Raw genomic sequence first — 57,671 nt, 5'->3', positions numbered from 1 at the left:
CAGGTAATCGATCTCGGCCTCGTCGGCGGAGACATCTTCTGCGCGGCCCTCATAGGCGATATCGGTCGTGCCGATCAGCGCCTTGTCGCCCTCGTAGGGGTTGATGAAAATGACGCGCTTGTCGTGGTTCTGGACGAGATAGGCATTGGAGCCCGCCCAGAATCTCGGAACGATGATGTGGCTGCCCTTGACGAGGCGGACGTTGCGCGAGGAGTTGGAGCCGGCAACGCGGTTGATGATGTCGCTAACCCAAGGGCCGGCGCAATTGACGAGACATTTGGCGCGGAAGGTGCGCGTCTCGCCACTGGTGCTGTTCTTCGTGGTGATGGTCCAGGCGCCGTTTTCGCGCCGGGCCGAGACGGCGGGTGAGCGGGTCAGCACGAGCGCGCCCTTTTCGGCGGCGCTGACGGCGTTGAGCACGACGAGGCGGGCGTCATCGACCCAGCAATCGGAATATTCGAAGCCGCGGGTATATTGGTCGAGGATCGGCGTACCCTCGGGGTCGCGCAGCAGATTGAGGGTGCGCGTGCCCGGCAGTTTCTTGCGGCCGCCGAGGTGGTCGTAGAGGAAGAGGCCGAGCCGGACGAGCCAGGCCGGACGGTCCTGCGGGCTGTGTGGCAGGACGAAGCGCATCGGCCAGATGATATGCGGAGCGGCATTCAGCAGCACCTCGCGCTCGATCAGCGCTTCGCGCACCAGACGGAATTCGTAATATTCGAGATAGCGAAGGCCGCCATGCACGAGCTTGCCGGAGCGCGACGACGTGCCCTGCGCCAGGTCGTCCTTTTCGCAGAGCGCCACCTTCAGCCCGCGGCCGGCCGCATCGCGGGCGATGCCCGCGCCATTGATGCCGCCGCCGATGACGAAGAGGTCGAGGGTTTCCGGTTCGGTCATGTCATGCTCCTTCGATGCTTCTGCATCAGAACTTGAGTTACGCGCCTGGCGTCGCAGCAGTGGCGAGCTTGTCCCAGGCGGGCGCCATGGCCTGGCGCACGTCCGTGTAGGCGGAGAAAAGGCGATCGAAGCGCGCGGCTTCGGCGGCATCCGGGATTTCGGGCTCGCCGAGCAGCGGCGTCACCCAGTCGGCAATGCAATCGTCCATCGTGGCGTAGACGCCGACCGCGACCGCAGCCATCATCGCCACGCCGGCTGCACCGGTCTCTTCGCGCCGGGACTGGCGGATTGGCGCGTTCACGGCTGATGACAGCGAGCGGCGCAAGCCGAGCGAGCGGGTCGCCCCGCCGGTGATGCGCAGCTCTTCAGGCATCGCCCCCATCGCCGCGTAGCAATCGCGGGTCGCAAGGCCGAGACCCTCAACGACCGAACGGACGAGATCCGGAAAGCCGTGGCGGGTTGAGAGGCCAGTGAAGCCTGCCCGGGCATTGGCGTTGACGAAAGGTCCACGCTCGCCAGCCTCGGAGATATAGGGGTGATAGAGCACCGATCCCGGCTTGCTTTCGGCGAACCAGCCGTCGATCCGGGCGATCAGATCGGCGTGCGAGACGGTTTTCCCAGCGTCAGCCATCAGGTAAGCGGCAATCTCCAGGATCCAGTCGATATTGATCGTCGATCCCATGTTGGTCTGGACCTGCGTGACGATGCCCGGGATCGGCAGTGCGATAACATAGCCCGTGCCTTCGCTGTTGAGATGAACGTCGGCGACCGCCTTGGCGCGCATGTGGACGCCGGTGGAGCCGATCGTCGAGCAGGCGGCATTGCGGCCGCTGCTGCGTACACCGGCGCCGAGTGCCGTCATCACCATATCGACATAGCCGAGACAGACGGGCGTTCCTGCAAGCAGTCCGCAGGCCTTGGCGGCCTCCGCCGTCAGGGGATGGCTCACTTCGGTACCGTCGATGATCTCGGGCAGAAGATTGCGGCGCCGCTCAAGGCCGAGCGCGTCGATGACGACGCTGTCGTATTGGCGCGTGCGGAAATTGCCGAAGGTGAAGCTTGCCTCGGAGGGATCGGTGGCGCGGATGCCGGTGAGATTGAGATAGAGCCAGTCCTTGCAATGCAGGGCGGCCTCGGCCCGGTCGAGCAAGTCAGGCGCGACCTTGTCCATATGGGCGAGCTGCGCGCCCTGCTGGCAGGTATTGAGACCGGTGCCGGTCGCCTCGAAGCGGGCGCGGTTGCTTGTCCCTCCCGCCAGTCTGGTGACCGTCGAGGCGGCACGGGCATCGAGCCACAGCCACGCGTCTGTGACGGGCGCATTGCCGCGGCCGACGAGCCAGGTGCCGTCGCCCTGTCCGGTTACTGCGATCGCGGCAGTGCGCGCGGCCAGATCGGCGACCTTTTCACCGAGGCCGCGCAATGCGCTGGCGCAGTCCGTCCAGGTCTGGGCGAGGGACTGGGTCGCCGAACCATCCTCGCCGGTCGCGTATTTGTTGCGCACGGAAGCGGTTGCGATCTGCTGGCCTGCGAGATCGAACGCCACCGCCTTGATCACGGATGTTCCGGCGTCGATCCCGATGATGATGTTCTGGGTCGATGTCATTGCAGACTATCTCGCCAATGCTGCGAACGCCGCGACGGGCAATACGCGCGTCCAATTCATCTCAAGTCCTCCCGATCGGCCTTTCACAAGGGAACAATCCCCCAGCCGCATCATTTGATCCGCATGCCGCCAGCGGCAAGCCGCGGCCTCTGCAAATGCCGGATCGAATATCTGCCGAAACCTCCCATAGGCCTCATCGCAAAACATAACATAAAGATATCACATTGCCAGCAAGATTTTTCTGGTCATGAAAAATTTTTCAGATAAAATGGATGACATAGGAATTTAGAGCGTCGGCTCCGGCCAAGCCTCGACGAGCGCACGATCAGCCAGTATACAGCTGATGGAAATTCTTATTTTTCATTTATATCCAGATACTTACTGAACGTCACGACTTTGGGCTTTTTGTGCGCCTGCCACATCAGTTTGCTGCGATGCAGCGCGATAAAAACCATGTGAGAGTCTGAGTAGGCAAGCATGTACTGATAAAAGGGCCGTTGACATCTGTTAAAATTCATAACATTGTTTCCGGCATAAATAACACAGTTCTATCACGGAAGCTCACTTCCGGATGGAGATTGCAGGGTCCGGCGGTTGGAGGAGACAAGCGTCGGCTCTCTGTTGAGGAGGCTTCCAATGCTGATTTTCATCGCGCCCTGCGTCGTCGCGGACTGCCCGCCGGTTCTCCAGCCGGCCAGCCGTCCTGCCGCGGCACGGCTCCGATCTTAATCGCACCCAGCCCCTCCGCTTCACCATCTCCTGGACAAAGGCCGTCACGACATGGGTACACAGCCCGATTATGCAGCCCCCAAGCCCGGCAGCGGCAATCTGAAGCTCATCGTCAGCGCCGCCTTCGCGGTCCTCGTCATCGGCGCCATGGCGCTCGACACCACGGTCGTGAAGATCGGGTCGGCAAACGATGTCCGGCAGCAGGCCTTTTCGCCTGAGACTTTCGGCACCGAGCAGTTCCCGAAGATTCAGGCCAATGTCGAGCAGCGCGCCGTCGCAGCCGCCGAGCTGGCAACCGCGATCGCCGCCGACAAGAAGGCCGCGAGCGAGAAATACGGCACGGCGACGAGCACCGGTCCGGTCATTCCGGTGACGCTGACCGGCACCTTCGGCGCCCGCAAGTCGAACACCAATGAAATGAAGATCGACGGATTGCCTCCCGAGACGGTGGTCCGTGTCCAGACCGGTCCTGCGGTCAACGGCACGGACCTCCGCGATGCCACCGGCGAGATCGAATTCGGCCAGTTCACCAACCAGATCCAGTACCAGGATGCCGGATCGGCCATCAACAACGAGATGAAGAAGACCGTGCTTTCCGGTCTCGATCCGGATCAGCTGGACGGTAAAACCGCGACCGTCGTCGGCGTCTTCAAGCTCATCAACCCGAAGAACTGGCTGATCACGCCGGTGAAGGTCGAGGTCAAATGAGCCAGCCGCTACGCAATCCCGGAACCCAGGGCGAGGTCGTGCTCGCCGCCCGAAACATCGCCAAGTCCTATGGCAATGTTCACGCGCTCAAGGGCGTGAACTTCGACATCCATCGCGGCCAGGTGACGACGCTGTTCGGTGAGAACGGTGCCGGCAAGTCGACGCTGATGAAGATTCTCTCGGGCGTGGTGCAGCCGACCTCCGGCGAGATCGTTCTCGACGGTTCGCCGATCAGCTTCGCATCCTCGACCCATGCCCGCGAATGCGGCATTTCGATCATCCACCAGGAACTGAGTCTCGCCCCCAATCTCAGCGTCCGCGACAACATCTTCATGGGCCGCGAGATCATCAAGGGCGGTGTCGTCGATTTCGCCGAGGAAGAGCGCCAGACCCGGGCGCTGATGGAAGAGCTCGAAGAGGACATCGATCCGCTGACGCGTGTCGAGGACCTTCGCCTCGGCCAGCAGCAGATCGTCGAGATTGCCCGCGCGCTCTCGGTCAATTCCCGCATCCTGATCATGGACGAGCCGACCTCGGCGCTGAGCGCCACCGAAGTCGAAGTTCTCTTCAAGGTCATCCACGACCTGACGGGACGTGGTGTCTCGATCGTCTATATCTCGCACCACCTCGAAGAGGCGCTGCAGATCACCAATCACGCCGTCGTCCTGCGCGATGGCACGATGACTGCCTATGCCGAGCGCAAGGACATTGATCTCGAATGGATCGTCCGCAACATGGTGGGCGATAACTTCGATCTCGGCAGCCCGCCCGAAGGACACCAGTTCGGCGAAGTGGCGCTGTCGATCGAAGGCCTGACCGTTCCCGGTCCATCGGGTGCCGCCTATAACGCCGTCGACCGCATGTCGCTGAAGGTGCGGGCTGGCGAAGTCGTCTGCATCTACGGACTGATGGGGGCAGGGCGCACCGAGCTTCTGGAATGCGTCGCCGGACGCCTGCGCTCCAGCGGCGGACGGGTTCTGCTCGAAGGACAGGATGTCGGTGCTCTCAGCATCGCCGGGCGCATCGAAAGCGGCCTCGTCCTCGTCCCCGAAGACCGACAGCGTGACGGCCTAGTGCAGACCATGACCGTCGGCTCCAATCTGTCGCTTGCGAGCATCGGCGCCTTCACCAAGGGCCTCTTCACATCCGGCCGCCGCGAACGCGATCTCGTCACCGAGTCGATCCGCCGCGTCCACGTCAAGACCGACGGCGGCGAGGCGGCGATCGGCTCGCTCTCAGGCGGCAACCAGCAGAAGGTTGTCATTGGCAAGATGCTGGCGACGGAACCCAAGGTCATCCTGCTCGACGAACCGAGCCGCGGCATCGATATCGGCGCCAAGGCCGAGGTCTTCAAGCTGCTCGCCGAACGCGCCAAGCAGGGCCTCGCCGTCATCTACTCGACGTCGGAAGTCAACGAATGCCTGAGCATCGCGCATCGCATCATCGTCATGCACCGAGGCCGCATTTCGGCAGAGTTCAGCTCTGACGTCACCAAGGAAAAGATCATGGCCGCCTCCGGCGAGTCGATGGTCGCGCACTAGCCCGGAATTATGGAGCACTGATTATGTCAGTCACAAACGTCACCGAGAAGAAGTCAGTTTCGAACGGGCAGAAGCGGAACACCAATATCGTGCGCCTGATCCTGGAAGGACGCGCGTTCTTCGCGCTGATCGTCATCATCGCGGTCTTCTCCTTCCTGTCTCCCTATTACTTCAGCCTCAACAACTTCCTGATCATGGCCTCGCATGTGGCGATCTTCGGGATCCTGGCGATCGGCATGCTGCTGGTCATCCTGAACGGCGGCATCGACCTTTCGGTCGGCTCAACGCTGGGGCTTGCAGGCTGCATCGCCGGCTTCCTGATGCAGGGCGTCACACTCAGCTATTTCGGCGTCATCCTCTATCCGCCGGTCTGGGCCGTCGTGGTGCTGACCTGCGCGCTCGGCGCCGTGGTCGGCGCGGTCAACGGCGTGCTTGTCGCCTATCTCAAGGTGCCCGCCTTCGTCGCCTCGCTCGGCGTCCTCTACGTCGCTCGCGGCATCGCCCTCCTGATGACCAACGGCCTGACCTACAACAATCTCGGCGGCCGTCCGGAACTCGGCAATACCGGCTTCGACTGGCTCGGCTTCAACCGTCTCGGCGGCGTACCGATCGGCGTCATCGTTCTCGCGGTCCTCGCCATCGTCTGCGGTATCGTGCTCAGCCGTACTGCCTTCGGCCGCTGGCTCTATGCATCGGGTGGCAATGAGCGCGCTGCCGACCTCTCGGGCGTTCCGGTCAAGCGCGTCAAGATCATCGTCTATGTGCTCTCCGGCGTCTGCGCCGCGATCGCCGGCCTGGTGCTGTCCTCGCAGTTGACCTCCGCCGGTCCGACGGCGGGCACCACCTACGAACTGACGGCGATCGCAGCCGTCGTCATCGGCGGCGCGGCGCTGACGGGCGGCCGTGGCACGGTGCGCGGCACCATGCTCGGCGCCTTCGTCATCGGCTTCCTGTCTGACGGTCTCGTGATCATCGGCGTCTCCGCCTACTGGCAGACGGTCTTTACCGGTGCGGTGATCGTTCTCGCCGTCCTGATGAACAGCATCCAATACGGCCGCCGGGTCAAATCGTCCTGACGGCTGAAACCGAACTTATCCACGACGGCAGGCCTCTGGCGCAAAGGCCGATTGGGGAAAGCACCGCCGGATCATCGGCACCAACTGAGCTCACTAATGGGAGAGAGACTATGTTTAAGAAAGGCATGCGCATTCTTCTGGCCGCCGCGGCTGTCGCACCGATCCTCGTCAGCAGCGCCTGGGCAGCAGGCCAGATGACGATCATCGTCAACGACCCGTCCAACCCCTACTGGCTGACGGAAGGCAACGTTGCCAAGGCAACCGCTGAAAAGCTCGGCTACACGGCTTCGGTCAGCGCCCACAAGGGTGACACCAACACCGAGAGCAACCTGATCGATACGGCAATCACCAACAAGTCGGTCGCGATCATTCTCGACCCGGCAAACGCTGACGGCTCCGTTGGCGCGGTGAAGAAGGCCGTTGCCGCCGGTATCCCGGTCATCCTCGTCAACGCCGAGATCAACCAGGAAGGCCTGGCGAAGGCGCAGCTCGTTTCCAACAACGCCCAGGGCGCCGCCCTCGGTGCGCAGCAGTGGGTCGAAGCTGTCGGCGACAAGGGCAACTATGCCGAACTCTTCGGCGCTCCCTCCGACAACAACGCCGCAACGCGCTCCAACGGTTACGAAACCGTGCTGTCGCAGTACCCGGACCTGAAGAAGGTTGCCAAGGAAGTTGCCGATTGGGACCGCACCAAGGGTCACAACAAGATGCAGTCCATGCTGCAGGCAAATCCTGACATCGTCGGCGTCATCTCCGGCAACGACGAAATGGCTCTCGGCGCCATCGCAGCGCTGAAGGAAGCCGGCAAGCTCGCCAATATCAAGGTCGGCGGCTTCGACGGTTCGCCGGATGCTGTTGCGGCGATCAAGGCAGGCGAACTGCAGTACACCGTCCTCCAGCCGGTGGCGATCTTCTCTGAGGAAGCCGTCAAGCAGGCCGACAACGTCATCAAGAACGGCAGCACCGGCGCCAAGAGCGAAAAGCAGCTCTTCGATTGCCTGCTGATCACCAAGGACAATGTCGACAAATACACCGGTCCGTTCGTTCTCGAGCAGTAATCGGTCGGGGCGCCCGCAAGGGCGCTCTCCAGGCCGGGCGGCATCCACCCGCCCGGCTCCCCGCATGCCTGAAACGGTTACCCGCGGTATAGGCCGCCCGTTCCGTTTCACCATTTTGCCTTGGCACGGCAATCACTGTACGAAGCTGGTATCCAGAATTCAGCGACAGGGGTGACCCGTGACACAGAAGACTAGCCAGGGCGAAGATCTGTTGGAGCAGCTTACGAGCGACAGCCGGCAGACGCGCCAGATCGCGCGCCGCCGCATGATCGCAGAGGCCGTGATGAGTGAAGGCTCGATGCGGATTGAAGACCTGACCGACCGTTTCGGCATCAGCCTGATGACGGCGCATCGCGATGTCGATGAGCTGGTGAGCCGCGGGCTGTTCCGCAAAACGCGCGGCATCGTGACGGCCGCCGCCACCAATCTCATCGAATCCAGCGACGTCTACCGCTCCAACCGCCAGGCAACCGAGAAGAAGCTGATCGCCGAAGCGGCGATGCAGTTCGTCGAGCCCGGCCAGGCGATCTTCTTCGACGATTCGACCACCGTTCTGCAGATGGCAACGCATCTGCCGTCCAGGGTTCCCGTCACCGCAATCACCAATTCGCTGACGTTGATGAATGCGCTGACCGGCATGCACGACGTGACGCTGCTGGCGCTGGGCGGGCAATATTACAACTGGTGCAACGCCTTCATGGGTCGCATGACAATCAGCGAAATCAAAGGCTTGCGTGCCGATGTTGCTTTCATTTCGATGTCGGCGATCAGTGACGGCACAGTGCTCCACCAGTCGCCGGAGACCGTCGATACCAAGCGCGCCATGTTCGACTGTTCCGTCAAACGCATCCTGCTTGCCGATCACACCAAGTTCGAACGGCGGGCACTTCACAGTTTCGCAGCACTGGACGAGTTCGATGTCGTCATCGTCGACGACAAGACCAACCCGGTGCATATCGACCGCATGCGGTCCAAGGATATCAACGTGGTGGTTGCCCGGGGTGCCCAGGGGCGCTCGTAAGGCGGCTTGCCCGTTGCACAAACGAGGTAAGGGCGAATGCCGAGTCTGCTCGGGATCGATAGTGGCCTGACGGTCACCAAGGCCGTCATTTTCGATATCGACGGCACGCCGCTCGCAGTCAGCAGGCGCCGTGTCACGCAGTTCATGCCGAAGCCGCGCCATATCGAGCGCGATATGGACGAGCTCTGGACAGCGACCGCCGATGCCATCCGCGAGGCTATCGCGCTGAGCGGCCGGCCGGCGAACGACATCCAGGCGATTTCCGCCACGGCGCATGGCGATGGCATCTATCTCCTCGATCACGACCAGAAGCCGCTCGGCCGCGCCATCCTCTCGCTCGACAGCCGGGCAGGAGAGATCGTCGATCGGTGGGAAGGCGAGGTGGCGGATGCCGCGATCGAGCTGACCGGCCAGATCCCGCATGTCTCGGCGCCCTCGGCACTGCTTGCCTGGATTCGAGAGAACGAGCCGGAGCGATTTCAGCAGATCGGCCACTTCGTCAGCTGCAAGGACTGGCTGCGCTTCTGCCTCACCGGCATTATCGGCACCGACCGCACCGAGGCCAGCACCTCCTTCACCAATGTGCGCACGCAGGATTACAGCCAGGACGCCCTAAAACTCTTCGGCATCGAAGCGCTCGTTCACGCCTTGCCGCCGGCCTCCCGCTCCGACCAGATCGTCGGACGGGTGACACGCGAGGCTGCTCTGAGAACCGGGCTTGCCGAATGCACGCCCGTCGTCGCCGGATTGCATGATGTCACCGCCTCGGCGCTGGGCGCTGGGGGATACGGGCAAGGCGTCGTCGCCGTCATCGCCGGGACCTATTCGATCAACGAGACGCTGTCTTCCGAGCCGCGCGTCGACAGGCGGTGGTTCTGCCGCAACGGCATTGCGCCCGGCATCTGGAACAGCATGTCGATCTCGCCTGCCTCGACCGCGAACTACGACTGGTTTCTCGATACGCTCTGCGCCAGCGAGCGGGCACAGGGCGGCGCCATCCATGCGCTGCTGGCGCCGGAGATCGATGCCGCCTTCGAGCGCCCATCGACCGCGCTCTTCCACCCCTATCTCTTCGGTTCGCCCTACGGCGCGGCAGCCAGCGCCAGCTTCTTCGGTCTCGGCGGCTGGCACGATCGCGGCGACATGCTGCGCGCCGTCCTCGAAGGCATCGCCTTCAATCACCGCATCCATGTCGATGCGCTGCGGGATGGCTTTTCCTTCGATCGGGCGCGGCTCGCAGGCGGCGTGTCGCGCAATCCGACGGTGGTGCAGATGTTTGCCGATGTGCTCGGCATACCCGTGACGGTGACCGAGACCGATGAGGCGGCGGCCTGGGGTGCCGCCCTCTGCGCCGGATCAGGCGTCGGGATCTATGCCGATCCGCAAGCCGACCCCCGTGACATAACAAGCATTGCCAGGACCTGCGAACCGGATGCGGCGCGCAGCGCCGATTACGAGAAGCGCTACCAGGTATTCCGCGAAATCGCCGAGGCGATGACGCCGCTCTGGCCGAAGATTGCCGGTCTCGCACCCGCCAACGCGGCAAACTGACAAGACGAATGCCGGCCTCCCAACCGGCGATTTAGGATACGACTATGACAGCCGACATGCAGCAACGCTTCTCGAGCCTAGGAGAGGGCGATATCGACGTCCTGATCATCGGGGCGGGCATCAATGGCGCCGGGCTTTTCCGCGATCTCTCAGCGCAGGGCATCAACTGCCTGATCGTCGACAAGGGCGATTTCGGCTCAGGCACCAGCGCCGCACCTTCCCGCCTTATCCATGGCGGCCTGAAATATCTGGAGACAGGCGAATTCGGCCTCGTCGCGCAATCGACCCTGGAGCGCAATCTGCTTCTCAAGAACGCACCGCATTGCGTCGAGCCGCTGCCGACCTTCATCCCGGTCTTCTCCTGGACGCGCGGCATCTGGGCGGCCTTACGCACGCTCTTCGGCTCGAAGACGGCCCCGCGCAGCCGCGGCGCGGTGCTGATCAAGATCGGCCTCGGCCTCTACGATTTCTTCGGCTCGCGCGACCGCGTCATGCCGAAGCACCGGCTGATCCTGAAGCGGCAGGCGCGCAAGGAAATGCCGCATGTCACGCCAGCGATCGTCGCCGGCGGCATCTATTACGACGCCAAGATCAGCCGCCCGGAGCGGCTTGTCTATGAGCTGGTCAAGGATGGCTGCGATGCCAATCAGAAGAGCCTGGCCGCCAATTTCACGACACTGGATTCCGTCGAGGAGGGCCGGCTGACATTCCGGCAGGCTGACGGGTCGAGCTTCGCCGTCAAGCCGAAGCTTGTGGTCAACGCGGCTGGCCCCTGGATCGATCACGTCAATACCGCGCTCGGCGCACCGTCACACCTGATCGGCGGCACCAAGGGATCGCACATCCTGCTCGATCACCCTGAACTCGTTCGCAGCCTGAACGGCCACATGATCTATTTCGAGGCCGACGACGGCCGCATCTGCCTCGTCTACAGCTATCTCGGTCTGGCGCTGGTCGGCTCGACCGATATCCCGGCGGATGACCCCGACAACGTCCTCTGCGAGGAGCCGGAGACCGACTATTTCCTCGAAAGCGTCCGCTCGCTGCTGCCGACGCTGCGTTTCGACCGCGACCAGATCGTCTACAGCTATAGCGGCATCCGCCCGCTACCGGCGTCCGATGCAACGGCACCAGGCCTCATCAGCCGCGATCATTCCGCACCGGTCAAGGAACCGGAAGGCAACCGCCCGTTCCCGATCGTCTCGCTGGTCGGCGGCAAGTGGACGACCTTCCGCGGCTTTGCCGAAGAGGTCGCCGATACCGTTCTCTCCCGCTTGCAGCGCGACCGCCGGGAATCGACGCGTTATCTGGCGATCGGCGGCGGCAAGGGCTTTCCTGCCGATGGCGAGAAGCGCGGACACTGGATCAAGGAGCTCGCATCAAAGGGCAACGTTTCTATCGAACGCGCCGACGAATTGCTGAGCCGCTACGGCACGACGGCTGCGCCGATCCTCACATTCGCTTCGGTTCAGTTTGACGACACGAGACTGACGGGCGCGCCGCGCCACAGTTTCAGAGAGATCGACTGGATTGCCAGAAACGAGCTTGTCGTTCACCTCGCCGATATCGTGCTTCGCCGCACGACGTTGGCGATCGAGGGGCGGCTGACGATCGAAGGCTTGCGGGAAATCGCCGGCATTGCAGCCGCAGCGCTCGGCTGGGATGCGGCGCGGACGGAGAACGAGATTGCCGACGTCACCGGTCAATTGAGCCGCTTCCACGGCCAGACGCTGACGAGCACTGCGCCGGCTGCCGGCCGCGAGAAAACCCCGCGCCCGGCTTCGGGCTAAAACACACGGGAGCAGACGCGTCGGGGCGATTTCCGGCGCGCGCTTGTTTCGTCCGATCAGAGAGCGGCGACCGCCAGGTTACTGCGGGCCTCAAGGATTGCCCGGCAGGCATTGGCGGCTTCCTGGCCCTTGATCACGAAGTGGTTCATGAAGAACTCGATATGGGCTTCGCTTTCCTGGAAGTGATGCGGCGTCAGCACTGCCGAGAGAACCGGGATGCTGGTATCCAGCTGGACACGCATCAGGCCATCGAGAACGGTGCCGGCCACGAAATCGTGCCGGTAGATGCCGCCATCGACGACGAAGGCGCAGCCGAGGACCGCGGCATATTTGCCGGTGCGGGCGAGCGTCTGTGCGTGAAGCGGGATTTCGAGCGCGCCGGGAACGTCGAAAATCTCGACATCGGCGGCATTGCCGCCCTGGGCCTGCCACGTCGAAACGAAGGAATTCACGCACTGGTCCACGATACCGGCATGCCAGCGGGCGCGCACGACGGCGATCTTGATGCCCTGGGGTTTGGTTGCGATAGTCATGTCTCTGCCTTTCAAGGGTGCCATTTCTGGCGGTTGCGTCGAGCCGCGAAGCGGCCCAATTCTCCCTTGGGCGAACAGCACTGCACACCTCTCGCGCGGAAAGGTGCTGCCTGCATGCTCTCTTCCATCCGGACTATACCGTCGGCTCCGGCCTCTCACCGGATCTGCTGACCTTCCATTTGCGGAAGCGCTCGCGGGCTCCGGGTTGCCCCGATACCGCCGGTGGGGAATTGCACCCCGCCCTGAGAACAGCGCGAGATAAATCCAATTTCGGCAAGGATGCAAGTCCGGAAACGGCGTCAGATGACCTGTTTGGTCAAACAGGCTTGAGATCGCCGATGATCGTCGGAATGAGCTCCGATACGGTCGGATGGATCGGCACCGACCATTGCAGGACCGGATAGGTCGTCCCGGCATTCATGGCGTCGATGATCCCGTGGATCGCCTCGTCGCCCTCGATGCCGAGGAAGGCGGCGCCGAGGATCTCCTGGGTTTCCGCATCCGCGACGATCTTCATGAAGCCCTTGGTCTCGCCGCGCTCATTGGCGCGGCCGACACGGGTCATCGGCCGTTTCGAGACCGCAACCTTGCGGCCGGAAGCACGCGCCTGCTTCTCCGTCATCCCGGCGCGGCCGAGCGGCGGATCGATATAGAGCGCGTAGGCGGGAATGCGGCTCGACACCTTGCGGTCGCCGCCATCAAGCAGATTGGCGGCCGCGATCTCGAAGTCGTTGTAGGACGTATGCGTGAAGGCGCCGTGGCCGTTGCAGTCGCCGAGCGCATAGATGCCCTCGACATTGGTCATCAGCCGGTCATCGACGGTGATGAAGCCACGCTTGTCGGTCGCGACACCCGCCTTGTCGAGGCCGAGATCACCGGTATTCGGCGTGCGACCGGTGGCGACGAGCACATGGCTGGCCTTGATGTCCGGCTTGCCGGAAATCGAGACGGTGATGCCGTCACCCGCCTTGGCGAAAGCGATGTTCTCCGCGCCGGTATGAACGGCGATGCCTTCGGAAGCGATGATCTCCTCGATCGCATCGGAGACATCCTCGTCCTCGCGCGAGGCGAGTTTCGGGCCGCGCTCGATGACCGTCACCTCGGCGCCGAAGCGGCGATACATCTGTGCGAATTCGAGGCCGATATAGCTGCCGCCGATCACCACGAGATGGCGGGGCAGGATATCGAGCTGGATAATCGAGGTGCTTGTCAGATAATCGACATCGGCGAGGCCCGGAAAATCCGGAATGGTCGGCCGGGCGCCGACATTCAGGAAGATCTGCGGCGCAGTCAGCACCTCGCCATTGACCTCGACGGTCCTGGCGCCGGTGAATGTCGCGTGGCCATAGATCACCTCCATGGTCTCCATTCCGGAGAACCAACCGGTCAGCCCGTTGCGGGCGTTCATCGTCACGGTTTCGGCGCGCTTGCGCACCACCTTCATATCGACATCGATAGGACCCGAAATCCTGACGCCATAATCGCCGCCGGTGTGCGCCACATGTGCGGCGCGGGCGCTGGCAACCAGCGTCTTGGTCGGCATGCAGCCCGCATTGACGCAGGTGCCGCCAAGATATTTGCGCTCGATAAGCGCCACCTTCATGCCCTTCTCGGCCATGCGCGCGGCAAGAAAGGGGCCGGCCTGGCCGGCCCCGATGAAGATGGCGTCATAGGTCTTCATGCGACGGCCGAGATGATGAGGATGGCGCCGACGATGGCGACGGCGTCTTCGATCAGCGCCGCCGGCGTATCCTTGCCGAAGATGGCCGCGAGCTTGCCGCGGACGGCAGCACCGCCCAGCGTGCCCACGACCGCGCCGACCACGCCGGCAAGCAGGCCGCCGATGAGCGAACCGCCGGACGCGCCGATCGTGGCGCCGGTCAGCGCACCCATGATGATGCGGGCGCCGAACTGCATCGGCACCTTGCGGCTCGGCGTCGTCGGAAGCTGGTCGGTGACGAGCTCGACGGCGGCGAGCACCGTGAAGATCCACGGCGTCCACTTGTAGCCCATGAAGGCAAGCGGGGTCTGGGATACGTCGAACCAGCCGAGAGCCGCGCCCCAGGCAACGGCGGCAGGTGCAGTCATGGCCCGAAGGCCGGCAATGATCCCAATCAAAAATGCAAGAAACAGAAGCATGCGAGGGTCCCCTTCCTCTGCGGATGCCGAAACGGCAAAGCCAGCGTGGCACAAACCTCTACCGGTTGCAATTGGGGGTGGATGGCTCTACCGGCCGAGTGCCTGCAGCAGCTCTTCGGCGGCGCGAAGCCCGCTTTGATAGGCGCCGTGGGCCGTCGAAAAATCCGTCTGGTGCGTCGCTTCGCCGGCGAAGAATACCCTGCCGTCATAGGGCTTTGCCAGTTCGAGGCGGGCATCGGCCTGGCCGGGCAGGGCGTGGCTATAGCCACCGCGGATCGAGGGCGTGTTCGTCCATTCCGAGGCGGCGAGCGGGCGCAGCTCTTTGTGGATATCGGAGCCGAAGATCGCCGCCAGTTCATCCATCGCATGCGGGAAGGCACCGTCCGGATCGGCTGCGACGGCGCGGGCTCCGGCACCGCCGAGAAAGACCTCGATCACGGGCTTGCCGAAGGGGCGGATGTAATAGGTGCCGGTCTTCGGATCGCGCGGATTGCCGAGAACATGGCTCTCGGCCTCGAAGCTGCTGCCGCCAATTATCTCGAAATAGAGCTTCTCGTTATTGCCGAGCGGCAGTTTTGCTGCTGCCTCGCGCCACGGATCGAGCGGCGAGGGCATCCGAATAAAACCGCCCGCAAGCACATTGGTGGATACTGCGATGATGACAGCCTTCGGCCTCACAGCGCCCTGGGCTGTCTGCAACGTCACCCGGCTTCCGCCGAGCGCAATCGACTGCACCATCGTCCCGACATGCAGCTCCACTGAAGCCGGCATGGTCGAGGCGACAAGCGCGCCGTAGCCGGTCTCGACCCGCCAGTTATATTCCGTCGAGGCCTCGTCATAGGCGGCATAGTCTTTAGCGGAGATCCGCTCCAGCTCGTCGCCACTGATATAGCCGCTCAGCGCCTGCAGATAGGCGAGCCAGGGTTCTCCGGGCTCCACCGCGTCGATGGCGCAATCGCTTGGCGGCGGCGCATCGGCGACCCGCTCGCTCCAGCGGGCAAAAGCGGCGCGGGCAGCCTCACGTTCGGCCTGCGGAAAGCCGAGGTCGCGATCCTGGCGCTGCCAGGCGCTTGGCTTGCGATCGACTGAAATCCCGGCGTCTTCGGCAATCCGCGTCCAGGGATTGCGGTCGCCGGAATGCAGCCAGCCGCAACCGAGATCGATCGCGGCGACAGGTGTCTGCAACGTCCAGGCACGGCCGCCGATGCGGGGCAGGGCTTCGAAGACGGAAACCGAGAGGCCGCTTGCCGCAAGCCTTCTTGCTGCGCCGACGCCTGCGGCGCCCGCTCCGATGATGGCAATATCCGGTTCTGAATTCATGGGGCAAATAGACTCGAACGATGTCGCATCATGCGCCTTGTGTCAGGCAGCAGGCAAGCCGCCTGACGGCCTCGCCGGTACTGAAACACTCACCCGCCCTTGCGCCCGGTCTGCACGGCAAAGGGCGGAATGAACCGGGCATCCAGCCAGGTCACGGCCTCGCGCAGGAAATCGATCACGGCGCGTACGCGCGGCGCCTGTTTCAGGTCCTGATGACAGGTGATCCAGTAGCTGCGGGTCAGATCCACCTCGTCGGGCAGCACGCGCTCGAGCTCCGGATAGCGGCTGGCGAAGAAATAAGGCAGCACGCACAGCCCCAGCCCGTTACGCGTCGCCGTCAGCTGCGCGAAAATGCTGGAGCTCTGGAATTGCGGCCGGATGCGCGGGTGGACGTCGCCGAGGTAGTCGAGGCCCGGGGCAAAGATCATCTCCTCGATATAGCTGATGAACGGATGCGACAGCAGATCTTCGCGGCTCAAGACCGGGGCGCTGGCGTCGAGATAATCCCGCGATCCATAGACCTGCAGATGATAGTCGGTGAGCTTCTCGGCATAGTAGGGGCCGCCCTTCGGTTCATCGAGCACGACGCTGATATCCGCCTCCTTGCGCGACAGCGACATGATCTGCTGGATCGTGACAAGCTCGAGCGACAGATGCGGATGCCGCTCCGCAAATTGCGGCAGCACGGTCGCAAAGAAGAAATTGGCAAAGCCTTCAGGCGCGCTGAGGCGCACGACACCACGCTGCGCCATCGCACCGGTGGCAAGATCGGCGCGCAGCCGCTCCGTCTCCTGCTCCATCTTCTCGGCGGTCTCGACAAACCGGTTTCCCATCGCCGTCAGCACATAGCCGCGCGGATTACGCTCGAACAGCTTCACCTTCAGCGCAAATTCCAGCCGGTCGATCCGCCGCGACACCGTCGCGTGACTGGTCCGCAACTGCCGCGCCGCCGTCGACAGCTGCCCGGTTCTGGCCACCGCTAGAAAAAACTGCAGGTCGTCCCAAGTAAACTGCGAGGAATTTGTCATTCGGCTCCGTGTCGGTCTTAGCCTTTGGTCTAATGCCGGCTGCGGCGGGGTGTCGTCGCGAGGCCGGATTCAGCGCTTCTGGTACGGTTCTGTGCAAAAATGAACAGATACTGTTTGGAATTATTTGTAAACGCTTGGTTGCCTCGGCGGAAAAATTCCGTGATCGTTGAATGGCTGTCTTGAGGAGGACGGCTCGTCAAATTTGAACAGACTCGCAATCTGCCAATCTCTGGGAGGAGAGACATATGCGAAAGAGCTTCATTGCATCCGTTGCATTTCTGCTTGCAAGCAGCACGGCCGTCTTCGCGCAGAGCGCGACGGTTTCCGATGGCAAGGTCAAGATCGGTATCCTGAACGATCAGTCCGGCGTCTATGCCGATTTCGGCGGCAAGTCTTCGGTCGAGGCCGCCAAGATGGCGGTCGAGGATTTCGGCGGCAAGGTGCTCGACATGCCGATCGAGATCGTCGATGCCGACCACCAGAACAAGCCCGACGTTGCCTCGAACATTGCCCGCCAGTGGTATGACACCGAGCAGGTGGATGCGATCATGGAGCTGACGACATCCTCGGTGGCGCTCGCCGTCCAGGCCGTCGCCAAGGAAAAGAAGAAGATCGATATCGTCACCGGTGCTGCGACCACCGACCTCACAGGCAAGGCCTGCAGCCCCTACGGCTTCCATTGGGCCTATGACACGCACGCTCTTGCAGTCGGCACCGGCGGTGCGCTCGTCAAGCAGGGCGGCGACAGCTGGTTCTTCCTGACGGCCGACTATGCCTTCGGCTATTCGCTGGAGCAGCAGACCGGCGATTTCGTCAAGGCGAATGGTGGCACGATCGTCGGTTCGGTGCGTCACCCGCTGTCGAGCCAGGATTTCTCCTCCTTCCTGCTGCAGGCGCAGTCTTCTGGCGCCAAGGTCATCGGCCTTGCCAATGCCGGTCTCGATACCGCGAACGCCATCAAGCAGGCGGCCGAGTTTGGCATCGTCCAGGGCGGCCAGCGCCTTGCGGCTCTGCTCTTCACGCTGGCTGAAGTCCACGGCCTCGGCCTCGAAGCGGCGCAGGGCCTGACGCTGACGGAAGGCTATTACTGGAACCGCGACGATGAGAGCCGCGCTTTCGGGAAGAAGTTCTTCGATCGCACCGGCAAGATGCCGAACATGATCCATGCCGGCACCTATTCCGCCGTGCTGCAATATCTGAAGGCCGTGCAGAAGGCCGGCACAGACGAGACGGAAGCCGTTGCCAAGCAGCTGCACGAAATGCCTGTCGACGACGTCTTCGGCCGCGGCGGCACAGTCGGCGCCAACGGTCGCATGATCCACGACATGTATCTGCTGCAGGTCAAGAAGCCTGACGAGAGCAAGGAGGCGTGGGATTACTACAACGTGCTCGCCACGATTCCCGGCAAGGAAGCCTATATCGATCCCGCCAAGAGCGGCTGCGATCTGGTGAAGTGATCCATGGCGGTTTCCGCACCAGTGACTGACACGAAGCCGCGGGTGGTTCTTTCCGCCCGCGGTCTGAGACGGGATTTCGGCGGCTTCACGGCGGTGAAGAATGTCGATCTCGATGTCCATGATGCCAGCGTCCATGCGCTGATCGGCCCGAACGGGGCGGGCAAGACCACGGTCTTCAACCTGCTCACCAAGTTCCTACAGCCGACGGCGGGCACGATCACGCTGATGGGCACCGATATCACCAGGACGCCGCCCGACCGGGTGGCGCGCATGGGGCTCGTGCGCTCCTTCCAGATTTCGGCGGTCTTTCCGCATCTCACCGTGCTCGACAATGTCCGCGTCGCGCTGCAGCGGCCGAACAATCTGTCGACGCAATTCTGGCGGCCGCTTTCGGCCCTCGATCAGCTGACCGGACGGGCCGAGCAGCTATTGGCGAGCGTCGGCCTTTCCAAGGAGCGCGATGCGATCGCCGCCGATCTTTCCTATGGCCGCAAGCGCGTGCTGGAGATCGCCACGACGCTGGCGCTCGATCCCAAGGTGCTGCTGCTCGACGAGCCGATGGCGGGCATGGGGCAGGAGGATGTCAGCGTCGTTTCCGCCATCATCCGCGATGTCGCCCGCGACCGGGCCGTGCTGATGGTCGAGCACAACCTCTCCGTCGTCGCCAATATCTGCCAGCATGTTACCGTGCTGCAGCGAGGCGAGATCCTCGCCGAGGGCGATTACGCGACAGTCAGCCAGGATCCGCGTGTGCGCCAGGCCTATATGGGCTCGGAGGAGGGCTGATGGCGGCATTGCTGGAAATTCAGGGGCTGAATGCCTGGTACGGCGAAAGCCATATCCTGCACGGCATCGACATGACCGTCGGCGAGGGCGAGACGATCACCATCCTCGGCCGCAACGGCGTCGGCAAGACGACGACGCTGCGCACCATCACCGGCATCGTGCGCGCCCGAAAGGGAAAGATCAGCTTCGCCGGAACCGACATGATGCAGGTGCCGCTGCACAAGACGGCGCATAAGGGGATCGGCTTCGTTCCGGAGGAGCGTGGCATCTTCTCGACGTTGACCGTCTCGGAAAACCTGCTTCTACCACCCGTCGTCGCCGAAGGCGGGATGACGATCGACGAGATCTACGAACTCTTCCCGAACCTCTACGAGCGGCGGGCAAGCTCCGGCACAAAGCTTTCCGGCGGTGAACAGCAGATGCTGGCGATCGCCCGCGTGCTGCGCACCGGCGTGAAGATGCTGCTGCTGGATGAGCCAACGGAAGGATTGGCGCCCGTCATCGTCCAGCGCATCGGCGAGGTGCTGAAGACGCTAAAACAGCGCGGCATGACGATCCTGCTCGTCGAGCAGAACTTCCGCTTCGCCAGCCGCATCGCCGACCGGTTTTACCTGATGGATCACGGGCAGGTCGTCTCGGAGTTCCCGGTTGGCGAACTGCCGCAGCGTATGGATACGCTGCACAAGGTTTTGGGGGTCTAGGGAATGGTGACCTTGCTGATGAACGCCCCGATACAAGCCTCTGACATCTCCTCCCTCATTCCTGTGCTTGTCACAGGAATCCAGCAGCGCCGCGTCTGCGGTGCGGGGGAGTCTTTCCGGCCCAAGGACTTGGGCCGGCTGGATCCCTGTGACAAGCACAGGGATGAGGGACGTGGGGAGGCCAGCGCCTTGGTTTCTCACCTCGAGCGGGGTGCCTCATGACCATGATCTTCGGCATCCCCCTCCAGGCATTTCTCGGCCAGTTGCTGATCGGCCTGATCAATGGCTCCTTCTACGCGCTGCTGAGCCTCGGCCTCGCCATCATCTTCGGCCTGTTGCGGGTCATCAATTTCGCCCACGGCGCCCAATATATGCTCGGCGCCTTTGTCGCCTATCTCATGCTCGCCTATGGCGGGATCGGCTATTGGCCGGCGCTCATTCTCGCCCCCGTTGTCGTCGGTCTGTTCGGGGCCGTCATCGAGCGGTTGTTCCTGCGGCGTCTCTATGACCTCGATCCGCTCTATGGCCTGCTCTTCACCTTCGGCATGGCGCTGGCGATCGAGGGGACGTTCCGCTATCTCTACGGCTCCTCCGGCCAGCCCTATGCGACGCCCGCAGCACTTGCCGGCGGCACCAATCTCGGCTTCATGTTCCTGCCGATCTATCGCGGCTGGGTGGTCATCGTTTCGCTGGTGATCTGCATCGGTACATGGCTGCTGATCGAGAAGACCAAGCTCGGCGCCTATCTGCGTGCCGCCACCGAAAACACGACGCTGGTGCAGGTCTTCGGCGTCAACGTGCCTCTGCTGCTGACGCTGACCTACGCGCTCGGCGCCGGTCTTGCGGCCTTCGCGGGTGTCTTGGCGGCGCCGATCTATCAGGTCTCGCCGCTGATGGGGTCGAATATCATCATCGTCGTCTTTGCCGTCGTGGTCGTCGGCGGCATGGGCTCGATCATGGGAGCAATCGTCACGGGCTACGTGCTCGGCATTGCCGAGGGCCTGACCAAGGTGTTCTATCCTGAGGCGTCGAACATCGTGATCTTCGTGATCATGGCGATCGTCCTTCTCATCCGGCCTGCGGGCCTCTTCGGCCGGGATGCCTGACATGACTGACATCACCGAAACCATCCGCACGGAAAAGAGCCGGACAGCACTATCGGTGCAGGCCGGATTCCTGGTCATCGGCCTGCTGCTTCTGCTGCTGGCGCCGTTCTTCTTCTACCCGATCTTCCTGATGAAGCTCCTGTGCTTCGCGCTCTTCGCCTGTGCCTTCAACCTGCTGCTCGGCTATACCGGGCTGCTTTCCTTCGGCCACGCGACCTTCTTCGGCGGTGCGGCCTATTTCACCGCCTATACGGTGAAGGAATGGGGCCTGCCGCCGGAGCTCGGCATTCTCGTCGGCGTCGCGGGAGCTGCCTTCCTCGGGCTTGTGATGGGCTACATCGCGATCCGCCGGCAGGGCATCTATTTCGCGATGATCACGCTGGCGCTGTCGCAGATGTTCTTCTTCTTCTGCCTGCAGGCAGAGTTCACCGAGGGCGAGGACGGCATCCAGTCGGTCCCGCGCGGGCATCTTCTCGGCTTCATCGACCTGAACGACTCGACGAACATGTATTTCTTCGTGCTCGCCGTCTTCATCATCGGGCTGCTGATCATCTGGCGCTTCATCAATTCGCCCTTCGGCATGATCCTGAAATCGATCCGCGAGAACGAGCAGCGCGCCGTCTCGCTCGGCTATTCCGTCGCCCGCTACAAGCTCGGCGCCTTCGTCATGTCGGCGGCGCTTGCCGGGCTTGCGGGGGCGGTCAAATCGCTGGTCTTCCAGTTCGCGACACTGACCGATGTCGCCTGGCAGATGTCGGGTGAGGTGATCCTGATGACGCTGCTTGGCGGCATCGGCACGCTGATCGGCCCGATCTTCGGCGCCGGGCTTGTGGTGACGCTGCAGAACTATCTCGCGACTTCGGAATTTCCGGTGACGATCATCACCGGCGTCGTCTTCATGGTCTGCGTGCTGATTTTCCGGCGTGGTATCATCGGCGAGTTCTACGCGTCGCGGATCGGCCGCAAGCTGGGCTTTGTCTATCGCCGCTGAGCGGCTGGTGCTGAAGATGGATCGCTACGACTATATCATCATCGGCGCCGGCAGCGCGGGCTGCGTGCTGGCCAACCGCCTGTCTGAGGACCGGAACAATCGCGTCCTGCTGCTGGAGGCTGGGGGCAACGACAACTACCACTGGATCCATATTCCGGTCGGTTATCTCTACTGCATCAACAACCCGCGCACCGATTGGTGCTTCACGACGGCGCCGGAAGATGGGCTGAATGGCCGGGCGCTCAACTACCCGCGCGGAAAGGTGCTCGGCGGCTGCTCGTCGATCAACGGCATGATCTATATGCGCGGCCAGGCCCGCGACTACGACCTCTGGCGGCAGATGGGCTGCCCCGGCTGGAGCTGGGACGACGTGCTGCCCTTCTTCCGCAAGTCGGAGGATCACTACCGCGGCAAGGACGATATGCACGGCGCCGGCGGGGAATGGCGGGTGGAGAAGGCGCGCGTCAAATGGGCGGTGCTCGACGCCTTCCAGCAGGCGGCGAAGGAAGCGGGCATTCCCGTCACCGAGGATTTCAATCGCGGAACGAACGAGGGCTCCGGTTACTTCGACGTCAACCAGCGCTCCGGCATCCGCTGGAATGCCACCAAGGCGTTCCTGCGCCCGGCCATGAAGCGCGGCAATCTCAAGGTCATGACCAAGGCGCAGGTGCGCCGGCTGCTGATCGAGGATGGCGTGGTCACCGGCGTCGAGTTCCAGCATGGCGGCACCGCCAGGCAGGCCTATGCGTCGAAGGAGACGATCCTTTCGGCCGGATCGATCGGGACGCCACATATCCTGGAACTGTCAGGCATCGGCCGGGGTGACGTGCTGCAGAATGCTGGCATCGACGTTGTCAGCGAAGTCAGGGGCGTCGGCGAGAACCTGCAGGATCACCTGCAGCTGCGGCTGGCCTACAAGGTAACCGGCGTTCCGACGCTGAACGAGAAAGCGACGAAGCTGATCGGCAAGGCGGCGATCGGGCTCGAATATCTGCTGCGCCGTTCCGGCCCGATGGCGATGGCGCCGAGCCAGCTCGGCATCTTCACCCGATCGGGACCGGACAAGGAGACGCCCGACCTGCAATATCATGTGCAGCCTGTCTCGCTCGACAAGTTTGGCGACCCCGTCCACGCCTTCCCGGCGATCACGGCGAGCGTCTGCAATCTGCGGCCGGAAAGCCGCGGTTCGGTGCATCTCTCAAGCCCGGATTTCGCCATGCAGCCGACGATCGCGCCGAAATACCTCTCGACGGAACGCGATCGCGACATAGCTGTCAGATCGATAAAGCTGACGCGGCGGATCGTGGCACAGCCGTCTTTCGCTCGCTTCCACCCGGAGGAGTTCAAGCCCGGCCCGTCCTATCGGAGCGACGAGGAACTGGCGCAGGCGGCGGGCGATATCGGCACGACGATCTTCCACCCCGTCGGCACCTGCCGGATGGGCGGCGATCGCGAGAGCGTCGTCGATCCGCGGCTGAAGATGCGGGCGCTTGGGCGGCTCCGGATCGCCGATGCCTCGATCATGCCGTCGATCACCTCGGGAAACACCAATTCGCCTGTGATCATGATCGCCGAAAAGGCGGCGGCCATGATCCTGGAAGACAACAGATAGGAGACACCAATGGCACGGATCGCGTTCATCGGCCTCGGTAATATGGGCGGCCCGATGGCTGCCAATCTCGTCAAGGCCGGCCATCAGGTGACCGGCTTCGACCTCGCCGCAACGGTGCTGAAGGCGGCGGAAGAGAGCGGCGTGAAGCCCGCCAGCCATGCCAGCCAGGCCGTCAAGGATGCCGAGATCATCGTCACCATGCTGCCGCAGGGCAAGCATGTGCTGACCGCCTGGGCCGATATCCTGCAATCGGCGGCAGAGGGTTCGCTGGTCATCGACTGCTCGACGATCGATGTCGAAAGTTCGCGCAAAGCGCATGATCTCGCCAAAGCGGCGGGCTGCCTGTCGCTCGATGCGCCGGTCTCCGGCGGCACCGGCGGGGCGACGGCGGGAACGCTGACCTTCATGGCCGGTGGATCAGACGAGAGCTTCGCCAAGGCGATGCCCATCCTCGAGGCGATGGGCAAGAAGATCGTCCACTGCGGCGAGGCGGGAGCGGGGCAGGCCGCCAAGATCTGCAACAACATGATCTTGGGCATTTCGATGATCGGCGTCTGCGAGGCCTTCGTGCTCGCCGAAAAGCTCGGTCTCGCGCATCAGGCGCTGTTCGATGTCGCCTCGACCTCGTCGGGCCAATGCTGGTCGATCAATACCTACTGCCCGGTTCCCGGGCCGGTGCCGACATCGCCCGCCAATAATGACTATAAGCCGGGCTTTGCCGCCGCTCTGATGCTCAAGGACCTGCGGCTGTCGCAGGAGGCTGCACTTGCCAGCGGCGCATCGACGCCGCTCGGCGCCGAGGCGGCGCAGCTCTATGCGTTGTTCGAAAAGCTCGGCAATGGCGGAAAGGACTTTTCCGCCATCATCGAGATGTTCCGCAACAGGGACTGATTACTGCGTCAGCGACAGGTGCATCCTGGCATCGCCGAGCGTCGTGTCGAGCTCGCCGCCCGAGGCGAGCTCGATCGCGCCGCAGAGCGAGCCGGTGGTGATGACTGCGCCGGAGCGCAACGAGCTGTCCGGCCGGAACGAGTCGTTGGCATAGTCGACCAGCCAGGTGAGCACATCAACCTTCACATGCTGGGCCGTCGCATCATAGATCGGCTGGCCGTTCAGCGTCACCTTCAGCGGCGTGCCGGTGCAGGTATCGAGGATCGACCGCGGCAGCGCCGGACCGAGCACATAGCCGAGATTGGCAAGGCGGTCTGCGAGGAAGAGCAGCGGAGAAATCTTGTTGCCCTCGGCGACCGCGGTCCACGACAGCTCGACGCCGAGATAGGCATCAGCAACGGCATCCGCGATCTCGGCGCGGGTGTATTTGCCGCCGCTGCGGATCGGCAGATCCTTGCCGAGGCGCACCGCGATCTCCGCTTCGTACTTCATGCCCGCGACCCAGGGGAGCTTCGCGCCCGATACGGCTTCGACATAGGGATGCAGCGGCGCCGTCACCGGCTGATTGTCCGCCGGCATCGCGACCTTCCAGGCATTGCTGCGAATGCCTTCCTCGGCCGAAAGGAAATTCTGCGCATCCATGGCCTGGCGATGGTCGCCGGGCAGCGGGAACTCCGCGGTGGAGGCCTGCTTGCCGGCGTTGCGAAGGCTGCGAAGCTTGGCCGCAAGGGCGCGCGGATCGAAGGCTGAATCTGTCATGGTATTTCCTCCACCTGATGTGTGCGCGCAAACTAAACGCCTGAGATAGATGGGGTAAAGCGCGGCCTTGGAAAGACTGTTATTCCGTCAGCGCATACCAAGCGGCGCGATAGGCCACGAGCCCGGCGATATCGGACGGCGCGAAACGCGTCTCCTTGGTCGGCGCCGGCTTGACGCCGGTCAGCAGCGAAGCGCCCTGGCTGGTGCCGGTCGAGCCGGGAAGCGCGATGACCTCACGCTGCGTCAGCGCTGCCATGAGCTTGAGATAAAGACCGTTCGTCGAGAACGGTCCCTCGACGATCACAGGCCCCTTGGCACCAATCAGATCGAGGCAGGCTTGGCTCATCAGCGCCAGATAGAGACACGCGGCCGCATAGCGCTCGGCAGGGCTTGCCGCATCGCCATTGATCCATTGTCTTTCCCGTCCGGGGAAGGGACCGGAACCAGGCGCCACGTTGGGCAGTAGCATGATCTTGCCGGAAATGACGGATGGCAGGGCAGCGATCGCGTCCTCCTCGGAAACCTTGCCTATCTCGGCCGAAAGTATCTCGAACTCACGCCCGCCCATGAAACGGGAGGAGGGGACGGCGCGACCATAGGCATCGACATTGGCGAGCGCATCGCGCTTCGCATCGAGATGTTCCAGATCACCACCGACGCCGAAATTGACGACCCAGGTGCCGGTCGAGACGACGGCGAAGGGCGCTTCGCGGGCAACCAGATGCGGCAGCAGCGAGGCGTTTGAATCGTGGATGCCGCAATAGATCGGGACGGAGAGGCCGATGTCATCGGCAATCTCGGGCAGCAGCGGGCCAAGAGTATCGAAGGCCGAGCGGATCGGCGCCATCAGATCGCGAATGCCGAGTGCATCGACAAGCGTCGAATATTGCCCGGTCTTCGGGTTCCATAGATCGGTATGGCAGCCAAGCGACGTCGCCTCGTTGGCGGCAACGCCGGTCAGTCGCGCTGCCCAATATTGCGGGTAGGTGACGATCGCGGCGACCTTCGCGAACTCCTCCGGAAAAGCCGTCTTCTGATAATGCAGCTGGGCGCCGATATTCAGGCCCATCGTCTGACGCGGCGAATAGGTCTCGCTGAAGGGCGGGCGGAGCGCGGTATAGGCATCGCGGATCGCGGCGGGATATTTGTGTTCGTAGTCGAGCACCGGCATGGCCAGATTGCCACCGGCATCGAGAAGGGCCGCCGATGCACCATGGGTGGTGATCGAGATTGCCTCGAAACCCGGCTCCCTGGCGAAGCGCCGGAAGGCATCGAGCATGAAGGACCAGAGCGCTTCGACATCGTAATGCGGATAGATCCCGTCCTTCAGAACGGTATTCGCCATCTTGGCGGAAGCGATCTCGGCGCCGGTTTCGGCGTCGAGGACGACGACCTTGGCGTTGGTCTTGCCGATATCGAGAACGGCGATGCGGCGGTAGCTGCTCATGGCATATGGAAGACGGTGACGAGATCGCTTTGGACGGGCGAATTGTCGGGGTTACTAGCCATGATGTCGGCCATATGCGCCCACCACTTCTTCATCACCGGATGCTCGGGAAGACTCGCCATCGTGTGATCGGCCTTGCGCGTCAGCACGCCAAACAGCGTGCTGGTCTCGCGGTCGAGATGGATCGAGTAATCGCTGGCACCGGATTTATGCAGGAGATCAACCAGTTCCGGCCAGATCTCGTCATGCCGCCTGATGTATTCGGCTTCCATGCCCGGATTGAGCTTCATCTTGAAGGCGTGTTTCTGCAAGGTCATTTGGAGCTCATCAGCTTGATGCGGCGGGCGATGATCGGAATGGCGATGGTGATGATCAAGAGCAGGCCGATGAAGATCGACATGACGATGCCGGGCACGTTGAGCAGGCCGAGGCCGAAGGTGACGAGGCCCATGACAAAGGCGGCGATGACGACGCCGCCGATCGTGCCGGAGCCGCCGAGGATCGATACGCCGCCGAGCACCACCATGGTCACCACTTCGAGCTCCCATCCCTGGGCGATCGACGGGCGCGTCGAGCCGAGGCGCGAGGTCAGGCAGACGGCGGCGATGCCGCTCATCACGCCTGTCAGCACGAAGAGGATGAACTTGATGCGCTCGACCGGAATGCCGGAGAAGCGGGCGGCGAACTCGTTGTTGCCGATCGTGTAGATCTGGCGGCCGAAATTCGTGGCATGCAGCAGGATCGCGAAAGCGATTGCCAGCACGATGAACAGCACGAATTCGAACGAGAACACCCAGAAGACATAGCCCTGGCCGAAATAGGCGAAATCCGCCGGATACTTGCCGTAGGCCTGGTCGCCGAGCACGATATAGGAAATGCCGCGGAACAGGCTCATCGTGCCGATGGTCACGACGATCGACGGCAGTTTCATCACCGAAACCAGGAAGCCGTTGAAGATGCCGCAAAGGAGGCCGGTTCCGATGCCGATCAGCACGATGACGGGCGTGCCGAAGCCGGCCTGAACGGCCGCACCCATCGCCGTCGAGGCAAGCGCGATGATGGCGGCGACCGAGAGGTCGATTTCACCGGCAATGACGAGCAGCGCCATGGCAAAGGCAATCATCGCCTTTTCGGTGAAGTTGAAGGTCGCGTCCGAGAGGTTCCAGGCATCGAGAAAATAGGGCGACGCCACGGAATTGAAGATGAAGATCAGCACGGCGACGCCGAAGAGCAGGACTTCCCAGCTCGACATGATGCGGCGCAGCGGCGTGCCCAGCCGATCGGGAATGACGCGCTTTTCCGGCGTTGCTGACGAAACGGTGCTCATGCTGCCACCTCTGCTGCTGCCTTGTCCCGCAGGATGATGCGGCCGCGATTGCGCTCGCGCCGGGCGTTGAAGACGACGGCGAGGATGATGACCGTTCCTGAAATCGCCATCTGCGTGAAGGGCGAAATGCCGATGACGGGAAGGGCGTTCTTGATGACGCCGAGGAACAGCGCGCCGAGCACCGTGCCGATGACCGAGCCGACGCCACCGGCAATCGAGATGCCGCCGATGACGCAGGCCGCAACGCTGTCGAGCTCGAAGCCGTTGGCGATATCGACATAGGCGACGGCATAGCGCGAGACCCAGAGATAGCTCGAAAGGCCCGCCAGCGCACCCGAGAGCACGAAGGCGAGGAACTTCGTCCAGCCGGTATCGATCCCGGCATAGACGGCAGCTGTCGGATTGCCGCCGGTCGCATAGGCCGAGCGGCCGAACTGCGTGTATTTCAGGAGCATGTACATCAGAAGCACGATGATGATGCCGACCCAGCTCAAGACCGGCAGGCCGAGGATAGGTTCGCGCGGGACGGAGAGGAAAGTCGGCGTCATCTGATGGGCGTTGACCCAGGCGCCGCCCGAGAGAACGAAGGCCATGCCGCGATAGATCGTCAGCGTGCCCAGCGTCACGACGATCGGCGGTATCTCGAGCGCCCAGACGAGGAAGCCGTTTATGGCGCCGAGCGCGGCGCCGATGGCAATTGCCGCGACGATCAGCACGATCAATGGGATACCGGGATAGGCGGCATTCAGCATGGCGATCGCCATGCCGGTAAAGGCAAGATTGGCTGCGACGGAGAGGTCGATCGACTTTGTGAGAATGACCGTCATCTGCGCCAGCGCCAGAATGATCAGGATCGAGGTGTCATTGAAGATGCCGGCGAGGTTCGACGGCGTCGCGAAATCGGCGGCGCGCGTCGAGAAGATGCCGATCATCACGACGATGATGACGAAAAGCAGGGTTTCGCGTTTTCTGATCAGTCTTGCCATGCTTTTACCTCACGCATTTCCGGTCGCCGCGCGCACCAGCACTTCCGGCGAGAGTTTGTCGCGGTCGTAGAGACCGGCCGAAAGGCCTTCCTTCATCACCAGAACGCGGTCCGACATGCCGATGATTTCGGGCAGTTCCGAAGAGATCATGATGATCGACAGGCCCTCGGCGGCGAGCTCGCTGATGAAGCCGTGGACGGCGGCCTTGGAGCCGATATCGATGCCCTTTGTCGGCTCGTCGAGAATGATGACCTTCGGCATAGTGGCGAGCCACTTGCCGATGACGACCTTCTGCTGGTTGCCGCCCGACAGCGTGCCGACGGGAACGGAGAGCGCTGCGGCGCGCAGATCCAGCCGCTCGGCATATTGGCGGGCGAGGGCGAATTCTTCCGCAGCCTTCAGGAAGCCCTTGCGCGAGGTGCGCGTCAGCGACGGCAGGGTCATGTTCTGATAGATCGGCATCGGCAGCGCTAGGCCATGGCGGCCGCGCTCTTCCGGCACATAGACGATGCCGGCGCGGATCGCATCGAGCGGCGAATTGATCGAAAGCTCCTTGCCTTCCAGCGTCAGGCGGCCGGAGAGCGGCTTGGTGATGCCGAACAGCGACTGGCTGAGCTCGGAGCGGCCGGCGCCGATCAGGCCGTAGACGCCGAGGATTTCGCCCTTGCGCAGCGTGAAGGAAATGTCGCGGAATTCGGTGCGGTGACAGTATTTCTCGACGCTCATGACGGGAGCACCGATCGCCACGTCGATCTTCGGGAAGGCGTTCTCGACATCGCGGCCGACCATCATCTTGACGATCGTATCCTGCGGCGTCTCCTTGAGGCGCCCGGCGCCGACGGCCTTGCCGTCGCGGAAGACGGCGAAATTGTCGGCGATCTCGTAGAGCTCGTCGAACTTGTGGCTGATGAAGAGGATCGCCTTGCCCTTGGCCTTCAGGCCCTGGACGATGCGGAAGAGATCGTCGATCTCCTTACGCGAAAGGGCGGCCGTCGGCTCGTCCATGATGACGATGCGGGCCTCGATCGACAAAGCGCGGGCGATCGCCACCAGATGGCGCTGCGCAATCGAGAGGTCCTTGAGGCGGATCGTCGGATCGATATTGCTTTCCAGCGAGATCAGCAGCTCCTTCGAGCGCTCGTTCATCGCCTTCCAGTCGATGGTGCGGAAGCGGGTTTTCGGCGCATGGCCGAGAAAGATGTTTTCGGCAACCGTCAGCTCGTCGAAGAGCACGGTTTCCTGATGGATGGCGGTGACGCCTGCGTCGATCGCGGCCTGCGCGCTCGTAAAGCTGACGGTCTGCCCATCGACGATGATCTCGCCTTCGTTCGGGCGGTAGATGCCGGTCAAGATCTTGACCAGCGTCGACTTGCCGGCGCCGTTTTCACCAATCAGCGCCGTGACCTTGCCCGGATAGAGCGCAATGCTGACATTATCGAGCGCCTTCACGCCCGGAAATATCTGCGAAATGCCGCGCATTTCGAGAATGGCGGGCGCGTCATCGGGCCGTGTGGCCTGGACTGGTTCTTGAAGGGCAGTCGTCATCAGCAAAACCATGAAGAAAGAGAAGCCCGGCGGCATGGAGCCGCCGGGTGTCTGGATGTTTCCGTAGGATCAGAAGACCTTGGAGAACTGGTCGATGTTCGAAGCGTTGTAGACGAACGGATCGGACATGGCGGCTTCGCCCTTGTCGTCGATCTTGATCTTGCCCATGCGGCCGGCTTCGATTTCCGTGCCCGGCTTGCCATCGGCATCACCCTTGACGAGGTGATAGGCGATCTGCGTTGCCGAGTAGCCGAGATCGATCGGGTTCCAGATGGCGAATTCCTTCGTCGCACCCGACTTGATCGCGCCGGCCATTTCGGACGGCAGGCCGAGCCCCGTGACGTAGACCTTGCCGACGAGGCCCTTGTCTTCGACAACCTTGGAAGCGGCGAGAACGCCGACCGTCGTCGGAGCGACGATGACCTTAACGTTCGGGTTGGACTTCAGGAGGCCTTCAGCTTCGCGGTAGGACTTGTCGGAGAGGTCGTCGCCGTACACCGTGGTGACGAGGTTCAGACCAGCGAAGTCCTTCAGCTGCTTCTTCATCTGGTCGATCCAGATGTTCTGGTTCGTCGAGGTCGTCGTTGCCGACAGGATGGCGAAATCGCCCTTGCCGCCTTCGAGGTGATCCTTGACGAGCGTCAGGCACATCTTGCCGATCAGCTCGTTGGACGACGGGTTCAGCTGCAGGATACGGCCTTCAGGTGCAACGCCGGAGTCCCAGGAGATGACCTTGATGCCGCGCTGAGCAGCCTTCTTGAGGGCCGGAACGACAGCGTCCGGATCGTTTGCCGAGATAGCGATCGCATCGACGCCCTGGGCGATCAGCGAGTTGATGACTTCGATCTGGCCTTCTGCGGTCGTCGAGGTCGGGCCGGTGTAGATCACTTCCACGCCGCCGAGTTCCTTGGCTGCTTCCTGCGCGCCCTTGTTGGCGGCGTCGAAGAAGCCGTTGCCCAGCGACTTCACGACGAGACCGATCTTGATGTCCTTGGCGCTGGCCGAGCCGGCCATCACGGCGACGGCAAATGCCACGCCGATTGCAAGTTTCTTTGCGAGTTTCATGCTTTCATCCTCCCACGTTGATTAAGTCTAACGACATCCGGCCGGCGCCCCTCAGGCGACCGACGAGGAATCCTCCCTTGCCGCCTGTGCGGCTGCGCTCGCGATCACGAGCTTGATACCTGCATCCTCGATCATCCGGACGGCCTCCTCCGGGATGCCATCGTCCGTAATGATCGTCGAAACGCGCTCGAGCGGGCACAGAATGAGGCTCGAGCGGCGGCGGAACTTGCTTGAATCGACCATGACGACGAGCTCGTCGGCCTGATGCATCAACTTCTGTTCGCTCTGAATGATCTGCGCATCGGCTTCCATGATGCCGTGCGGGCCGACGCCCTGGGCACCGAAGAAGAAGCGGCGTGCATAGAAATGACGGATCGCGTCATTGTCGAAGGGCGACAGGATCAGGCTCTGCTCGCGATAGATCACGCCGCCCGGAACCGTCACCGTATTCTTCGAATGCTTCACCAGATGTTCGGCAATCGCGAAGGAATTGGTCATCACCTGCATCCGGTGGCCGGACATGAAGTGAACCATCTGGAATGTCGTGGTGCCGCCATTGATAATGATGGCGTCGCCGGGATCGCAGAGATCGACGGCTGCGCGGGCAATTGCGCGCTTCTTATCGATGTTGACTGATTCTGACACCCGGAACGGACGGCCTGCAAGGTTGCCCAGCTGCGGCGGGTGAACGGCCTCGGCGCCGCCGCGCACGCGACGGATCTTACCCTGCACGTGAAGGGCCGCAATGTCACGACGGATCGTGGCCTCGGAAGCCTCGGTCAGTTCAGCGATATCCTGAATCGTGACGACCGACTTCTCCTGTACCGCGCTCATGATGATGCGATGGCGTTCGCGTTCGTGCATTGGTTCCTCCGTGTCACATTTATTTCGTATCGGTTAAAAGCTGTCAATCAAAAACGATCAAGAAATTTCATATTGCGCTGCACAATAACTGTTTTTGATCGTTTTCGATTGACAACGCGCACTTTGATGAGCGATACCCGTCACGACAAGAGCGTGGATCTTTCTGCGCACAAGAACTCACATGGGAGGATGACATGGCGGCCACCGTTCGGCTTCTTGATAACCGTTGGGATGACAGTTACGCGGCGAAACTCGATGAGCCGGGCAAGCTGCTCTACCGCTCGAACCTCCTCGGCGCCGACAAGCGCATCACCAATTACGGCGGCGGCAACACCTCTGCGAAGGTGATGGAAACCGATCCGCTGAATGGCGAAAAGGTCAAGGTTCTCTGGGTGAAGGGCTCCGGCGGCGATGTCGGCACCATCAAGCTCGATGGCTTCGCGACGCTCTATCAGGACAAGCTCGACTCGCTGAAGAGCATTTACAAGGGTGTCGAAGACGAAGACCGCATGGTCGGCTTCCTGCCGCACTGCACCTTCAACCTGAACTCACGCGCTGCCTCGATCGATACGCCGCTGCACGGCTTCGTGCCGTTCACCCATGTCGACCACATGCATCCGGACGCGATCATCGCGATTGCCGCCGCCAAGAATTCCAGGGAATTGACGCAGCAGATCTTCGGCGCTGATATCGGCTGGCTGCCCTGGCGCCGCCCGGGCTTCCAGCTCGGCCTCGATCTCGAAGCCTTCGTCAAGGCCAACCCGAATGCCAAGGGCGTCGTGCTCGAAAGCCATGGCCTCTTCACCTGGGCGAACGATGCCAAGGCCTGCTACGAGCTGACGCTCGATATCATCAACAAGGCGATCGAGTGGTTCGCGCAGCAGACCGAAGGAAAGACGATCTTCGGCGGTGCGGCGACCGAGAGCCTGCCGGTTGCCGAGCGCCGCGCCATTGCGGCCCGCCTGATGCCGGAAATCCGCGGCCGCATCGGCAAGCAGGAGCGCAAGCTCGGTCATTTCGATGATCAGGATGCCGTGCTCGAATTCGTCAATTCGAAGAACCTGCGCCCGCTCGGCGCGCTCGGCACCAGCTGCCCGGATCATTTCCTGCGCACCAAGATCCGCCCGCTCATCGTCGAACTTGATCCCGCAAAGCCCGATGTCGATGCGATTATTGCTGGTCTCGATGCGGCGCTCGAAGCCTACCGTGCCGATTACGCCCGCTATTACAACGACTGCAAGCACGACAATTCGCCCGCCATGCGCGATGCGAACCCGGTCATCTTCCTGGTGCCCGGCGTCGGCATGCTCTCGTTTGCTCGCGACAAGGCGACGGCCCGCATCGCCAGCGAGTTCTACGTCAACGCCATCAACGTCATGCGCGGCGCTTCGACGGTTTCCGAATATCAGGGCCTGCCGGAGCAGGAAGCCTTCGATATCGAATACTGGCTGCTCGAAGAGGCAAAGCTGCAGCGCATGCCGAAGCCGAAGAGCCTCGCCGGCAAGGTTGCCTTCGTCACCGGCGGCGCCGGCGGTATCGGCCGCGCTACGGCCGCCCGCCTGATGGGCGAGGGTGCCTGCGTGGTTCTCGCCGATATCGATGCCGAAGCGCTCTCTGCCGCTGAAGCCGACTTCGCCAAGAAGTACAGCGCCGACGCGGTTCGCAGCGTCAAGCTCGATGTCACCCGGGAAGATGCGGTCATCTCGGCCTTCGCCGAATCCTGCGTGGAATTCGGCGGCGTCGACATCCTCGTCTCCAACGCCGGTATTGCCTCCTCGGCACCGATCGAAAGCACCGAGCTTTCGATGTGGAACAAGAATATCGACATTCTCGCGACCGGTTACTTCTTGGTGTCGCGCGAAGCCTTCCGCCTGTTCCGCAAGCAGAATCTCGGCGGCAACGTCGTCTTCGTCGCTTCCAAGAACGGCCTTGCCTCGTCGCCGAATGCGGCTGCCTATTGCACTGCCAAGGCTGCCGAGATCCATCTCGCACGCTGCCTGGCGCTCGAAGGGGCGGAAGCGGGCATTCGCGTCAATACGGTCAACCCGGATGCGGTTCTGCGCGGCTCGAAGATCTGGAACGGCGAATGGCGCGAACAGCGCGCGGCCTCCTCGAAAATCGAAGTGGACGATCTCGAGGAACATTACCGCAAGCGTTCGATGCTGAAGCTCAACGTCTTCCCGGAAGATATCGCCGAAGCCATCTACTTCCTGGCGTCCGATCTCTCGGCCAAGTCGACGGGCAACATCATCAACGTCGACGCCGGCAACGCGCAGAGCTTCCCGCGGTAAGCTATTTCCGGAGGATCACCCATATTGCATGGATGATCCCCGGCACGTAGCCGCAGAGCGTCAGCAATATATTGAGCCAGAAATGCAGGCCGATACCGACCTGCATGAATACGCCGAGTGGCGGCAGGATGATCGCTAGAAGAATGCGGATAACGTCCACGTTTGCCCCTTTGGTTGTGAGAAAATGCAGGCAATAGAACGCGACAGGTCATCTATGGTTCGCGTTCCAGGGAGGAATTGATGGCCGAGTTCAAGATTTCCAAGGATGTAATCGCGCAGCAGAACGACAAGCGTGCGACCGCGCTGAAAGACGATTACGACGCGCTCGGCGCTACGCTTGCGCGCCGCGGCATCGATATCGAAAACGTCACCCGCAAGGTGTCCGAGTTCTTCGTCGCCGTTCCCTCCTGGGGCGTCGGCACGGGCGGCACGCGCTTTGCACGCTTCCCTGGAACCGGTGAGCCGCGCGGCATCTTCGACAAGCTCGACGATTGCTCCGTCATCAACGAGTTGACGCGGGCGACGCCGAATGTCTCGCTGCATATCCCGTGGGACAAGGCCGATGCCAAGGAGCTGCGCGCCAAGGGCGATGCGCTCGGCCTCGGCTTCGATGCGATGAACTCCAACACCTTCTCGGACGCACCCGGCCAGAAGCATTCCTACAAATACGGTTCGCTCAGCCACACGGATGCGGCAACCCGCGCCCAGGCGGTCGAGCACAATCTCGAATGCATCGAGATCGGCAAGTCGATCGGCTCCAAGGCGCTGACCGTCTGGATCGGCGACGGCTCGAACTTCCCCGGCCAGAGCAATTTCACCAAGGCATTCGAGCGCTATCTCGCTTCGATGGGCGACATCTACAAGGCGCTGCCCGACGACTGGAAGCTGTTCTCCGAGCATAAGATGTACGAGCCGGCCTTCTACTCGACCATCGTGCAGGATTGGGGCACCAACTACCTGATCGCCCAGACGCTCGGCCCCAAGGCGCAGTGCCTCGTCGACCTCGGCCACCACGCGCCGAACACCAATATCGAGATGATCGTCGCCCGGCTGATCCAGTTCGGCAAGCTTGGCGGCTTCCATTTCAACGATTCGAAGTATGGCGACGATGACCTGGATGCCGGTTCGATCGAGCCCTACCGCCTGTTCCTCGTCTTCAACGAGCTCGTCGATGCCGAACAGCGCGGGGTCAACGACTTCAATCCGGCCCATATGATCGACCAGTCGCATAACGTCACCGACCCGATCGAGAGCCTGATCAACAGTGCCAACGAAATCCGCCGCGCCTATGCCCAGGCTTTGCTCGTCGACCGCAAGGCGCTCGCCGGTTATCAGGATGAGAACGACGCGCTGATGGCGACCGAAACGCTGAAGCGCGCCTATCGCGCTGATGTCGAGCCGATCCTCGCCGAAGCCCGCCGCCGCGCTGGCGGCGCCATCGACCCCGTCGCCACCTACCGCGCCAGCGGCTACCGCAAGAAGGTCGCCGCTGAGCGCCCGGCTTCGGCCGCAGGTGGTGGCGGCATTATCTAAGAAAGACTAGCCTCCCAAGGCTCGGCCGCCGCAGATCGATGCGGCGGCCGGAAGATTTCTAGAAAATAAGTTCAATATATCTGTCTAAGCCATTGAATATATTTTCACAAAGCGGATCAGCCTAAAGCGACAACTTTTAAACAACCCCATCAGAAACGGCCGTTAAGCGGTTGTTTTTGAAGGGATTTACGCATCACCAATGACGTAGGCACTTACCCCGCAGGCTGTGCCTGCGGGCAATCTTCGGGAGCGTCGCGATCTCCTGCCAGATTGCGCTGGCCGAGGCCGACGGTTGTCGCGGCTTCCAAGGCCTGCCGACGATAGGCGATCAGTCCGGACAGGTAATGCTCGACATCGTCGATGCGCACCCGGAAGGCGTGATGGCGGATGAAGAATGAGCCTGCGATCCGTGCAGGGTTCTTCATGAACATTGCGAGCTCCGGCCAGAAGTGACCGTTCAGCAGATAGAGGGCCCGGCGTTCGAGGGCCGCGCCGAAACGACTCCGGTCGATGTCTCCGAGCAGATGCGCGTGTTTTCGGTCACCTTCCAGCCGGGTCAGCACCTGCCGAGACGCCATCATTAGCTCCAGCAGGGTGGGGAAGGTGGTGATCCGGTTGGCGACGAAATCCAAGTGACCGGCGACATTGGCAATCGCGAAGCGGTAATAATCCTCCCGCGGGCAATGGCGGGTGAGTTCGTTGGCGGCATAAGCCAGCCAGTGATCGTGATGCCTCTCATAGCCGGCTGCGATGAAATGCGAGAAGGACCGCTGGACCGCTGCCAACAACGCCCCGTTTCCGATGAGATCATAAAGGCGCATCAACGCGAAGGCAGCCTCGCCCTCGAAGTAAATCGTCCGGAACGCGTCCTTGGTGGCGAGTGATGGGAAATCGAGAACGTGACGGAATGCGCCGCTCTCCGCGTCCTGCATGAAAGAGATTCCGGCTGCGAGCCGCGACATCAGCCCGTGATCAGCATCGCCGCCTTCCACCGCAGCCAGCTTGGCGAGCGCAAGGATCGCCAGCGCGTTACCGCCAAGCTTGATCTCGGAATTCGCCTCGACCAGAAACGCGGCAGGGCGCCCATCCGGCAAATCCGTGCGGACGATGAAATCGTCTCTCATGCGGGTCAGAGAACGCTCGATCGCGTCGCGCAACGACTGGCTGCGTGTGACTTCGTAGGCCTCGATCATCGCGTAGGTCGCGCTGGCGTGTCTGAGCGTATTGTAGCTATCGATGCTCCGGTCGAAGCATGGATGCAGGCCGTAGATGAAACGCCCGTCCGCACCGACCTGATCGGCGAGAAAATCGGATCCGGCCGCAATCAGCGAATTGAGCAACGGGATGCTCAGCGCATCTACAACACGCCGGCCGGCATTGCGGCCAGTCGGATAGAGATCGTGCAAAGTATCGCCATCGAAGAACGCGCCCTTGCTGGCGAAGAGATGCACTGGTGTGTCATCACTAAAGGCTGGCAGGGGAGTGCGGGGAAAGCGGCGTTGAAAGTAGTTGCGGACGTTGCCCTCGTTGAATTCGGCCGTCGGATTATGATTGCCGCCATAGAGCATCGCATTGGCGTTCAGCTCCTGCTCAAGGAGGGCACGCTCGAAATTCTCATCGAATCTGATGCCGAGCCGGAAATAGTTTCGCTTGGTGCCCGCGAGCATGCGGTGAAGCTCAGCGAAAGTCGTCGCCTCGACGGCCATCGGCCAATCGATGCGGAGCCAGAAGTTCTCACCCGTTTGCTGCTCCCCAAGGTCGCGTATCGCCGCGACCCCGGCCTGCCAAACGGCGTCGAACGTTGCGCCACGCACAATCCGGACCGCCGCGCGCTCCTTGCCGGAGGAGAAGGAGATGAACAGCACGAAGGCAGGGTAGGGGTGTTGAAGCTCCTGGCTGCCTCGCCGCACCTGCTCGCGCAGCGCCGCGAGATCGGCGTCGGAGATGAGCCCTATCATGCCTCAACGCTCTCTCATGGCTTCACGCGCCTTGTTGAAGGGCTTGATCAGATAATCGAGCACGCTCTTCTCGCCGGTATGGATGTCGACGGTTGCGATCATGCCCGGCGAGATCGGGAACTGCTTGCCGGCCGCGTTGCTCAGCGCATCCTTCTCGGTCTTCACGAAGACGCGATAATAGTAGATCTCGGGATCCACCTCGTCCTGGATCGTATCCGGCGAGATCGTCACGACCTTGCCCTCCAGACCACCATAGATCGCGTAGTCATAGGCGGTGATTTTCACCGTCGCCCGCTGATCCGGGTGCACGAAGGCAATATCGCGCGGTGACATGCGCGCTTCGATCATCAACTGATCGCCGAGCGGTATGATATCCATCAGCTTGCCGTTCGGCGGCACGACGCCGCCGATTGTCGAGACCTCGATATTCTTGACGATGCCGCGCACCGGCGAGCGCAGCGTCAGGCGCGCTAGGCTGTCGGAACGGCCCTTGATCACCGAGCGCAGCGAGGCGACGTCGGCATTGGCCTTTGAAAGCTGCTCGCGGGCCTCTACGACATATTGCGTCGTCGCCTCGACCTTCTTGAGCTCGAGTTCCGCCTGTTCGCGCTTCAGCCTGATGATCTCGACGCTGCTTGCCGCTCCCATCTCGCTCAGGCCTTCGTTAACGCTGAGCTCCTGGCGGCTGAGCGCCAGGGACTCGTCCAGCCATTTCAGCGTCTGTTTCAGGTTTCCAAGCCGCGCATCGTAGAGCTTGGTTTCGGCGGCGATCAGATCGGGATCGCTTTTCAGCTCGTCGGGAAAGACAAGCGGGGTTTGATTGACCTCTGCCGTGAGCCGCGCCGAGCTCGCCAGCGCTGCACGATATTTGGCCGTCGATTCACCGACATCGGATTCGGTCAGCGTCGGGTCGAGCTGTGCCAGCAGCTGCCCGGCCTCGACGATCTGGTTCTCCTGAACCTTCAGCGTCGAGACGATACCGCCCTCCAGCGACTGGATGACCTGCTCGCGGCGGATCGGCACGACCTTCCCGTCCCCGGTCGAGACCTCGTCGAGAACAGCGAAATTCGCCCAGCCGATCGCCACGATGAGGAGCAGCAGGAAGAGCTTGACGACGCGCGTTGCCTTGGAGAGGCGGACAGCATCTTCGCCGCCGAAATGCCAGCTATCGTCGATGGCGCGGGAAAAGGAGGTGCTCATGGGCTGCTCCGCTCCTGAACAGGACGTTGCTCGAAGGCTCGCTCGAGGCGCTCGCGCTGGGCGATCGCCGTCTCCGGTGTCTGCGGCCCCGGTTCGCCTCTGAGAGCGCGCAACGCCTGCTCCTTCGGCGCGTCGAGCACGATCCGGCCCTGATCGAGCGCCACCACACGCTCGATCAGATCGAGAACCCGCATCCGGTGCGTGGCGATCACCACCGTCTTGCCGCGGCACCAGGCGGAAAACCGCCGGATGAAGAGCCGCTCGGTCGCTTCGTCCATCGAGGCCGTCGGCTCGTCGAGCAGCACGACGGAGGGATTGCGGATCAGCAGCCGTGACAGGAGCAGCGCCTGCTGCTGGCCGCCGGAAAGACCTCGCCCGCCTTCATCGATCAGATGATCAAGGCCCTTCGGCATCATGCGGATAAAGTCGTCGGCGCCGGTCATCTGAAGGGCGTCAAGCAGCGCCTGCTGGGAGGCGCTTTGCGCACCGAGCAGGATGTTTTCGCGTATTGTGCCGTGAAACAGCCGCGAGTTCTGCGTCAGCAAACCGACTTCGCGGCGGAGATCGTTGGGATCGATCTGCTCCATGGCGAGATTGTCGATCAGCACCTCACCCGAGGCAGGTTCGATCTGCCCGGACAAGGCCTGAAGCAAGGTCGACTTTCCCGCGCCGTTCTTGCCGAGCAGGGCGATCGTCTCGCCGGCATCGATCTTCAGTTCCGCCACCGAAAGCGCCGGCTTGCCGACGGGCTGGCCGTAATAATAGAGCGTATTGCTGAGCTGGTACTGCCCGAGCAGCGAGCCGACCGAGAGCCGCGTTTCCGCCGGCGGATGATCGACCGGCATCTTCATGATCGTATTGAGGCTCTGCAGACCGAGCTTGGCATGCTGAAACCGGCTCAAGACCTGCGTCAGCTGCGCCATCGGCGCCATCATCCGCGAGCCGAGGATCGAGCAGGCGACCAGAGAACCGGTGCTCATGTCGCCCTTCATAACGATCGGCGCCCCGCAGAAGACGATGACGGCAAAGACGCTGGTCTGGATGCTGTGCCCCCAGCCCGTGAGAATGCTGGTGATGTAGCGCAGGCGGACCTGAGCATCGGCACTCGCGGTATTGAAGGTGTTCCACTTCTCCTGAAACACGCTTTCGGCCTGCAGCGCCTTGATATCCTCGATGCCCTGAACCGCCTCGACCAGCATGGCATTGCGCAGCGACGCCTCGCGCATCGCCTGGCCTGCGCATGCCCGCAGGCGGCGCTGGGCGAGCAATCCGGGAGCGATCATCAGCAGCAGCGCCACCGCGGGGATGACCGCAAGCCATCCGCCGATCAGCGCCATCAGCGCCAGGAAGAGGAAGAAGAACGGGAGATCGGCGATTGCCGCGACGGTCGTCGAGGTGAAGAGGTCGCGGACCTGCTCGAGATCGCGCAGCTGCGCGATGAAGGTTCCGGTCGCCTTCGGCCGGTTCTGGTTGCGCACCCGTAGCGCATGGCCGAAGACCACGTCCGAAATCTTGATATCGGCGCGTTTTCCGAGCACGTCGATGATCAGCGTCCTGATCTTCCGCATGATGAAATCGAAGACCACGGCGAGCATGACGCCGATGAACAGCACGACCAGCGTGCTCATCGAATTGGCGGGCACGACGCGGTCATAGACCTGCATCGAGAAGATCACGCCGGTCACCGAAAGAGCGTTGGCGATCAGCGAGGCAAGCAGCACATAGCCGTAGGGGCGAAGATCATTGAGCGCCAGCTTGCGGAACCAGCCATGCGTATCCGGCGCGATATAGGCATCCACCCGTTCGTCGGTTCGTGTGCGGGCGTCGCGCGCGATCAGCAGATGGGCAATGCCATCCTGCAGATAGGATGTCTCGATCCATGTCCACTGGCCGTTATCCTCAGCAAAGGTGATCTTGGCTTCGCCATCCCTGATCTCGGTGATCAGGCCAACCGCGCCGTCCTTCAATTCCAAAAGTAACGGCAGGCGCCGGCCAGTGATGCCGCTGACCACCGGTTCAACCGGCTTCACATCCAGGCCGAAGCGGCGGGCGAGCTTCTCGATGCGGCGCAACGGCGACGCCGTCTCCTGCATGATCGGCAGATAGCTGTTGGCAGACCGGGAATGCGTGATGCCGTAGTGCTGCGCGAGCCTGCCGACGATCTCGATCCAGCGCAGGCCACGCGGATCATCTGTTGTGTTCGATGCGACTGCGGCCGTGGCCCCGCTTCGCTGTTCGAATGCTGCGGGAGTATCGTCTGCAAGAGCCATCGGCAATCTCCTAACCGTCACACGACAGGAAGCTTATGCGTGGTCAGATCGTCATCCGGCTTGATCGGCTCGAACGGATCGATCGTGACAGTCGCCGCGGTCTCGACGGGGGCCGCGACCTCGTGCGTCTCCACAGCTACCGGGGCCGCCGATCCCGTGTCTGTTGCCGCGGCATCGTGCGAGATAGCCGAGAGGCCGCTGAGGTCGATCTCCTGACCACCCTGATCCGGCACCAGCCCCGCCGTCTCGTCGCCGGTGGCGTGATTGGCTGAATCGCCGGTATCATGTGTGGAGCTATCGGTGCGTTCGGCCGTCGCATGCGTCGTGGCGCTGCTTGCGTCCACCGCATCGGTATCGGCAAAAGCAAGGGTCGAGATGCTGGATGCCGCAGCCGTGGCCGAAGATGCGTCGTGGATATCGACATCGATGCTCAGATCGGCGGTCAGCGCATTGCCGGTATCGGGGTCGAAGACCGTCACCGTGAAATGATCCGTACCGCCCGCCGTGACGCCGGTATCCGGCGTGTAGGTGTAGCTGCCGTCGGCATGGATCAGCAGCGTGCCGAAATCACCGGTGACGCTGACGCTGCCATTGACCATCGCGTGCGCATGGCCGTCGAAATTGACCGAGCCGACCTGGAGGTCATCGACGCTGCCGGTCGCTGAACTGGCGATGAAATTGCCGGTCGCCTTTTCTCCGACGCTGACATTGACCTGTTCCGTGAGATCCGTTGCCACCACGGATATGTCGCGTGTCAGGGCAACGCCGATATTGACCCCGGCGTCGGGAACCAGCGTTGCGCGGTAGGTGCCGGCCGGTATGTCGTCGAGGCTGATCACGGCATGGGTGCTGCCCAGACCGAGCAGATCGAGATCGAGGATGCCGTTATGCACCTGATTGCCGAGATCGCCTGGACGCACCCACGCGCCATTCTGGAAGCGCTCGATGATGACTGTGTAGCTGCTCAACAGGCCGATCTGCAGCGCGCCCGATATCCCGAGATCGAGGGCGACATGGTTATTTGCCCCACCGAGATTGAAGTTCACCACCGGCTGGTTTGCCGAGCCGAGGTTGACGCTTGCAAGATTTCCGATGTTGAGCCCGAGCAGATCGAACTGCGTATCCGATGCGGTGGAGGGCCTCGCTTCGGGGATATCCGTCACGGTGCGATCGAGCGTCGCTGTGGCGCTGGCATCGGTGAGCTGGAAGTCGAGCCCTGGCGCGAGAATGCTGCCGGGAAGCGAGATATTGCCGGCGGTATCCCTGAGCTCGATCTCCAGAGCGCCGCCATCGACCTGCGCCGGCGACAGGCCGATGCTGAACGAGCCGTCGGCGTGAACCACGCCGGTACCGACGACATTGCCATCGGTATCAACGACGGTGACCGTGGCTCCAGCTTCGCCGGTCCCCGTTAGCTCGGTGCCCGATGCATTGACGGAAAGACCTGCCGGCGCATCCGGTGGCAGCAGGTCCGGCGTCAGGATCGAACCGGGATCGGAGATATTGTGTGCGGCATCTTCAAGCACCACCGTCAGCGCGCCGCCATTGGCCTGTGCCGGGGACAGAGTAACGCTGAAGGCACCGCCTGCGGCCACGATCGCCGTGCCGACGGCGATGCCGAGGGCGTTATAGACCGTCGCCGTCGCACCTGCTTCGCCCTGGCCGGTGAGCAGGGTGCCGGTAGCGTTGACCGTAAGCCCGGTGGGCGCGGCCGGATCGACGAGATCGGGGGTAGCCGCGGTGCCGGGATCGGAGATGTTTCCAGCGATATCCTTCTGCACCACCTGCAGGTCACCGCCATCGATCTGCGCCGGGGAGAGGCCGATCGTGAAGGTGCCATTTGCGGCGACGATGCCGGTGCCGACAACAGTACCGGCAGCATTGGTCACGGTGACCGTTGCACCAACTTCGCCTTCGCCGGTCAGCGACGTCCCGGTCCCGCTGACGCCGAGCTCGGTCGGCGCGTCCGGGGCCGTGGTATCAGTGGTGGCTGTGCTTGCCGGATCGGAGTCGTTTCCGGCCGCATCCGAAAGCACGACGGAAAGGTTGCCGCCATCGGCCTGCGCGGGCGAGAGCGCCACATTGAAGACGCCGTTGGCGCCGACCGTGCCGGTGCCGACTTCGATACCGGCAGCATTGGTGACGGTGACGAGCGCGCCGGGCTCGCCTCTGCCCATCAGCGTTGCCCCGCCATCGTCGACGGAGAGATTGGTCGCCGCATCGGGCGGCGTCAGGTCGGGCGTCTCGGCGAAACCAGGCTGCGATGTTCCGCCGGCTCCGGTCAGCACCACCTTGAGGTCGCTGCCATCGACCTGTGCCGGATCAAGCGGGATATTGAAGGTGCCATTGCCGCCGACCGTGCCCGTGGCGATGACCGTGCCGTCGGCACGCGAAACCGTGACAGTGCTGCCGGCGAGGCCGTCGCCGGTCAAGGCCGTTCCCTCGGCATTGACGATCAGATTGTCCGGTGCGGGCGGGGCATCAGGATCGGGCGCAAGCACCGTAGCCGCCGTGGAGTCATTCCCTGCGGCATCCTCCTGCGTGACACTGAGCGTCTGCCCGTCGAGCTGCGCCTGCGAGAGCGCAACGCTGAAGGCGCCGTTGGCACCGACGAGTGCAGTGCCAAGCACGGTGCCGGAACCATTGGTCACGGTGACCGTGGCACCAACTTCGCCAACACCGGTGAGCTGCAGGCCATTGGCGCTGACCAGCAGACTGGTCGGCGGCTCCGGCGGCTGAATATCCGTCAAAGGCAAGGCCGTCGCTTGCGAGGCATTGCCCGCTGCGTCGGCCTGCACGATCTGCAGGGTGCCGCCCGCGGTTTGCGCCGGGCTGAGATTGATCGAGAAGCTGCCATCAGGCGCAACGAGCCCGGTGCCAACGGTAACCCCGTCGGCATCCTTGACGGTGATGGTCGCGCCGGCCTCGCCGTCGCCGGTCAGCACCGTCCGGGCGCCGTTGATCGCGACGTCGAGAGGAGCATCGGGAGCCGCGAGATCAGGCGTCGTTATCGAGGCTGTCTCGGACTGGTTGCCTGCGGGGTCGTCGAGCCTGACGGTGAGGTCATCGCCATTGGCCTGAGCCGGATTGAGCGGGATTGTGAAGGTACCGTCAGTACCGACCGTACCGGTCGCCACCTGAGTGCCGGCTTCATTGGTGACGATCACCGTCGCCCCAGCTTCGCCGCGGCCGGTGAGCACAGTACCGGCGGGATTAAGCGAGAGATTGGTCGGCGCGTCGGGCTCCAGCAGGTCGGTCGACGGCACCTGTTCGGGCGCCGAGGCATTGCCATCGGCGTCGGTCAGCGTGACGTTGAGATTGCCGCCATCCGTCTGCGGCGGCGCCAGCGCGACGGTGAAATTGCCGTCGGTGCCAACCGTTGCCGTACCGATGGGATCGCCACCGGCGTTGGTGACCGTAACGGTCGAGCCGGGCTCCCCCTTGCCGGTGAGACTGCCGCCATCGGCCGCGACGGCGAGATCGGTCGGTGCGTCAGGAGCGAGGAGATCGGGTGACGCTACGGTGGCTGCGGCAGACTGATTGCCCTGAGCATCCGTCAAACGGACTTCCAGATCGCCCCCATCGGTCTGCGCCGGGGAGAGGCCGATCGTGAAGGATCCATCGGGTCCAACCGTCGCGGTGCCGATTACGGTACCCGCGGCATTGGTCACAGTCGCCGTTGCTCCGGGTTCGCCCTGGCCGGTGAGCACCGTGCCGGCATCATTGACATCGAGACCGGCGACGGCCGCAGGCGGCGTTGCATCTACTGTCGCGGCCGTGCCCGGCTCTGACGTGTTGCCGGCCGTGTCCTGAAGGGTGACCTCCAGTGGCCGCCCGTCGGCCTGCTGCGGGCTCAGCGGAACGGTGAAAGTGCCGCCCGCGCCAACGAGCGCGGTGCCGACGAGAACGCCGTCGGCGGTCGTGACCTTGACCGTCGTTCCGGCCTCGCCGCGGCCGGTGAGCACGGAGCCGGCGGGATTGACGACGAGATCGATCGGCGCATCGGGGGCGAGGTGATCCTGCGTCGGCGTCGAGGCGGCTGCCGACGTGTGGCCGGCAGCATCCGAGAGAGTGACCTGTAGATTGCCGCCATCCGCCTGGGCGGGTGCCAGCGCTATGTTGAAGGACCCATCCGGCGCCACAGTGCCGGTGCCGACGACATCACCGGCAGCATTCTTGACGCTGACAGTCGCGCCGGGCTCGCCGCGCCCGGTCAGCGAGACGCCGGCATCATCGACATGGAGATTGGTCGGAGCATCGGGCCCGATCAGATCGGGCGAGAGCACGATGCCGGGCTGCGACGTGCCATTGGCATCCGTCAGCACGACATGCAGCTCCCCGCCATTCGTCTGCGCGGGATTGAGCGTCACCGAGAAGGTGCCGTCTCCAAGAACGGTACCGGTACCGACCGTATCACCGGCGGCATTGGTCACCTTGACCTGAGCGCCCCCAGTGCCTTCGCCGGTCAAACCCGTCCCTTGCGCGTTGATGACGAGACCGGTCGGAGCTGCCGGGGCATCGACATCCGGCGCGAGGACCGAGCCCGGATCGGATGTGTTGCCCGCGGCATCCTTCAGCACGACGCTCAGGGGCACGCCGTCGCTCTGCGCCGGGTCGATGGTCACGCTGAAGGTGCCGTCGGGATTGACCGTATTGGTGCCGAGCACCGTGCCGGCGGCGTTGGTGACCGTGACGGTCGTCCCGGCCTCGCCGTGGCCGGTCACGACCGTTCCGGTATCGTTGACGAGCAGACTGGTCGGCGTACCCGGCGCCTCGGTGTCGGTGATCGTCAGGCCCTGCGGTGTGGAGGAATTGCCGGCCGCATCCTTCAGCACGACGTCGATCTCGCCACCATTTGCCTGCGGCGGCGCCAGCGACACCGTGAATGTCCCATTATTTCCGACCGTTGCCGTGCCGATCGTGACGCCATTCGCATCGGTGACCGTGACGGTAGCGCCGGCTTCGCCGCGGCCGGTGAGCGTTGCGCCGCCATTGCTGACGGCAAGCTCGGTCGCGGCTTCCGGCGCCGCGAGATCGGGCGTCGTGACGTTTGCCACCACCGAGACGTTATGCGCCGCATCCTCCAGGGTGACGGAGAGCGCGCTGCCATCTGTTTGCGCCGGATCGAGAGCGATGGAGAAGGCGCCGTTCGGGCCGACTGTGCCCGTCCCGACCACATCGCCATTCGCATCCTTCACCGTGACGGTGGCACCGGCTTCACCCAGCCCGCTCAGCAGCAATCCGGATGCGTTGACCGTCAGATTGGTTGCGGCTGAAGGCGGATCGGTATCCGCATCGGAGTCGGAATCTGCGTCGGCATCCGCATCCGCGTCCGCATCGGCATCAGCGTCAGCATCGGCGTCTGCGTCGGCATCCGCATCTGCATCAGAATCCGCGTCGGAATCGGTGTCGTCATCCGAGCTGCCGCCGCCACCCCCTCCGGCGGCGAGCGCAACACCGCCCGCGGCAAGAGCAAGAGGCAGCGCGATGCCGAGGAGGGATCCCGCGCCGGCACCACCAGCCGCCGCCCCGGCGCCGACGAGCTGGTCGACTGCGCCTGCTGGCGTAAAGGTGATATCGCCGGCTGCATCGGCATAGTCGCCCATCCAGACGTTTCCGGAGGAATCCTCGAGAACGAGTTCGCTCTGCTCGCCACCCTGGCTGTGATAGAAGCCCTGGACGTCGACTTCCTGGCCGTTCTGCAGATGGATGATGAGGTCGTCGCCGACGCGCGCGGTGGAGGCGATGTCACTGGGCGACAAGGCGAGCTTTACGGTGCTCGGCCTTTCGAGGACGATCTTGTCCTCCGCCACGGTTTCTGTCTTACCGCTCACCTTGTCCGAGACGATTGCGACCATCGATAGGCTCCTCAACAGCTTGGCGCCGCGTCATGCGGCCCCGGTCCACCACCGCCTTGGCGGATGATGGCGTTCAAACATGTTGCCCTTGAGCGTTTTGCAGCCGCCTCCCACAGCGACGGACACCTGCTGCTCCATCGCCGCTTTGATGTCCACGTATGGTCAAAAACTGCCACAACCAGCGGAAGCTTCAACCGCCAGTCGGTGCCGGATTTCACTTAAAATTTAGGATCGGTGAAAGTTGCTGCTCAGTTTGAGAGCAATCCGTACCAAAATGGCACAATGTGCGGCCGCCGCTGCGGCGATTGTCTTGCCGCAAAGACCCGCTTTGAGCCACTTTCGCCCTTGATATCAAGGCGATCGGCGATCCGGAGCCGGATTGTTTCAAAAAAATTCGCAGGGAATTTCAATACGTCAGCTCAGATCGGCTTGGCGGAAGCGACTTTCTTAATGTTAGCGCTTTCATCACTCACTCCCGGTGGCGTGAGCCCAAAGACCTCTCTCAGCCGCCCTGATGCATAAGCACATTCTACATTCAACTTATAGAGGTCGAAACGCGTGTTGATTTCGTCAAAGCGCGCCGAGTGAAGTTCCTGATCGGCATTCAGCACATCGAGTAGGGTGCGGGTGCCGAGATCGAGAAACTGCTTCTGATAGAGATCGCGCGTTTCGCGCATCATCGGCTGGCGCGATGCCAGCGATTTCTGCAGCGCCTCGAGGCTGACGACCTGGGCACTCGATTCATTCCAGCTCTTCTGCACGTCGAAGAGCGCGGCGGCGACCGCTGCTTCCGATGACTGCGCCGCATATTTCGCGGCGTTCTGGCGGGCCTGGAACGAGCCGCCGTTATAGAGGTCGCCCTTGATCTTCAGACCGACGACATAGTCGGGATCCTCGTTGCTGTCCCACATGTTGAATTCGCCGGATGCCTCGAGCGCCAGCGTCGGCAGCATCTCGGCACGGGCGAGCTTGACGCGGGCATCGGCCTCGCGCTTGCGGGATTTGGCAGCGACGACAGCCGGCACGATCTCGAAGATCGGCGCCGCCCCGGCGCAGGCCGTCTGCAGCTTAGAGGGCATCGATGCGCCGAGCTGCACGGACGACGTGGCGCCCACCAGCGCATTCAGGGCGCTTGTCCAGCGCTGCTTCTGCGCGCCGATCTCGATCGCCCGCGATTCAGCCGATTGCACACGGGCCTCGGCCTGCAGCTTGTCGGAGCGCGTGCTTGCGCCCTGATCGGTGCGTGCGGCCACAAGCTTCCCGATCGCCTGAACGTCGCCGATCTGATCGTTGGCGACGACAGCGAGCTTCTCGGCCCGCAGCACCTCGACGGATGCCAGCGCCGTTTCCCGGATGACATCGTCGACGCTCGCCAGGAACTCGGCCTTGCGCGCATCCTCCAGCGCCGATTCCGCTTCGACGCGCCCGGAGACCTTGCCGAAATCGTAGATCATCTGCGTCGCCGTCAGATTGAAGCGCGGCGCCCAGTCTCCGCGATCGTTGTTCTCGGCACCGAGATTCACGCCGCCGCCGACCGAAGGCAGATAGCCGGACTTGGCATCGGCGATCAGCTCGCCCTGTTCCTTGATCTTGCCCGCAGCCTCGCGAATTGCCGGATGCCAGTTGATTGCGCGCCGAACAGCCGATTCCACATCCGTCACCGGCTCCAGCGAACGGCCGGTCGTGGCTGGCGGCGGCAACGACGCCGCGCTGTTGCCACTCGAGATAGACCCGGTCGTACGCGAGTCCGTTGCCGGCGGCTTCTGGGCGCAGGAGGCTTGTATAAGGGCAATCGCAGCGAGGAGGCTGAGGGCCAGCGGCCGGCGACCTGAATGCATTCCGGGAGCTCCATCAACTGGAGATCAAAATTGCAACCGGCCCACGCATTACCAACGGCTGGCGATGAATCCACGCACTTGGATGACGCAACTATAGGTGATTCGTCAATTTCTGCAAAAGCTTAGCGTAGGCCGGACTTTGCCATCGGACGCAACTGGCGGGCGACTGGAGCGTGCGGACCGATTTTATCCATCCGCTATCGCGCATTTTCTAATGAAACTTCCAGTCGCCGCGCCCCTATCAGAGCCAGACGGCGCGGTGCTTGTCGACGAATTCTGCGAGCGTCATCGGCGTCCGGCCGGTTATCCGCTCGACAAAATCGCTGGTGCCCGCCATCAGCCCGTCACGATGCATTTCGGCAATCGCCTTGATGTGCTGCGTCAGGAACGGGATGTCCTGGCCGGCGACTTCGAGGACCCATTGCTCGCCGGTAATTGTCTCGTAGCGCACCGTCTTGCCGAGCGTATTGCCGACGGCCTCCGCGATCTCGGGCGGCGTCAGCTCAACAGGACCGGTCAGCGGATAGGTCTTGCCAGCGTGACCGGTGGGATCGGCAAGAATGGCGGCGATGACGGCGCCCTGATCTTCGGCGGCGATCGGTGCGAAGCGGCCCGTCGGCTGGAAGGCGACGGCGTAGCGGCCCTCGCGGATCATCTTGCGCATGTAGTGCAGCCATTCGCAGAAGGCGGTCGGATGCAGGTGGGCGACCGGCGTTCCCGCCCGATCGAAGATGCGTTCCGCCAGCCAGTGCTGCTGCGCCGAGTCGCTCGGCGCGTCGGAGCGCGCAGTCTTCTGTGACATGTTGACGATGAATTCCGCGCTGGCTTCCAACGCGGCCTGTGCGAAATGCGCCGTGGCCTGCACCAGGCCCGGCCGCATCGGATAGACGAAATAGACACGCTTGATCCCGTCAAAAGCCCGGCGGACAGCACGGAAATCCAGAAGATCAGCGACGAAGACCTCAGCGCCAAGAGCCTTGAGCTGCCCAGATCGGGCATCGTCCTTGTGCGCCAAGGCCCTGACGCCGAAGCCTTTCTCCAGGAGGATTTTCGCGGCGGCGCTGCCCGTCGCGCCGGTAGCGCCGCCGATCAGGATGGTGGGTTGCATGAAATTGATCTCCGTAAGTGAAATGATGCCGGCTCGTCTGCCTGCGCACCAACCTAGCTCCTGGCGAACACGTGGCTATGGGCGCAAATGCCAACTTCGATATGATTCACGCCAAATCAACTCGAGACGGGCAGGGGAGGGTTGCGGGGCCTCTAGCCATTTCCAGCGAAAGCGCATAGTGTCGCAAAAGATAATATAGAGGTCATTCACGCCATGCGCATTGCCGTCCTCGCCCTGGAAGGGCTGTTCGATTCCGGGCTCACGGTCACGCTCGACGCCTTTGCCACCGCAAACTCGCTGTCGGGAAAGCTGCTCGGCGGGACGCCGCGTTTCGATGTCACCGTCGTCGGCGTGCGCAAAAAGGTCACGTCGGCGCAGGGGCTGATCATTCCGGTGAAGCCGATCACACCGGATCTGAAACCCGACTGGATCATCGTGCCCGCCCTCAGGGCAACGACGCCCGAGACATTGCTGCCATCGCTGCAGCGGCCGGACGTTCGCCAGGCCAAGGCCCAACTTCTGCAATGGCATCAGCAAGGTGCGCAGGTCGGCTCGTCCTGCATCGGAACGTTCCTGATTGCGGATGCCGGTCTTCTCGACGGGCGGGAAGCGACGACATCGTGGTCGCTCGCGCCGTTCTTCCGCCAGCGCTATCCGAAGGTTCTGCTCGATGAGACCCGTATGCTCGTTCCCTCGGCAATCGGCGTCACGGCCGGTGCAGCCATGGGGCATCTCGATCTCGCCCTTTGGCTGATCCGCAAGGCCAGCCCGGAATTGGCGTCGCTGGTATCGCGCTATCTTCTCGCTGATATCCGCTCGTCACAGGCCTTCTACATCATTCCCAATCATCTGGCGCAGGCCGACCCGCTGATTTCGCATTTCGAGCGATGGTCGCGCGATCACCTGCAGGAAGGCTTCTCGCTGCAGGAGGCCGCCAAGGCGCTCGGCACCAGCACCCGTTCGCTTCAGCGGCGCTGCCAGGCGGTGCTCGGCAAGTCGCCGCTCGCCTATTTCCAGGATCTCCGGGTCGAGCGGGCACAGGCGCTCCTTCATGGCAGCGGTATGGATGTGGAAGCCATCGCAACCGAGGTCGGCTATGTCGACGGCGCTACGTTGCGTACACTGCTGCGAGACCGGTTGGGGCGAGGGGTCCGTGAACTCCGGGCCGATCTGCGCTGAGTTTGCGGCTCACATTTAAAGCCAGAAAAGGCAACGATTAGCCGGGCCCGGCTCAACAATCACGAAATGCTTATCGGCAAAGATGCGCCCGCCCGGTTGCGAAAAAGCCATAATTGTTCCACCTACATCATTGTTTCGAAACGCGGCACCCAGAGTTGGATCAGAGCGGAATGCGCATACACTACGGAATATTCGGTCTTTTCCTTGCAGTTGCGCCGTCCGCGTATGCCCTGGAAGCTGCCCCGCCTGTCCTTGAGCCGCTGAAGCAGCAGGGCCAGGCAGCCCAGATGAGCGCGCAATTTCTGACGCGCTACAGCTACCGGCCGGTTCCGCTCGACGATGATCTCTCGGCCAAGATCATGGATAGCTACATCAAGGCGCTCGATCCCGACCGGACGATTTTCCTGCAGACGGACATCGATAAATTCATGGCCGACAAGGGCAAGATCGATGATGCGATCGCCCAGCAGAACCTGCAGATCCCGTTCTCGATCTTCAATACCTATGAGAAGCGGGTCGTCGACCGCATGAATTATGCGCGCGGCCTCCTCAAGCAGAATTTCGATTTCAACGCGCACGAGGATTTCGCCGTGCTGCGCGACAAGGCGCCGTGGCCGAAATCCGAGGCTGATGCCGATGATCTCTGGCGCAAGCGCGTCAAGAGCGACTGGCTGCGCCTGAAGCTCGGCGGCAAGGATGACGCGGCGATCCGCGATACGCTCGACAAGCGCTACGAGAATACGCTGGAGCGCGCTTACAAATACAAGAGCGAAGACGTCTTCCAGACGTTCATGGACGCTTATGCGACCTCGGTCGATCCGCACACCGATTATTTCGGCGCAGCGGCTTCCGCCGATTTCGATATTTCAATGAAGCTTTCCCTGGTCGGCATCGGCGCCGTGCTGCAGGAGCGCGACGACTATACGACGATCCGCGAGCTCGTTCCCGGCGGTCCTGCGCAACTGTCCGGCAAGCTTGCCGTCGGCGACCGTATCGTCGGCGTAGGGCAGGGGGAAAAGGGTCCGATCAAGGACGTGATGGGCACGCGCCTCGACGAGGTCGTGCAGATGATCCGCGGCGAGAAGGATTCCGTCGTGCGGCTCGATATCCTGCCGGCTGAGGCCGGCGCGGAGGGCAGCCATCACATCATCAGCCTGGTGCGAGACAAGATCAGTCTCGAAAAGCAGGCTGCCCGCAAGGACATTCTCACAGTCAAGGACGGCGATGCCACCCGCAAGGTCGGCGTCATCACACTGCCGGCCTTCTACGAGGATTTCGAAGCGCGCCGGAAGGGCGACAAGGATTACAAGAGCGCCAGCCGCGATGTCGCGAAACTTCTGCTTGAGCTGAAGCAGGAGGGCGTCGATAGCGTCCTGCTCGACATCCGCAACAATGGCGGCGGCTCGCTCAGCGAAGCGATCGACCTGACGGGCCTCTTCATCGGCAACGGCCCGGTCGTGCAGCAGCGCGGCAGCGACGGCAAGGTGGCCGTACAGAAGGCTGACTTCAAGGCTCCGGTCTGGAGCGGTCCGCTTGGCGTGCTGATCAATCGCGGCTCGGCTTCGGCTTCCGAAATCTTTGCTGCAGCCATTCAGGATTACGGCCGCGGCGTGATCATCGGTGAGCAAAGCTTCGGCAAGGGCACGGTACAGACCGTGGTCGACCTCGACGAGATGGCCAATAACAGCAAGCCGAAGTTCGGCGAACTGAAGGTCACCATCGCGCAGTTCTTCCGCATCAATGGCGGCACGACGCAGCTGCGTGGCGTAACCCCCGATATCAGCCTGCCCGGCCTTTCGGACCCGTCGACCTTCGGCGAGACGAGCTACGACAACGCGCTGCCCTGGACGCAGATCAAGGCCGCGAAATATTCGCCTGAAGGTGATGTCACGGCGATGCTGCCGGAACTGCTCAGCCGCCACGACGCGCGGGTGAAGAACGATCCTGATTACAAGAGCCTGCTGGAAGACATTGCCGACCTGAAGGCGCAGCGCGAGAAGGGCACCATTTCGCTCAACGAAGCCGAGCGCCGCAAGGAGCTGGCGGCCCGTGAGGCCCGTCTGAAGTCCCGGGCGGCGGTGACCGGTGGCGACGATCCCGATGCAGACGACGGCCTGCAGTCGAACGAACGCAGCCTGAGCGCCGATCTCGCGATCGAAAATGCCCGCAAGAAGGCAAAGGACGTGCTCTTGACCGAAGCTGCCGCCATCGTCTCCGACGAAGCGGATCTGCTGCAGGCGTCGCCGAAGGCCGCTCAGAAGTAAATGAAATGGCGCCGGTGGAAAGCCAGCGGCGCCGCTTCCAACTCAGACGCCGAGCGCCTCGCATGCCACCTTGGCAATCGTCTCGGCGCCGATTTTCAGCGCGGCTTCATCGACCCGGAATTGCGGATGATGCAGCGGGAAGATCGAGCCCTCGGCCTCGTTGCGGATACCAAGCCTGAAATAGACCGATGGCCGCTTCTCGCTGTAGAAGCCGAAATCATCAGCCGCAGTCCAGCCGGGCGCCGCAATCGACGTGCCCGCCCCGAAAAGCTGATCCGCCGCCGACGAGACGAGCTGCGCCAGTGCCGCGTCATTGACGACAGGCGGCTCTCCCTCGATCAGCTTGAACTCGACCGTTGCGCGGTGGGCGGCGCCAAGCCCCTCCAGGATTTCATGAACCCGCTCGCGGGCGCGAAGCCGGGTCGCCGGACTGCCGCTGCGGATCGTTCCCTTCAGCCGCACGGTATCGGCAATGACGTTATAGGCGCCACCTCCCTCGATACCGGTGATCGACACCACCAGGGGATCATAGGCATCAGTTTCCCGAGCAACGATCTTCTGCAGTTCCGAGACCATGGCGCAGGCCGCGGCAATCGCATCGACTCCTTCCGCCGGTTTCGCGGCATGCGCGGATGTGCCCCTGACGATGACATCGAAAATATCGCTCGCCAGCGTATAGGGTCCGCCAGAGACCGAGATCTTGCCGGTCTCGGTATAGGGATCGACATGGATGCCGATCGCCGCGTCGATATCGTCAAGCAGGCCTTCCTCGACGACACGCCGCCCGCCGAGCGGCTCTGCCTCTTCGGCCGGCTGGAAGATGAAGCGGACCGTCCCGGCGAAGCTGTCGCGATGCCGGTGCAGGTGAGTGGCCGCGGCAAAGACCATCGCCGCATGCGCATCGTGCCCGCAGGCGTGCATGACACCGGGTTTCGCCGAGGAGAACGCAACACCCGAGCGCTCCTCGATCGGCAGCGCGTCGATATCGGCGCGCACCGCGACCTTGCGGTTGGAGAAGCCGCCGGTACCTGCAATGTCGACCGAAAGGCCGCAACCCGCGACATCACGGATATCAGCCAGTCCCTCGGCCTCAAGCTGTGCTCGAAGATAGGCCTGGGTTTCGGCCTCCTCGTTGGAAAGCTCGGGATTGACGTGGAGGTGCCGGCGCACGGCAATCATCCGCGCGACAAGCTCGGCAGCCAGCTGATCAGGCCTTGGCATGGATTTCTCTCGGCAGGTTGGTCAGCGTCTCAGCGCCGGTCGCGGTCACCAGAATGGTCTCGCTGACCTCGATGCCCCATCCATCCATCCACATGCCCAGAATGGAGTGGATGACATTGCCGGGCTGCAGCATGCTCTTGTCGCCGGGGCGAAGGCTGATCGTGTGCTCGCCCCAATCCGGCGGGTAGGCGACGCCAATCGAATAGCCGATGCGCGACTCCTTCTTCAGACCATAGCGCTCGATGACCCCGCGCCAGGCGAGCTCGACATCTTCAGCCAGCACACCCGGCCGGATTGACGCGAGAACGGCTTCCATGCCCTCAAGCACCGCCTTTGCCGTCTCGGTCACCTGAGGAGACGCCTTGCCGAGCTGCATGGTGCGCGCCAGACCCGCCGTATAGCGGCGGCAGACACCGGCAAGCTCAAGCGCAATCGTCTCGTCCTTGCCGAAACGGCGGTCGCTCCACATGATGTGCGGCGCCGAGGCGTTCTCACCGCCGAGGATGGTCGGGGGCAGGGCAGTGATATCGCCTGCATAGTCGGCACTTCCGGCCACCTGCGCGGTCTGGATCCTGGCGATTGCATCGCATTCGCGCACACCCGGCGCAATCGCATCATAGGCCGCCGTCACCGCCGCTTCCGCCAGACGCGATGCCTTCCTGAGATAGCCGATTTCGGCCGGGCTCTTCACCGAGCGTATCCAGTTGACGAGGAGATCGGCATCGACGAACGTCGCGTTCGGCAACCCGGCGACAAGGCGCGCATGCGCCTTCGGCGAATAGTAATAGGCCTCCAGCTCGATGCCGATCCGGCGTCCACCCCAGCCTTTCGAGACGATCCATTGCGCGATCCAGTCCATCGGATGGCGATCGGCCTGTTGCACATAAGGTTCGGGGAAGCCGACGACATTTTCGGGCTTCATCCAGGCCGTCAGCAAGCCGCCCGCCGCATCCATGGCACGCCCGAGCCAGACCGGCTCGGCGCCATCTTCGACCGGCACCAGCACCGTCTGCGGCGTATAGAAAGACCAGCCGTCGTAACCGGTGATGTAATGCTGGTTCGCGACGTCGTTGATCACCAGAAGCTCAAGCTCGCGCCTGCGCATCTCGACGCGGATCTTTGTGAGCCGCTCCTGGTATTCCTGCCGTTCGAACGGTAGCTGGATCATTCTTGCCCCTCTCTATGCCTGCCGTTGCGCTGCCTCGCGCACCATACCCGATGACAAGAGCTTGGCACCTGAGGCGCAAATTTTTGGTCTAAAATAGTGGCGCCACATAGACGATCTCTCTTTTCACGCCGGCGCTTCTTGAGAAGGTGGAAACCAAAGGCTACCGTTCGAGACCTTCAAGACGCAGAGAGAATCTCCCATGGAAAACCGCTCCTACTATTCCCCGCCAGGCGGACTTCCGCCGCAGACCGATCTGCTCTCCGGCAAGGCCGTGTTCACGACGGCATATGCGGTTATCCCGAAGGGCGTGATGACCGATATCGTCACCAGCTACCTGCCGCACTGGACGAAGACCCGCGCCTGGATCATCGCCCGCCCGATGACCGGTTTCTCCGAGACCTTCTCGCAATATATCATGGAAGTGGAACCCGGCGGCGGCAGCACAAAGCCGGAATCCGAACCGCGCGCCGAAACGGCAATCTTCGTCGTGGCGGGCACGCTGGCGATCGGCCATGAAGGACGCGTCCATCACCTGAACGCCGGCTCCTTCGCCTTCCTGCCTGCCGGACGCGCCTGGACGCTGCAGAACGACGGCGCCGACGCCGCGACCTTCCACTGGATCCGCAAGGCCTTCCAGCCCGTCGAGGGACTGGAGCCGCCGCCCGCGATCTTTACCCACGAAGACGAACACCCGCCGGGCGCGATGCCTGGCACCGAAGGCAAGTGGGCAACGACCCGCTTCATCGACCCCGCCGATATCCGCTACGACATGCACGTCACGATAGTGACCTTCGAGCCCGGCGCCGTGATACCCTTCATGGAAACCCACGTCATGGAACACGGCCTCTACGTCCTCGAAGGCCGCGCCGTCTACCGCCTCAACCAGGACTGGGTCGAAGTCGAAGCCGGCGACTTCATGTGGCTGCGCGCCTTCTGCCCGCAAGCCTGCTACGCCGGCGGCCCGGGCAAGTTCAGGTACTTGCTCTACAAGGACGTCAACCGGCATGCGCCGCTTTGGTAGGGGTGAAGCTTCAAGGGTTTGGGGCCATTTGATGAATGAGGTGAATGTGGGCCTCTAAGCACAGACTACAGTTGATGTTTTTGAACATCGGCTCAATCCGTCAGGTGGTTCCATAACGTATGTTATGCGATCTTCGGATGTAGCCACAAAGTTAGAATGTCCTGTTTCTGCAAAGTTGGAATGTCACACTCCCCGGATCTGAAGGATGCGTGGGAGATTGCAGATGGGATTGAT

General features: G+C 62.7%; 43 protein-coding genes and 1 riboswitch (1 of these 44 running past the window's edge). Of the genes, 19 read left to right on the top strand and 24 right to left on the bottom strand.

Annotated features, from left to right (window positions below; translation table 11 throughout):
• Together ACQZ5H_RS31265 and ACQZ5H_RS31260 are read right to left on the bottom strand one after the other, a co-directional pair.
• Positions 1 to 894, bottom strand: partial view of a glycerol-3-phosphate dehydrogenase gene (locus ACQZ5H_RS31265; protein ID WP_449100047.1) — the 5' portion only. It extends 618 nt beyond the left edge of the window; the window shows 894 of its 1,512 coding nt (coding positions 1–894); its start codon is at positions 892 to 894; its stop codon lies beyond the left edge, outside the window.
• A 37-nt stretch (positions 895 to 931) separates the two neighbouring features.
• The gene (locus ACQZ5H_RS31260; protein WP_449100046.1) at positions 932 to 2,497 is read right to left on the bottom strand and encodes an FGGY family carbohydrate kinase; all 1,566 of its coding nucleotides are present in this window, start codon (positions 2,495 to 2,497) and stop codon (positions 932 to 934) included.
• 780 nt (positions 2,498 to 3,277) lie between these two features.
• On the opposite strand from ACQZ5H_RS31260, the gene ACQZ5H_RS31255 reads away from it, so the two are divergent.
• The 7 genes from ACQZ5H_RS31255 (at position 3,278) to ACQZ5H_RS31225 (ending at position 11,971) form a co-directional block, all read left to right on the top strand.
• On the top strand, positions 3,278 to 3,934 hold the full coding sequence (locus tag ACQZ5H_RS31255; protein WP_449100045.1) for a DUF2291 family protein: 657 nt from the start codon (positions 3,278 to 3,280) through the stop codon (positions 3,932 to 3,934).
• Positions 3,931 to 5,475, top strand: a complete 1,545-nt coding sequence (locus tag ACQZ5H_RS31250; RefSeq protein WP_449100044.1) for a sugar ABC transporter ATP-binding protein — start codon at positions 3,931 to 3,933, stop codon at positions 5,473 to 5,475. The genes ACQZ5H_RS31255 and ACQZ5H_RS31250 overlap by 4 nt, the downstream gene beginning before the upstream one ends.
• A 23-nt stretch (positions 5,476 to 5,498) precedes the next feature.
• The gene (locus tag ACQZ5H_RS31245) at positions 5,499 to 6,551 is read left to right on the top strand and encodes an ABC transporter permease (RefSeq protein WP_112710992.1); all 1,053 of its coding nucleotides are present in this window, start codon (positions 5,499 to 5,501) and stop codon (positions 6,549 to 6,551) included.
• 110 nt (positions 6,552 to 6,661) lie between these two features.
• Positions 6,662 to 7,609, top strand: a complete 948-nt coding sequence (locus tag ACQZ5H_RS31240; protein ID WP_413711365.1) for a D-ribose ABC transporter substrate-binding protein — start codon at positions 6,662 to 6,664, stop codon at positions 7,607 to 7,609.
• Positions 7,610 to 7,787: 178 nt separating this feature from the next.
• The gene (locus tag ACQZ5H_RS31235; RefSeq protein WP_112710990.1) at positions 7,788 to 8,630 is read left to right on the top strand and encodes a DeoR/GlpR family DNA-binding transcription regulator; all 843 of its coding nucleotides are present in this window, start codon (positions 7,788 to 7,790) and stop codon (positions 8,628 to 8,630) included.
• A gap of 36 nt (positions 8,631 to 8,666) precedes the next feature.
• A complete protein-coding gene (locus tag ACQZ5H_RS31230; RefSeq protein ID WP_449100043.1) occupies positions 8,667 to 10,181 on the top strand; it encodes an FGGY-family carbohydrate kinase in 1,515 nt (504 codons plus the stop codon).
• A gap of 44 nt (positions 10,182 to 10,225) precedes the next feature.
• Positions 10,226 to 11,971, top strand: coding sequence for a glycerol-3-phosphate dehydrogenase/oxidase (locus ACQZ5H_RS31225; RefSeq protein ID WP_449100042.1), 1,746 nt, complete (start codon positions 10,226 to 10,228; stop codon positions 11,969 to 11,971).
• A 56-nt stretch (positions 11,972 to 12,027) separates the two neighbouring features.
• On the opposite strand, the gene ACQZ5H_RS31220 is transcribed toward ACQZ5H_RS31225, so the two are convergent.
• From ACQZ5H_RS31220 to ACQZ5H_RS31200, 5 genes are all read right to left on the bottom strand, one after another.
• Positions 12,028 to 12,504, bottom strand: coding sequence for a 6,7-dimethyl-8-ribityllumazine synthase (locus ACQZ5H_RS31220; protein WP_112710987.1), 477 nt, complete (start codon positions 12,502 to 12,504; stop codon positions 12,028 to 12,030).
• Between the two features lie 112 nt (positions 12,505 to 12,616).
• Positions 12,617 to 12,758: riboswitch (FMN riboswitch) on the bottom strand.
• 62 nt (positions 12,759 to 12,820) lie between these two features.
• Positions 12,821 to 14,185, bottom strand: a complete 1,365-nt coding sequence (locus tag ACQZ5H_RS31215; RefSeq protein ID WP_449100041.1) for an FAD-containing oxidoreductase — start codon at positions 14,183 to 14,185, stop codon at positions 12,821 to 12,823.
• On the bottom strand, positions 14,182 to 14,643 hold the full coding sequence (locus ACQZ5H_RS31210) for a DUF4126 family protein (RefSeq protein ID WP_449100040.1): 462 nt from the start codon (positions 14,641 to 14,643) through the stop codon (positions 14,182 to 14,184). Before ACQZ5H_RS31210 ends, ACQZ5H_RS31215 begins: the two co-directional genes overlap by 4 nt.
• Positions 14,644 to 14,730: 87 nt before the next feature.
• Positions 14,731 to 15,963, bottom strand: a complete 1,233-nt coding sequence (locus tag ACQZ5H_RS31205; RefSeq protein WP_449100039.1) for a flavin monoamine oxidase family protein — start codon at positions 15,961 to 15,963, stop codon at positions 14,731 to 14,733.
• A gap of 89 nt (positions 15,964 to 16,052) precedes the next feature.
• A complete protein-coding gene (locus ACQZ5H_RS31200; RefSeq protein WP_449100038.1) occupies positions 16,053 to 16,991 on the bottom strand; it encodes a LysR family transcriptional regulator in 939 nt (312 codons plus the stop codon).
• Positions 16,992 to 17,236: 245 nt separating this feature from the next.
• Here ACQZ5H_RS31200 and ACQZ5H_RS31195 point away from each other — a divergent pair, with 245 nt between their 5' ends.
• From ACQZ5H_RS31195 to mmsB, 7 genes are all read left to right on the top strand, one after another.
• Positions 17,237 to 18,448, top strand: coding sequence for an ABC transporter substrate-binding protein (locus tag ACQZ5H_RS31195; RefSeq protein WP_449100037.1), 1,212 nt, complete (start codon positions 17,237 to 17,239; stop codon positions 18,446 to 18,448).
• A gap of 3 nt (positions 18,449 to 18,451) precedes the next feature.
• The gene (locus ACQZ5H_RS31190) at positions 18,452 to 19,234 is read left to right on the top strand and encodes an ABC transporter ATP-binding protein (RefSeq protein ID WP_449100036.1); all 783 of its coding nucleotides are present in this window, start codon (positions 18,452 to 18,454) and stop codon (positions 19,232 to 19,234) included.
• Positions 19,234 to 19,935 carry an ABC transporter ATP-binding protein gene (locus ACQZ5H_RS31185; RefSeq protein ID WP_199628094.1) on the top strand — a complete coding sequence of 234 codons (702 nt, stop codon included), beginning with the start codon at positions 19,234 to 19,236 and terminating at the stop codon, positions 19,933 to 19,935. The genes ACQZ5H_RS31190 and ACQZ5H_RS31185 overlap by 1 nt, the downstream gene beginning before the upstream one ends.
• Positions 19,936 to 20,153: 218 nt before the next feature.
• Positions 20,154 to 21,041 (top strand): branched-chain amino acid ABC transporter permease, encoded by an 888-nt coding sequence (locus ACQZ5H_RS31180; RefSeq protein WP_112720568.1) that lies wholly within the window; start codon positions 20,154 to 20,156, stop codon positions 21,039 to 21,041.
• Position 21,042: 1 nt separating this feature from the next.
• Complete coding sequence (locus tag ACQZ5H_RS31175) at positions 21,043 to 22,032, top strand: branched-chain amino acid ABC transporter permease (protein WP_199628092.1); 990 nt, start codon at positions 21,043 to 21,045, stop codon at positions 22,030 to 22,032.
• A gap of 16 nt (positions 22,033 to 22,048) precedes the next feature.
• Positions 22,049 to 23,644, top strand: coding sequence for a GMC family oxidoreductase (locus tag ACQZ5H_RS31170; RefSeq protein ID WP_449100051.1), 1,596 nt, complete (start codon positions 22,049 to 22,051; stop codon positions 23,642 to 23,644).
• A 9-nt stretch (positions 23,645 to 23,653) separates the two neighbouring features.
• Positions 23,654 to 24,535 (top strand): 3-hydroxyisobutyrate dehydrogenase, encoded by an 882-nt coding sequence (mmsB, locus tag ACQZ5H_RS31165; protein WP_449100035.1) that lies wholly within the window; start codon positions 23,654 to 23,656, stop codon positions 24,533 to 24,535.
• Here mmsB and ACQZ5H_RS31160 read toward each other — a convergent pair whose 3' ends face one another.
• From ACQZ5H_RS31160 to ACQZ5H_RS31125, 8 genes are all read right to left on the bottom strand, one after another.
• Positions 24,536 to 25,294: a fumarylacetoacetate hydrolase family protein gene (locus ACQZ5H_RS31160; RefSeq protein ID WP_413711377.1), complete on the bottom strand. Its 759-nt coding sequence runs from the start codon at positions 25,292 to 25,294 to the stop codon at positions 24,536 to 24,538.
• Positions 25,295 to 25,373: 79 nt separating this feature from the next.
• The gene (locus ACQZ5H_RS31155) at positions 25,374 to 26,741 is read right to left on the bottom strand and encodes an FGGY-family carbohydrate kinase (protein ID WP_449100034.1); all 1,368 of its coding nucleotides are present in this window, start codon (positions 26,739 to 26,741) and stop codon (positions 25,374 to 25,376) included.
• A complete protein-coding gene (rhaM, locus tag ACQZ5H_RS31150) occupies positions 26,738 to 27,058 on the bottom strand; it encodes an L-rhamnose mutarotase (RefSeq protein WP_449100033.1) in 321 nt (106 codons plus the stop codon). The genes ACQZ5H_RS31155 and rhaM overlap by 4 nt, the downstream gene beginning before the upstream one ends.
• Positions 27,055 to 28,068 carry an ABC transporter permease gene (locus ACQZ5H_RS31145; protein WP_449100032.1) on the bottom strand — a complete coding sequence of 338 codons (1,014 nt, stop codon included), beginning with the start codon at positions 28,066 to 28,068 and terminating at the stop codon, positions 27,055 to 27,057. Before ACQZ5H_RS31145 ends, rhaM begins: the two co-directional genes overlap by 4 nt.
• Positions 28,065 to 29,054: an ABC transporter permease gene (locus tag ACQZ5H_RS31140; protein WP_449100031.1), complete on the bottom strand. Its 990-nt coding sequence runs from the start codon at positions 29,052 to 29,054 to the stop codon at positions 28,065 to 28,067. Before ACQZ5H_RS31140 ends, ACQZ5H_RS31145 begins: the two co-directional genes overlap by 4 nt.
• Positions 29,055 to 29,063: 9 nt before the next feature.
• Positions 29,064 to 30,599, bottom strand: coding sequence for a sugar ABC transporter ATP-binding protein (locus tag ACQZ5H_RS31135; protein ID WP_449100030.1), 1,536 nt, complete (start codon positions 30,597 to 30,599; stop codon positions 29,064 to 29,066).
• Positions 30,600 to 30,668: 69 nt separating this feature from the next.
• A complete protein-coding gene (gene rhaS / locus ACQZ5H_RS31130) occupies positions 30,669 to 31,664 on the bottom strand; it encodes a rhamnose ABC transporter substrate-binding protein (RefSeq protein WP_112720560.1) in 996 nt (331 codons plus the stop codon).
• A gap of 51 nt (positions 31,665 to 31,715) precedes the next feature.
• Positions 31,716 to 32,528 carry a DeoR/GlpR family DNA-binding transcription regulator gene (locus tag ACQZ5H_RS31125; protein WP_112720559.1) on the bottom strand — a complete coding sequence of 271 codons (813 nt, stop codon included), beginning with the start codon at positions 32,526 to 32,528 and terminating at the stop codon, positions 31,716 to 31,718.
• Between the two features lie 194 nt (positions 32,529 to 32,722).
• Here ACQZ5H_RS31125 and ACQZ5H_RS31120 point away from each other — a divergent pair, with 194 nt between their 5' ends.
• A complete protein-coding gene (locus tag ACQZ5H_RS31120) occupies positions 32,723 to 34,819 on the top strand; it encodes a bifunctional rhamnulose-1-phosphate aldolase/short-chain dehydrogenase (protein ID WP_449100029.1) in 2,097 nt (698 codons plus the stop codon).
• A gap of 1 nt (position 34,820) precedes the next feature.
• Here the strand turns inward: ACQZ5H_RS31120 and ACQZ5H_RS31115 are convergent, their stop codons facing one another.
• Positions 34,821 to 34,979, bottom strand: coding sequence for a YqaE/Pmp3 family membrane protein (locus ACQZ5H_RS31115; protein WP_449100028.1), 159 nt, complete (start codon positions 34,977 to 34,979; stop codon positions 34,821 to 34,823).
• Between the two features lie 80 nt (positions 34,980 to 35,059).
• On the opposite strand from ACQZ5H_RS31115, the gene rhaI reads away from it, so the two are divergent.
• Complete coding sequence (gene rhaI / locus ACQZ5H_RS31110) at positions 35,060 to 36,352, top strand: L-rhamnose catabolism isomerase (RefSeq protein WP_449100027.1); 1,293 nt, start codon at positions 35,060 to 35,062, stop codon at positions 36,350 to 36,352.
• Between the two features lie 212 nt (positions 36,353 to 36,564).
• On the opposite strand, the gene ACQZ5H_RS31105 is transcribed toward rhaI, so the two are convergent.
• From ACQZ5H_RS31105 to ACQZ5H_RS31080, 6 genes are all read right to left on the bottom strand, one after another.
• On the bottom strand, positions 36,565 to 38,310 hold the full coding sequence (locus ACQZ5H_RS31105; protein WP_449100026.1) for a hypothetical protein: 1,746 nt from the start codon (positions 38,308 to 38,310) through the stop codon (positions 36,565 to 36,567).
• 3 nt (positions 38,311 to 38,313) lie between these two features.
• Complete coding sequence (locus tag ACQZ5H_RS31100; RefSeq protein WP_449100025.1) at positions 38,314 to 39,510, bottom strand: HlyD family type I secretion periplasmic adaptor subunit; 1,197 nt, start codon at positions 39,508 to 39,510, stop codon at positions 38,314 to 38,316.
• Positions 39,507 to 41,780, bottom strand: a complete 2,274-nt coding sequence (locus tag ACQZ5H_RS31095) for a type I secretion system permease/ATPase (RefSeq protein ID WP_449100024.1) — start codon at positions 41,778 to 41,780, stop codon at positions 39,507 to 39,509. Before ACQZ5H_RS31095 ends, ACQZ5H_RS31100 begins: the two co-directional genes overlap by 4 nt.
• 17 nt (positions 41,781 to 41,797) lie before the next feature.
• Positions 41,798 to 47,638 carry an Ig-like domain-containing protein gene (locus tag ACQZ5H_RS31090; protein ID WP_449100023.1) on the bottom strand — a complete coding sequence of 1,947 codons (5,841 nt, stop codon included), beginning with the start codon at positions 47,636 to 47,638 and terminating at the stop codon, positions 41,798 to 41,800.
• Between the two features lie 419 nt (positions 47,639 to 48,057).
• The gene (locus tag ACQZ5H_RS31085; protein ID WP_449100022.1) at positions 48,058 to 49,476 is read right to left on the bottom strand and encodes a TolC family outer membrane protein; all 1,419 of its coding nucleotides are present in this window, start codon (positions 49,474 to 49,476) and stop codon (positions 48,058 to 48,060) included.
• A 241-nt stretch (positions 49,477 to 49,717) separates the two neighbouring features.
• Complete coding sequence (locus ACQZ5H_RS31080; RefSeq protein WP_449100021.1) at positions 49,718 to 50,584, bottom strand: NmrA family NAD(P)-binding protein; 867 nt, start codon at positions 50,582 to 50,584, stop codon at positions 49,718 to 49,720.
• A gap of 213 nt (positions 50,585 to 50,797) precedes the next feature.
• On the opposite strand from ACQZ5H_RS31080, the gene ACQZ5H_RS31075 reads away from it, so the two are divergent.
• Together ACQZ5H_RS31075 and ACQZ5H_RS31070 are read left to right on the top strand one after the other, a co-directional pair.
• On the top strand, positions 50,798 to 51,763 hold the full coding sequence (locus ACQZ5H_RS31075) for a GlxA family transcriptional regulator (protein WP_112720550.1): 966 nt from the start codon (positions 50,798 to 50,800) through the stop codon (positions 51,761 to 51,763).
• 170 nt (positions 51,764 to 51,933) lie between these two features.
• Complete coding sequence (locus ACQZ5H_RS31070; protein ID WP_449100020.1) at positions 51,934 to 54,027, top strand: carboxy terminal-processing peptidase; 2,094 nt, start codon at positions 51,934 to 51,936, stop codon at positions 54,025 to 54,027.
• A 42-nt stretch (positions 54,028 to 54,069) separates the two neighbouring features.
• On the opposite strand, the gene ACQZ5H_RS31065 is transcribed toward ACQZ5H_RS31070, so the two are convergent.
• Together ACQZ5H_RS31065 and ACQZ5H_RS31060 are read right to left on the bottom strand one after the other, a co-directional pair.
• On the bottom strand, positions 54,070 to 55,248 hold the full coding sequence (locus ACQZ5H_RS31065) for a M20 metallopeptidase family protein (protein WP_449100019.1): 1,179 nt from the start codon (positions 55,246 to 55,248) through the stop codon (positions 54,070 to 54,072).
• Positions 55,235 to 56,416: a M24 family metallopeptidase gene (locus tag ACQZ5H_RS31060; protein WP_449100018.1), complete on the bottom strand. Its 1,182-nt coding sequence runs from the start codon at positions 56,414 to 56,416 to the stop codon at positions 55,235 to 55,237. Before ACQZ5H_RS31060 ends, ACQZ5H_RS31065 begins: the two co-directional genes overlap by 14 nt.
• 199 nt (positions 56,417 to 56,615) lie before the next feature.
• Here ACQZ5H_RS31060 and ACQZ5H_RS31055 point away from each other — a divergent pair, with 199 nt between their 5' ends.
• Complete coding sequence (locus ACQZ5H_RS31055; RefSeq protein WP_449100017.1) at positions 56,616 to 57,437, top strand: bifunctional allantoicase/(S)-ureidoglycine aminohydrolase; 822 nt, start codon at positions 56,616 to 56,618, stop codon at positions 57,435 to 57,437.
• Positions 57,438 to 57,671: the final 234 nt, after the last annotated feature.

The sequence above is a fragment of the Rhizobium sp. 21-4511-3d genome (assembly GCF_053522545.1).
The sequence above is the reverse complement of the archived record's forward strand: the minus strand, read 5'-3'. Positions and strand labels throughout refer to the sequence as shown.

Bases quoted from the DNA above. Each gene is read 5' to 3' on its own strand.
- ACQZ5H_RS31260 (WP_449100046.1), bottom strand. From the start codon at position 2,497: ATGACATCGACCCAGAACATCATCATCGGGATCGACGCCGGAACATCC.
- ACQZ5H_RS31255 (WP_449100045.1), top strand. From the start codon at position 3,278: ATGGGTACACAGCCCGATTATGCAGCCCCCAAGCCCGGCAGCGGCAAT.
- ACQZ5H_RS31250 (WP_449100044.1), top strand. From the start codon at position 3,931: ATGAGCCAGCCGCTACGCAATCCCGGAACCCAGGGCGAGGTCGTGCTC.
- ACQZ5H_RS31245 (WP_112710992.1), top strand. From the start codon at position 5,499: ATGTCAGTCACAAACGTCACCGAGAAGAAGTCAGTTTCGAACGGGCAG.
- ACQZ5H_RS31240 (WP_413711365.1), top strand. From the start codon at position 6,662: ATGTTTAAGAAAGGCATGCGCATTCTTCTGGCCGCCGCGGCTGTCGCA.
- ACQZ5H_RS31230 (WP_449100043.1), top strand. From the start codon at position 8,667: ATGCCGAGTCTGCTCGGGATCGATAGTGGCCTGACGGTCACCAAGGCC.
- ACQZ5H_RS31225 (WP_449100042.1), top strand. From the start codon at position 10,226: ATGACAGCCGACATGCAGCAACGCTTCTCGAGCCTAGGAGAGGGCGAT.
- ACQZ5H_RS31220 (WP_112710987.1), bottom strand. From the start codon at position 12,504: ATGACTATCGCAACCAAACCCCAGGGCATCAAGATCGCCGTCGTGCGC.
- ACQZ5H_RS31215 (WP_449100041.1), bottom strand. From the start codon at position 14,185: ATGAAGACCTATGACGCCATCTTCATCGGGGCCGGCCAGGCCGGCCCC.
- ACQZ5H_RS31210 (WP_449100040.1), bottom strand. From the start codon at position 14,643: ATGCTTCTGTTTCTTGCATTTTTGATTGGGATCATTGCCGGCCTTCGG.
- ACQZ5H_RS31205 (WP_449100039.1), bottom strand. From the start codon at position 15,963: ATGAATTCAGAACCGGATATTGCCATCATCGGAGCGGGCGCCGCAGGC.
- ACQZ5H_RS31200 (WP_449100038.1), bottom strand. From the start codon at position 16,991: ATGACAAATTCCTCGCAGTTTACTTGGGACGACCTGCAGTTTTTTCTA.
- ACQZ5H_RS31195 (WP_449100037.1), top strand. From the start codon at position 17,237: ATGCGAAAGAGCTTCATTGCATCCGTTGCATTTCTGCTTGCAAGCAGC.
- ACQZ5H_RS31190 (WP_449100036.1), top strand. From the start codon at position 18,452: ATGGCGGTTTCCGCACCAGTGACTGACACGAAGCCGCGGGTGGTTCTT.
- ACQZ5H_RS31185 (WP_199628094.1), top strand. From the start codon at position 19,234: ATGGCGGCATTGCTGGAAATTCAGGGGCTGAATGCCTGGTACGGCGAA.
- ACQZ5H_RS31180 (WP_112720568.1), top strand. From the start codon at position 20,154: ATGACCATGATCTTCGGCATCCCCCTCCAGGCATTTCTCGGCCAGTTG.
- ACQZ5H_RS31175 (WP_199628092.1), top strand. From the start codon at position 21,043: ATGACTGACATCACCGAAACCATCCGCACGGAAAAGAGCCGGACAGCA.
- ACQZ5H_RS31170 (WP_449100051.1), top strand. From the start codon at position 22,049: ATGGATCGCTACGACTATATCATCATCGGCGCCGGCAGCGCGGGCTGC.
- mmsB (WP_449100035.1), top strand. From the start codon at position 23,654: ATGGCACGGATCGCGTTCATCGGCCTCGGTAATATGGGCGGCCCGATG.
- ACQZ5H_RS31160 (WP_413711377.1), bottom strand. From the start codon at position 25,294: ATGACAGATTCAGCCTTCGATCCGCGCGCCCTTGCGGCCAAGCTTCGC.
- ACQZ5H_RS31155 (WP_449100034.1), bottom strand. From the start codon at position 26,741: ATGAGCAGCTACCGCCGCATCGCCGTTCTCGATATCGGCAAGACCAAC.
- rhaM (WP_449100033.1), bottom strand. From the start codon at position 27,058: ATGACCTTGCAGAAACACGCCTTCAAGATGAAGCTCAATCCGGGCATG.
- ACQZ5H_RS31145 (WP_449100032.1), bottom strand. From the start codon at position 28,068: ATGAGCACCGTTTCGTCAGCAACGCCGGAAAAGCGCGTCATTCCCGAT.
- ACQZ5H_RS31140 (WP_449100031.1), bottom strand. From the start codon at position 29,054: ATGGCAAGACTGATCAGAAAACGCGAAACCCTGCTTTTCGTCATCATC.
- ACQZ5H_RS31135 (WP_449100030.1), bottom strand. From the start codon at position 30,599: ATGACGACTGCCCTTCAAGAACCAGTCCAGGCCACACGGCCCGATGAC.
- rhaS (WP_112720560.1), bottom strand. From the start codon at position 31,664: ATGAAACTCGCAAAGAAACTTGCAATCGGCGTGGCATTTGCCGTCGCC.
- ACQZ5H_RS31125 (WP_112720559.1), bottom strand. From the start codon at position 32,528: ATGCACGAACGCGAACGCCATCGCATCATCATGAGCGCGGTACAGGAG.
- ACQZ5H_RS31120 (WP_449100029.1), top strand. From the start codon at position 32,723: ATGGCGGCCACCGTTCGGCTTCTTGATAACCGTTGGGATGACAGTTAC.
- rhaI (WP_449100027.1), top strand. From the start codon at position 35,060: ATGGCCGAGTTCAAGATTTCCAAGGATGTAATCGCGCAGCAGAACGAC.
- ACQZ5H_RS31105 (WP_449100026.1), bottom strand. From the start codon at position 38,310: ATGATAGGGCTCATCTCCGACGCCGATCTCGCGGCGCTGCGCGAGCAG.
- ACQZ5H_RS31100 (WP_449100025.1), bottom strand. From the start codon at position 39,510: ATGAGCACCTCCTTTTCCCGCGCCATCGACGATAGCTGGCATTTCGGC.
- ACQZ5H_RS31095 (WP_449100024.1), bottom strand. From the start codon at position 41,780: ATGGCTCTTGCAGACGATACTCCCGCAGCATTCGAACAGCGAAGCGGG.
- ACQZ5H_RS31090 (WP_449100023.1), bottom strand. From the start codon at position 47,638: ATGGTCGCAATCGTCTCGGACAAGGTGAGCGGTAAGACAGAAACCGTG.
- ACQZ5H_RS31085 (WP_449100022.1), bottom strand. From the start codon at position 49,476: ATGCATTCAGGTCGCCGGCCGCTGGCCCTCAGCCTCCTCGCTGCGATT.
- ACQZ5H_RS31080 (WP_449100021.1), bottom strand. From the start codon at position 50,584: ATGCAACCCACCATCCTGATCGGCGGCGCTACCGGCGCGACGGGCAGC.
- ACQZ5H_RS31075 (WP_112720550.1), top strand. From the start codon at position 50,798: ATGCGCATTGCCGTCCTCGCCCTGGAAGGGCTGTTCGATTCCGGGCTC.
- ACQZ5H_RS31070 (WP_449100020.1), top strand. From the start codon at position 51,934: ATGCGCATACACTACGGAATATTCGGTCTTTTCCTTGCAGTTGCGCCG.
- ACQZ5H_RS31065 (WP_449100019.1), bottom strand. From the start codon at position 55,248: ATGCCAAGGCCTGATCAGCTGGCTGCCGAGCTTGTCGCGCGGATGATT.
- ACQZ5H_RS31060 (WP_449100018.1), bottom strand. From the start codon at position 56,416: ATGATCCAGCTACCGTTCGAACGGCAGGAATACCAGGAGCGGCTCACA.
- ACQZ5H_RS31055 (WP_449100017.1), top strand. From the start codon at position 56,616: ATGGAAAACCGCTCCTACTATTCCCCGCCAGGCGGACTTCCGCCGCAG.